Here is a 57671-nt window from a genome sequence, read left to right on the forward strand (position 1 = left end):
AATTGAAGCTATTATGATGAATACCAATTGGGATAAGGGCTATTCAGATACTATCCCGCGTGAAGAGCTTAGTTTTAAAGATAAAGAGATCCGCGACAAATATAATATCCCGGTTAACGTCGGCTATAGCGATAAGAAAGTTAAAACACCTGCGGGTTTTCTGCGTGGTCAGTCTATGTCGCAATTGCTGCGAAGCTCTACCAATCTGGTACATCAGTTTGGTCACTTCGATGATCTTTCAATCCCTTTTAGAGCCGTTGCAACTAATTTAGCGACTAGCCAAGCTGTTGTTTTAAGTGAAGGCAGCCTTGTGGCAGCGATGCAAGCCTCTGCGTCAGTTCCTGGTGCACTTCAACCTGCGGTTATCAACGGTATGTTATTGGTCGATGGGGGCATCGCCAACAATATGCCAATAGATGTGGTTAAAGCGATGGGCGCAGACATTGTTATTGCGGTCGATATTGGCTCGCCACTTGTCGGGAAAGAAGAACTCGATAGTGCCATTGCGGTGCTCAATCAGTTATCGACCATGCTCACTAATGCCAGCTCTGAGAGACAAAAAGCGTTATTGTCAGATGAAGATATTCTTATTAGGCCCAATATTGGTGAATTAAGTACCACCGATTTTAGCATCATGCCCATCGCTCTTCCCTTAGGAGAGATAGCGGCAAGAGAGCAATTAGATAAGCTAGGGAAATACAGTGTCTCTAAGCAGGAGTTTAGCGAGTACCTTGCTGCAAAACGCAGCAAGAGTAAGGTATGGCTCGATGAGTTGAACCGGCCTCTCATTAAAGTTATCTACGACAACGACTCTAAAGTAAGCGAAAAGTTACTTGCTGATAGCCTCAATTTGGATGTGGGTGATCATGTCACCGTCCAAACCCTTGAGGCGGGTATCGCTAGGATCTATTCGTTGGACAAATTTGAGCGAGTAGATGCTGAGTTTGAAGATACGCCTGATGGAAGAGTGCTAACCGTTTCGACCAAAGCAAAGTCTTGGGGACCGAACTATTTCCAATTAGGCTTTAGTTGGGAAGATGATTTCAGTCTCGATTCGGTGATTTCACTGGATGTGGCATACACCATGACCGACTTAACGGAAAATGGTGGTGAATGGCGCCATGAGATCTCGCTTGGGTTTGATAAATTATTAGCTTCTGAGTTTTATCAGCCTTTAACAAAAGATCAAGATTATTTTAGTCGAGCACGGCTTGAGTATGAACTTAAGGATTGGAGCTTTTTCGAAGATAACAGCCGCGTTCTTCAGCTTAAGCAAACAGCTTACCGAGCTGAAATTGGTATCGGTTTAAATTTCACTCAAAACGGCATGATAGAACTCGGACTATTGGGTGAGGTTGGTAGCTTAGACAATGATCTTTGGCAACTCGGTACGGTCGATTATGACAGTTACGGCGGTTACTTTAAATTTGCCTACGACGATCTCAATAGTATTAATTTTCCGACATCGGGTAATCGTTTTACGTTAAATATGTACCTTAGAAAAGAGGGCTACGATCAGGATCTTGCTTCAGAGTCTTCTGACATGTCATTACAAATTGAAGCAGATTGGCGTGGCGCTGTCGGTGTCGGTAACCATGCTTTCGTTGGTATAGCCTCATTTGCGACGGTCGATAAAGATGGTGCCTTCACCGTCAATGTGTCTGAATTAGGCGGCTTCTTAAATCTTTCTGGTTACCATAAAAATGCCCTTTATGGCTCGCATAAAGTATTTGGTGCTTTTGTTTATCAATACGATCTTGGTCGTGATGTGCTGGGTATGACGGAATATCCTTTGTATTTAGGCACCAGTCTCGAAGCTGGTAACGTCTGGAATCAAAAAGATAATGTGTCATTAGATGATCTTATTTATGCAGGCAGTATTTTCCTTGGTATTGACACTAGCGTTGGGCCAGCGGCATTTGGCTTTGGTGCTTCAGATGATGGTGAAAAAACGGTATTTCTGTTTATTGGTAAGAACTGGTAATCAAGAAGTGAGCGGCTTTAGGCCGCTTGAAATAACATTCATATAATGTGACAAAAACGGGCTTAATAGTCTAAAACATAGAGAGCAATATGAATTAAACGATTGTTTTTACGAAAAGTAGAAGCAATTTTTAAAGGACTAAATCGGGGATAAATATGAATAAGGTAAGTCAATTAGCATTGTGCGTAGCATTAACATTAGGTGTTGCAGCATGTGGCAGCAGCGATAAAGACGGTATTACAGAAAGTACCACTTCAATGGTTGTTTCTGGAGTTGAAAAAGCCAACTTTGACCCTGCAGTGCGTCATCAAGATGATTTCTACTACAGCGTGAATGGCACTTGGTTAGCGAACACACCTATCCCTGCTGATAAATCTAATTACGGTTCATTTTCCGTTCTTTATGAACAAAGCCAAGAAGCACTTAAAAAAATTATTGATGCCGCAGCTGCTAAGCCAAACAAGGCAAAAGGCAGCAGTGAGCAAAAAGTGGGTGACTTTTATGCGAGCTTCATGGATACCGACGCCATTGAGGGGTTAGGGATCTCACCGCTAAAAGATCAGCTGTCAGATATTGCCTTTGCATCAACTCACAACGATATAGCGACCTTAATGGGCAGTTTATTGGTGCATGGTTCAACGGTACCATTCGGTTTTTACGTCAATAACGATGCTAAAAATTCGAGCCAATATGGGGTCTATCTGTATCAATCAGGTCTCACCTTGCCAGATAGAGATTACTACCTAAAAGATGATGAGAAATTTACTGCCAATCGTGCAGCATTAATTCAATATGTCGATGATCTAATGGCCAAAGCGGGCTATAGCAATCCAAAGCGCGCGAGCGAAAGTGTGGCTAAAATTGAAAAATTTATCGCCGCAAGTCAATGGAGCCGTGTTGAATCGCGTGATGCCAATAAAAGTTATAACAAGATGGACCGTCAACAGCTGCAAGATTTAGTTGAAGGTTTTGACTTTGTGCAGTTCTCAGCGGGAGCAGACATCGACAAAGTGACGGACGTGATTGTGCGTCAGCCATCTTACTTTGAAAAGTTTGGCAAAGAATTTAATCAATTTAGCGTGTCCGAGTGGCAAGACTATTTAGCTTTTCATCTGGTGGATGATTACGCAGAACTATTGAGTAAAGATTTCGTTGATCTCCATTTTGCTTTCCATGGTAATACCTTAATGGGTATTGAAGAGCAGAAGCCTCGTTGGAAGAAGGGTGTTGATGCCGCTGACCAAGTGATTGGTGAGTTGGTGGGCGAAGAGTATGTTAAGCAAAACTTTAAGCCCGAAGCTAAAGCCAAAATGGAAGAGATGATCCAAAACCTGATCAAAGGGTTTGAGGTCAGCATTAATGAACTGGAGTGGATGACGCCTGAAACTAAGCTCGCAGCTCAAGAAAAATTGGCGAAGTTTACCTATAAGATTGGCTACCCTGATAAGTGGAAAGATTATACGGCACTCGACATTGAAGCTAACGACTTAGTCGGCAACTATCAACGCTATGCTCAATTTGAGTACAAAGCGATGTTAGCTAAATTGGGTCAACCGATTGATCGTACTGAGTGGCATATGACGCCACAAACGGTGAACGCTTACTATAGCCCTGTGATGAATGAAATAGTGTTCCCTGCCGCAATTTTGCAGCCACCATTCTTTAATATGGATGCTGATGATGCGATTAACTATGGTGGCATCGGTGCTGTTATCGGTCATGAGATCAGCCATGGTTTTGATGATCAAGGCGCTAAATATGATGGTGACGGTAACCTTCGCGATTGGTGGTCAGATAAAGACCGTGAAGAGTTCCAAAAGCGTGCCGCGCAGTTGTCAAAGCAGTACGCAGGTTATGAAGCCATGCCGGGTAAGTTCGTTAATGGTGATTTAACCTTAGGCGAAAACATTGGCGACTTAGGCGGTTTAACCGTGGCTGCTCGCTCTTATGCGATGAGCCTTAATGGTAAACCATCGCCGGTAATAGAAGGCTTAACGGGTGAACAACGCTTGTTCATTGGTTGGTCTCAAGTCTGGCGTCGTAACTACCGAGATGAAGAGCTTGGCCGCCGTTTAATGACCGATTCACATTCACCGAGCCATTTCCGCGCTATGGGGACACCACGTAATATCCCCGCTTTCTATGAAGCATTTGATTTGAAAGAGGGCGATAAGATGTTCTTAAGCGAAAGTGATCGCGTTAAGATTTGGTAAGCCAAGATTAGATACCAATCTCAATAAGTAAAAAGCCCATCTTTCGATGGGCTTTTTAATGGAACAAAGCAAGATAATGACTAGAATGCGTTACGAGCTTTTCGCTTAGACTGCTAAGCATTATCGCTCAAGCCTTGTACTAAAATCATTATTCCTTACGGGAAAGAGTCGAACAAAAACTAAGCTCGAAAGATCAACAGCCCCTAAACATCAGTTCTTAGTTCTTTGAATTAGTGTTGCGCAGCGAGAAAGTCAGGCAGTTGCGCTAAGCTCGCTAACTGATGATGAGCTATGACCCACTTCGCTAAACCCGCCAATTTGGGCTCAGGGATGGCAATTGTTTGCATATTGGCAGCGCGGGCTGCGACCAATCCATTAAATGAATCCTCAATCGCTAAGCAATGGATAGGATCAATATTGAGCGCGGCAGCGCAATTTAAGTAGACCTCTGGATGCGGCTTACCATAGGTTAAATATTCAGCAGACTTAATGGCTTGAAAATATGAACCTATGGCTAGCTTGTTTAAAACAGCATTAATAATATCGCTAGAAGAGGAGGTCGCCAGGCCGATTTTAAGGCCGTGTTCTTGGCAAGTTTTAAGCGCAGTGATGACGCCTTGCATAGGCGTACCTTCGACTAAAATATGCTTGATAACTTGCTCTACAATGGCTTGGGCTGTTTGTGCATTGTCATAATTAGGCCAAGGAAAGCGGGCATACCAAAATGCGACGACGTGATCGATTCTTAGTCCCGTCGTTTCGACAGTATCTTCAATTGAGATGTTTAAACCGAGCTCCGACATCACCTTATGCTCGGCAATTTGCCATACAGGTTCAGAGTCAATTAGCACTCCATCCATGTCGAAAATAACGGCTTTTAACTCAGGTGTGGTCATAAGTCTCCAATTATGTTCATTATAACCTTGGTGAATAGTAGTGGTTAATTCTAGTAAATATTCAAATAATGCTAAGGTGAATGGCGTATTTAACGACATCGATGGCGAGCTATCACTAATATTAACATCAGTTTGTTATTACTTAACTCTTTGAATAAAGTAACGAATAAATTCAGTTAACACTATGGTCTAGTTTTATTTTTGGGATTAACCGCTTAAAGTGTGACCATCTTGCTTCTTGAGCATGATTTATCACTTGTCCAAGTGTGATCTGATTCATACTTTTGCAAAGCTGTAGTATAATACGCCTCGAAATAAGGGTCGAGCCTGCCGAGTCGTCAGTTCCAATGTGAAGACGAGCAGTTTCGTTGTGAGAACGCCAAAAAAGAGGAATATTGCCATGCTAGAAGCATATCGTAAACACGTCGCAGAACGTGCTTCAGAGGGCGTAGTCCCTAAGCCATTAGATGCCCAACAAGTGGCACTACTAGTCGAATTGGTAAAGAATCCACCTGCAGGTGAAGAAGCGTTTCTTCTTGATCTGATTGAAAACCGTATCCCACCAGGTGTTGATGAAGCTGCATATGTAAAAGCAGGCTTTTTAGATGCCGTCGCCAAAGGCGAAGTCTCATCAAGCATTCTGTCATCTGCGCGAGCTGTTGAGCTGCTTGGTACTATGATGGGAGGCTATAACATTGAGCCGCTTATTGCTCAGTTAGATAACGATGCTCAAGCCCCACTGGCTGTTAAAGCGTTATCTCACACGTTATTGATGTTTGATTCTTTCCATGACGTAGTGGAAAAAATGCAGGCGGGTAACGACTACGCTAAGCAAGTTGTTCACGCATGGGCTGACGCTAAATGGTTCCTGTCGCGTCCTAAGCTTGCCGAAAAGATTTCTCTGACCGTCTTTAAAGTGTCAGGCGAAACCAATACCGATGATTTGTCACCTGCACCAGATGCATGGTCACGTCCTGACATTCCTTTGCACGCATTAGCGATGCTAAAGAATGCTCGTGAGGGTATTGTCCCTGATGAAGCCGGTACTGTTGGTCCAATTAAAGAGATAGCGTCACTTAAAACTAAGGGTTTCCCATTGGTTTATGTCGGTGATGTTGTTGGTACTGGTTCTTCACGTAAATCAGCGACTAACTCAGTGCTTTGGTTCATGGGTGATGATATCCCTAATGTGCCTAACAAGCGTGCGGGTGGTTTCTGTTTAGGTGGCAAGATCGCACCCATCTTTTTCAATACCATGGAAGATGCTGGCGCGTTGCCTATTGAGCTAGACGTAGACAAAATGAACATGGGTGATGTTATTGATATCTACCCATACGAAGGCGTTGTTAAGCGTCACGATAGCGATGAAGTTATCTCTGAATTTTCGCTAAAGACCGAAGTGTTGATGGACGAAGTTCGTGCTGGTGGTCGTATTCCATTGATCATTGGCCGTGGTCTTACTGATCGTGCTCGTGAAACACTCGGCGTTGAAGCTTCTACTGAATTTGTGCGTCCAAAAGATGTGGCTGATACTGGTAAGGGCTTTACCCTTGCACAGAAAATGGTCGGCAAGGCGTGCGGTGTTAGTGGTATTCGTCCAGGCCAATACTGTGAACCTAAGATGTCATCTGTGGGTTCGCAAGATACTACGGGTCCTATGACGCGTGATGAGCTAAAAGATCTCGCCTGTCTTGGTTTCAGTGCTGATTTGACGATGCAGTCTTTCTGCCACACAGCCGCTTATCCAAAGCCTATTGATGTGAACACACATCATACTCTGCCTGATTTCATCATGAATCGTGGCGGTGTTTCTCTGCGTCCAGGTGATGGAGTGATCCACTCATGGTTGAACCGTATGTTGTTGCCAGATACTGTTGGTACTGGCGGGGATTCACATACTCGCTTCCCAATTGGTATCTCATTCCCAGCAGGTTCAGGTCTGGTCGCATTTGCTGCGGCAACAGGCGTCATGCCACTGGATATGCCTGAGTCGATTTTAGTGCGCTTTAAAGGCGAAATGCAACCGGGTATGACGTTACGTGACTTGGTACATTCTATTCCGCTTAAAGCCATTGAGATGGGTCTGTTGACGGTAGAGAAGAAAGGTAAGATCAACGCCTTCTCTGGTCGTGTATTAGAGATTGAAGGTCTTGAACAACTTAAGGTTGAGCAAGCGTTTGAGCTTTCTGATGCATCCGCTGAGCGCAGTGCTGCGGGTTGTACGATTAAGCTTGATAAAGAACCCATCATTGAATATCTAAACTCTAACATCGTGATGTTGAAGTGGATGATTAGCGAGGGTTATGGCGATCGTCGCACTATTGAACGTCGTGTGATTGCGATGCAAGAGTGGTTAGCAAATCCTGAGTTAATGGAAGCTGACAGCGATGCTGAATATGCAGAAATTATCGAAATCGATTTGAGCGAAATCAAAGAACCTATTCTTTGTGCGCCAAACGATCCAGATGATGCCGTGTTACTTTCATCAGTGGTTGATACTAAGATTGACGAAGTCTTCGTTGGTTCTTGTATGACTAACATCGGTCACTTCCGTGCAACCGGTAAGATGCTGGAGAAATTTGCCACGACTCTGCCTACACGTTTGTGGATTGCGCCTCCAACTAAGATGGATCGCGATCAACTTACTGAAGAGGGCTATTACGCTATCTTCGGTCGTGTTGGTGCTCGTATTGAGATCCCTGGATGTTCACTGTGTATGGGTAACCAAGCACGTGTTGCTGAAGGTGCAACGGTAGTTTCTACTTCTACCCGTAACTTCCCCAACCGTCTTGGTACTGGTGCTAATGTATATTTGGCGTCAGCTGAGCTGGCGGCTGTTGCAGCGTTACTCGGTCGTTTACCATCGCCTGATGAGTACCAGACATACGCTAAAGAGTTAGATGCAACTGCAGCTGATACTTATCGTTATCTGAACTTCGATCAAATTGCATCGTACACAGAAAAAGCGAGTGAAGTTATCTTCCAGTCTGCTGTTTAAGATGTAAATTTGTGTCTAGTACGAAAAAGGCCAGCTAATTAGCTGGCCTTTTTTATGATTCATTTACAACTTATAGACAATAAGCACCTTAGGGGTATAGGCAGATATTGCTCAGTACCGCAAATTTCAAATACTTAGTGACTGATTAAGTGTGCTTAGTGTGCAGCACTTCTAACAGCTTATCTTCAAGCGCAAAACGTGTTTCCATCGCATGCCCAAGTGATGACAAATCTTTATCTAGGTGAAACAGCACTTTTTCATCGTCGGCTTCGGTGTACTTGTCGTTGAAGTCGAGCGCAGTGTCGGTTGTTTCGCTAATCTGTGGCACCAATTGCTGCGCAATCTCTTGGCTTGAGCTGCCATTCTTCTCGCAAGCGGTGACTACTTGGTTATAAATTTCGAAATGGCCTTCAGAGACGTAGTCCATTAATTGATCGCAAAATGCTTTAACAGAATCAAATGCAGGTAAGGAATTCTCTGAAACTTCATATGGAGGAATACCAGCGATTTGGCAGTAGTTGATCAGTAGCTTACGACGATTGTTTAACCATTGATCTATAAGAGTATTTGAACCGCCCCATTTTTGTTCGGCTTTTTCTAACTTTCTTAGCATGATCTTCCCCAATAAGAATCTATCCCTAACATCTAATGTAGGGACAAGTACTGTGTTGATCAACTACTTTTCGACGATTTAGGCGGAATAACTGAATGGACATACCAGCTAACAGGTAAGGCTGGGGCGCTAAAAAGAAAAAGCCCAGTGATAGAATTCTATCGCTGGGCGAGTATAGTTTTTGCAGGCTCGATGCGACGAGCTCTTGATTGTTCTTGCTAGCGCAGACTTTTTATACCAAAGCTAAGCAATTGGTGCAACTTTTTTCTGTCACATTGAGAGCTGTACAGCGTACATTAAGCTCTATTGTGGGCCTATATCGCACTTTTACTTGATATGAGAACTCACATTAACGACTTACAAATAAGGTGGTTAAGGAGATTATAATGTTAGCTTCGACCTCGCGGGGGCTATTTGTCGGGTTACGGGTCACATAATTTCACCGATAGAGGTTACTTTATTAACGTAAATGCTAAACTACTGAGCAAGTGGATATCAATATAAGTTTAGGAATCAAGCCAAATGGCAGAATTAAAGAATGATCGTTATTTACGTGCTTTATTAAAACAGCCTGTCGACAGAACACCTGTCTGGATGATGCGTCAAGCTGGTCGTTATCTTCCTGAGTACAAAGCAACCCGTGCGGAAGCCGGTGATTTCATGTCGCTTTGTAAAGACAAAGATTTGGCTTGTGAAGTGACTTTGCAACCACTACGTCGTTATGACCTAGATGCTGCAATTTTATTCTCTGATATTCTTACTATTCCTGATGCGATGGGACTTGGTCTGTATTTTGAAACTGGCGAAGGCCCACGTTTTCAACGTCCAACCGATACTATCGACTCAATCAAAAAGCTTTGCATCCCAGATCCAGAAGACGAGCTTGGTTATGTGATGCGTGCTGTCAGCACCATTCGTCGTGAGCTTAAAGGCGAAGTGCCTTTAATTGGTTTCTCTGGTTCTCCTTGGACGCTAGCGACTTATATGGTTGAAGGCGGTTCAAGCAAGACTTTCGAAAAGATCAAGAAAATGGCTTATGAAGAGCCAAAAACATTGCACATGTTGCTTGATAAGTTAGCTGACTCAGTCATCTTGTACCTGAACGCTCAGGTTGCTAACGGCGCTCAGTCACTTATGATCTTTGATTCATGGGGCGGTGCACTTTCTCACCACGCTTACCGTGAATTCTCACTGCGTTATATGCAGAAAATCGTTGATGGCTTAACTCGCCATGCAGACGGTCGTCAAGTGCCTGTGACTCTGTTCACCAAAGGTGGCGGACTATGGCTTGAATCTATGGCTGAAACAGGTTGTGATGCCTTAGGTCTAGATTGGACTGTTGATATCGGTGATGCACGTCGTCGTGTTGGGCATAAAGTTGCTCTTCAAGGAAACATGGACCCATCGGTACTTTACGCCTCTCCTGAGCGTATTCGTCAAGAAGTAGAACAAATTCTATCTTCTTACGGTGAAGGTACTGGTCACGTATTTAACTTGGGCCATGGTATTCACCAACATGTTGATCCTGAGCATGCGGGCGCGTTCATCAACTCAGTTACTGAGTTGTCAGGTAAATACCACAAGTAAGCCACTACTTCAGTAGTTTGGTTTAAAAGGCTCAGTTTACTGGGCCTTTTTTGTGGACGCTATTTGATGATATCTAGAGTATTTTGTGCTTCGATAGGAGTCGGTTTAACACCTAATCGTGACCTAATCGGTTGCCGTTCAATTCTAAAGTCACTGCCTTTTCTGGGCTGACTTTCGATTTCACCGTTTTAAAGCGATAACTGTTGCCTCACAATCGACAGTCCCACCCCAAGTTGTGGCAATGCCGTTTAAGTCGCTGCTACGTTCATCTGGGGGCAATAATAACCCAGTATCGATATAGCTTTGCAGTGATGTTAGCGGGGTCTTTAAGTCGTGCGACAGGTGCAACATAAACTCATACGGTTCTTCTCTTTTTAGGTTAATAGCTTTAATGATTCTTATTACAAAAATTAATAATGGTTATTATATTTAAACTACAGTATGAGTACTTTATAAAATAAAACACATTGTTAATAAATGGTAATTATTCGGAATGAATATCATTTAAATTAAAATGTTGAAATCCCAGTAGATTAGACATTACGAGTAAGCTTTAAGATGTAATTATTACTATATTTTAATATGCAGCTATTTATATTATTAAGTTTGTATGCAATAAGTATTTTAGGCTTGGTGATTTTTATTTTTAACTGATTTATACGAGAGTATATAATATTGTGATTAGAGGTTCTTTACTTGAATAGCATACCACCTCTACATTTAACTTTTTAAATGTTACTTTTCGCATGTAAGCTATTGATATAAGGTCATTATACGCCATGCGCATTCATCGTTTACATTTCCTAGATTTGTATTTATTTTAGATGACGAAATGTGTGACTGAATGTATCATTGTTGTTTTTGTTGGTGGTGGTGTCTATTAGCGTGGGTAATACTTGTATTAGATTTTTCTTAGTCTTCATGTATGTATTTATTTCTATAACTGAAAGTGTTATTGTTTGAAGATGATTTTAATTTAAATATTAATATATATTCATGGACGTATTACAATGCGAAAGGAACTCTCTAAATTAGATTATTTCACACTTAAAGTTCTCATTGGTTTATTTGAATTTAAGAATTGCAGTGTCGTAGCTGAAAAATTAAATACAACTCAGCCTAAAGTCAGCCGTGCCTTAAGCAGCCTCCGTGAAGTCATCCAGAATGAATTGTTTGTGCGTCAGCAGTATGGCTTACAACCAAATTCGATGGCCGAAAAAATCTATCCTCTGGCGAAATCGATAGTCGCTACACTGGAAGAAATAGACCAGGTGGCTATGAGTCAATCAGATGTGATACGTGTCGTGAATGTGGCAGTTCAGGAGCATATGTCTGCATTTTTTTTGGAGGCAATATCTGAAGTCTGTATTCATTTGAAACAGGAAGTGAGCGTTAACATTCAGCCTTGGTGTGATAATGTTTCCCAACTGATTGCCCAAGGTAAGTTGGACTATGCAATCACTGTTAACTCAACTTATCACGAGATGATAGAAAACCTCGAATTGGGGGAGGTAAGTTACCGGTTCGTCGTTGCCAAGAAAGATCATCCCATTTTTCGAAAGCCTCTGAATTATTCATCGCTTATCGAAAATAGACTTGTTTTTATCAATTACTGCCAAGTGGGTTCGAAGCCAAACTGGTTCGAATCCATTGTGAAGCAGCGAGGAGAGGAATTAAAACTCATCTTAAAGACCTCTTGTCACAACATGGCGCTGGATCATATCGTTAAATCCGATGACGTGTGTTGTACCGCATCCATTTTTGCCTATCAATATTTTAAGAATCGTGATGATATTGACTTTATCGATGCCACAGACTTTTGTCATGTTGAGTTAGCTAAGGCTAAAAAAGAATTAGTGCCGTCAGATCATCAAAAAGTTTATTATTACCTGCAATATCATCATTCTAATGAGCATGACTTTACTCCTCTTTTGTCGGAAGTATTGAAGCGAAAAATTGACTTGATGCAAGATGAATATGAACAGTCTAAATCACTCGGCGCTAAAATAGACACAGCGAACGTTAGAACGCCGATAGTTAAGCCCTAATCGAACCAGACGAGATGAAAGGTGCTTAGACGATTGACTTGTTCGATCCCCCTGTCGATGCTCGCGATTTAATGATTAGTGGCGAGTGTCCTACCTGTATTTATCTTGAATTTTATTTGAGTCAGTATGTTGTGTTGATATTTGACATCAATAGTGAGTACTGCATATTGATGTCAAAGTCTCAGTGAAGTGCAGTGTTGACCAAGCCTTGAATTTGAGTCGATAACCATTGCAGGTTAGGCTCAGCTTTGGCTTTATTGTAAACCAGGTACAAAGTGGGTACCTTGATTTGCATATAGAGTCGCTCTGACTCGACATCCGAAATCCGACAAGCATGCAGGTTATGGGTACTGTTTATCATGTTATATATCGAGCTGTAGGGGAGTAAGGCGACGGCTTGGGTTGATCTTAGGTATTCAAATAAGCCGGATAGACTGCTGAGATCCATCTCAGTGTTAAGTTGAAGGCTGTTTACATGGCAATAGGCTTGAAATGGACTCATTTTTTGTTTGGTAACATCAATATTCACGTTAACAAATGGATACTCTGCAATCGATTCTAAGGTGATCTCTTGTTTGAGTATTGGATGTTCATGGTGACAGATGAGAAATAGTTTATTCAGTTTTTTTAATGGAATGGCTTCGAGTTGCTCATCTATGTCCTTGATGTCCTCAATCATATTGCAGCAGCATAGACCGATATTGACCTCACCGGTGACGATACTATCTATTGAGTTTCTTGTGCAGGTTGAGATATTAAAGCTCATATCTTTTCCCGCGCTTCTAATCGAAGTTAATAGTATTTTTGGGAATGTGTAGGAGATCAGATCAGGTGAAGCTATTTCAAAGTGATGCGTCTGTTCGACACTATTTTCTCCGTGTAGCTTTTGCAAGGTTTTCGAACATTCTACTATCTCCTTCACAATAGGGTATATTTTTCCTGCAAATTCATTCGGTACTAGCCCATGTTTTTTTCTGATGAATAGCTCATTGCCAAAGATCTCTCTAGCATGTTTGAGGCATCGACTTATTTTCGGCGCAGGTATGTTTAACTTGTGAGATACTGACGTTGCCGATTTACTCTCATAGAGATGAACTAGTATATTTAAACTGAGCAAATCCAAGTCGCTAAAGCTTATATCCCTCATTTATAATACCTCTTTAAAATAGTGTTTACTTATTTCATAATAATCATTTTTCATTCTTTATGTTATTTTATTTAAATTGATTTGTAAAACTGTCTATTAAGTCACTTATTTTATTATTCACATTTTCGATAACAACTATCTCTATATTAAATATCTTAATAATGTGTTTCTGAGAATGCATTAAATTTTCAATCTAACCATTTTGCTGTAAGTTACTGTTTTTAAGTGTCTATGTGATGTCGTTTCATTTAATAACTACTGATTTGTTATTTATTTGTTTTGTAATTCATTTTAGTTAATGGGTATTTGTGGCAGGTTTTATTTGAAATTTAAAATTAAGAAATATGTAATTTCGATAATTAAAATTGTTTTTTGTGAATTACAGTTTTTAGAAATTAAGTTGAATCTTGTTATTTAAATATAAAAATACTAGTTAATTTGAATGTTTGATTTGAATCAAAGTTTTAAATGCATGAAATGCGAATACTGATGATGTTCTAAAAGTTAAATATAATAATCAAACTGTGGTTTTGGAGGTTTTTATGAATGTATCAATAATTTTAAGTTATGCTTTTATGTACTTTGTGTTTTTCCTTGTGGTGCCATTTGTTTTAGTGATGTTCACCCTTACTTGTATAAAGTTTTTTAAACCAACCGATACAGAATCTATTTGGGAGGACATAAAGTTTAGCCGTCACCCAATGGAACCTAAAGCGGCTTTCTTTATTAATAATTTGAATACGATAGTTAAAGATAAATACAATATTTTATACGGAACCTGTCTCGATAGCATTCTGGATATTGATAAAGCGGAAACGTCAGGCGATGTCCATTCCTATCTAAGAGGATGTCATCTGGATTATGTGCTAGTCGATAGTCAATCCTCATCAGTAAAACTGGTGATCACCGACCCTGAGCATAACTCTCCCGAGCAATCTCAATTTATTGATAATTCATTAGCCGAAGTCGGGGTTAAAGTCATTCACCTGGCCAAGAATCAAAAGTGGGATGAAAGTCTTATCAGAAATGGCTTGGCCGCATAGTCGAACAGAGTGCCGTAGCATCGACTGCGGCATCACCTTTCTATTTTATTATAAATCAGTATCACTCGTTATGTGAGGGCTTATTATGTCCAGAATTGATAGATTTTCCGTCCCACTACTAGTATCCGTGCTGGTGCTGGGATCTTACTCTGCAGCAGTGACCGCTGCGACAGCGGAGTTAAAAATAAACCAGAATAAACAATGCATCATGTGCCACAAGCGCAACGGGAAAATGTTTGGGCTTCATGCTAATGATGCATTGGATCTGACTTGCCAAAACTGCCACGGAGAAAAGACAGGCCATCCGAGAAAAGCATCCGAGCTTATTGGGTTTGCTACTAAGTCTGTCGCCAAAAGTGCAGATCAAACTGCGGTATGTCTTCAATGTCATGATGTAGAAACGCTGAGTCAGGCCGATTGGACACACGATGTGCATTCCAACAAGGTTAATTGTGCCAGTTGCCATCAGCTACACCCCGAAGTCGATCCTATCATAGGCGTGACAGCGCCCGAGCGTAGCGAAATGTGTCGTGACTGCCATAGTGCCAACTAACTAGGAGGATACCCAATGAAAAACTCAAGAAGACTCTTCCTTAAGAGCGCGTGTGCGGTCGTTGTTGGCGCATCAGGTTATACAATTGCCAAGAGTTCCACTGAATCTGTGGAAATGGACGGGAAAAAATATGCCCTCGTGCATGATGAAACGAAATGTATAGGCTGTGATGCCTGCTCCATCGCCTGCCGGGAGGTGAATCAGGTTCCTGAGGGGGTCAGCCGTTTGGAGATTGAGCGTGAAGGACCCTATGGGGAATATCCGGAGCAATATTTCCGTTTTACGCGTAAATCTTGCCAGCAATGTGAAGATGCCCCATGCGTCAAAGTTTGCCCCACTGGGGCCGCCTATAAAGATCCAGAAACGGGCATCGTCAGTGTCAATTCTTGGAAGTGTGTGGGTTGCCAATATTGTATCGCCGCCTGCCCCTATCAAGTGCGCTTTATTAATCCTGTAACCCATGCTGCTGATAAATGTGATTTCTGCAAAGAGACGCGCTTAAAAGAGGGGAGGCTGCCCGCATGCGTGTCAGCATGTCCAACTCAGGCACTAACCTTTGGGGATTTGAAAGACCCTGACTCAAATCTTGTCAAAGTACTTAAGACAGCGCCCAATTATCGCAGTAAGACTGAGCTTGGCACGCGACCTAAAGTTTTCCGTATTGCATCACAAGAAGGAGATATAACGCTATGAGTCCATTCCATTTTGATGGCCTAGTCTGGCATTGGCCAATCGCCATCTATCTGTTTTTGGCAGGAGTATCCGCCGGAGCAATATCCTTCGCCATATTGCTTAAACATTTTAAGCTGGGTAAAGACGCGTATAAATCCGGTTTCATTCAGGCCGCTTGTATCATCGCTCCCCTAGCCGTCTTCGCAGGGCTCGGGATCTTGGTGCTGGATCTTACCAAGCCATTCGATTTTTGGAAGATCTTGGTTTTTTACAATAGCACTTCCGTGATGTCTGTTGGTGTTGCCGTACTCATGATCTATCAACTGATCCTCTTTGCTTGGTTAATCTGTGTATTTAAAGAGCCGGTACTGAATTGGTGTAATGGCCGTTGGCCTCTATTGATCAGGTTACTGAATGCTTTGGTTAAACATGAGCCAAGCATTACGGGATTTTTGGCCATATTCGCGCTTTCTCTGGGGGCTTACACCGGCTTCCTGCTTTCTGCGCTGACCACCTATCCTATGTTGAATAATCCGGTATTGCCCTTGCTATTTTTGATCTCTGGCTTGTCTTCTGGTGCTGCAGGAACCTTGCTCGGTGGTGTGTTGCTCAAAGGAGATCCAGACGGCAAAGAAGTGCATTTCATACACAATATAGAGATCCCGATCATTTTGGTGGAGATGGTGCTGTTGTTTACCTTCTTCATCGGACTCATCCTCTCGGGGGGGCAGAGCAAAATCGCTGCCATGAGAGCCATCGGAGAAGGTTTTTGGGGCTGGGTATTCTGGGGGGGAATAGTCGTGTTGGGTCTAAGTTTACCACTGGCGTTCAACCTCTTCATGAAAGCGTCTTCGAAGCGGAAATTCTCCTATGTCGCTATCACCGCCAGTTGTAGCCTGATTGGAGTATTACTGCTGCGTAATTTTATTCTCTATACCGGACAAATGACTGTCGCTTAACGATCAAATTTGGAGTTCACCATGTTTAAAGCCTTAGTATTATCAATACTACTAAGTTTCTCTGGAGCTGTATTTGCGGGGGGAATTGCTGATTCCCATACCGAAATGTCAGGGTGTGAAGCCTGCCACGAAGACGGGGCACCCTCGGACGATGGGGCCTTTGAAAATGAGGCTTGCGCCTCTTGCCACGGGCCCTTGAAGGAGTTGGACAGTGATGTTCATAAGAATCATGAAGGCGCCATGTTGTGTAATGACTGTCATCAGGTGCATGAAGAAGCATTGGCTAAGGACTCCTGCAGTCGTTGTCACTAATTCGATCGTGGACAGATCTGATGAAGTTGAAGCCAGTCACCAATAAGAGCTGACTGGCGAACACGGGTCCAAGCAGGCTTGCTTTAGCCATTTATTTTACCGTACGACAAGGATGTACTTGGGCAGGACGCCATTTTATTTGCCTCACTCTTAAACTTTAGAGTCGCACCCAACCTCCAAATGGGTTTGGCCACTCCCTCGCGAGGGTGGTCTTTCTTTTTTTAACGTTGGTCTAACTGGGCATAATGACCTTGATGATCTTGCTCAGCCCTGATTGATCGTTAACGAAGGCTCAGCGGCTGCAAGTGTCGATTCTGAACTTGTTTAAGATTTCTATCCTAAGCACTGGGACATGTTTCTTATGACTTTTCGATGGCTTTGTTCGTAAGCGTCCTGTGCACTGCGCTTTGCTTAGATTGACTCTGTCAGAGTGCGCCTAAGCGCGTATCGTTCGAGATGAACTCTACGGCTGCGAAACCACCTGAAGCTCTATATTAAACGTCGTGCCTTTTCCTGGCTGACTGCTAATTTCAATATCACACTGCAAGATCCCCAGTAACTGCCGCACGATGGCTAGTCCGACGCCTAATTGCGGTAATGCGGTCTGTTTGGCCATCATGGCGAGTGGTTTTTGCGTCATTTGCTTTAATGCTGTTAGCTCATGTTTATGCATACCTGAACCATTGTCGCTAACTTGTAGCCAAACTTTATTTGTCGCCAGATCCTGGATGGTTTGGATCTTAATCATTCCCTGTTCTGGGGTGTAGCGTATGGCGTTATCAATCAAGTTGTTGAGGATCCGCAACAATAGTTGTCGATCGGTGCGAACGGTTAAGTTGTGGCTGTCTGCAAAGTCCAACGTGACTTTTTTGCTGTTTGCTCTAGGCGCAAACGTTAACTGCAGCTCTTCCAGTAAATCGACCAAATAGAGCTCATTCCAATTTGGGGATACTTGGCCATTTTCAAGCGCCTCTAACTCAAGCATTTGCCCTAAGAGTTGCTGCAGATGTTGGCTAGCATTGGCTGCCACCTCGATTAAGTCGCTGCTACGTTCATGTGGGGGCAATAATAACCAAGTGTCGATATAGCCTTGCAGTGATGTTAGCGGGGTCTTTAAGTCGTGCGACAGGTGCAACATAAACTCATGCCGCTCCTCTTGCTGGCGGTTAATTGCTTGATGCTGCTGACTCAATGCTTCAAGTAAGGTGTTTATATGGCTGCTGAGTTGATTGATTTCACTGCTACCGGTGTATTGCCTTGGTAATACAACGCCAGCGTTTAGCTGCTGACTAGCGACTAAACGTAAATCGTTTTCTAGGCGGCTGAGTGGGGCGGTAAATAACTTGAGCAGCAACACGAACAGTACCAAAGCGAAACCTATGGCGATTAAAATTGCAGTGGTCCAAAACTGTGGTGCTTGGTGCTCGCTGACAATTGACTGCCAGGCATCAAAGTCTTCTCCACCAATAATGACGTAGAGATAACCCGTCTGTTGTCCGTCTGGTGCGAGTAATCTAGCGGCGGAGAAAATCTTATCTTTACTGGAAGATCTAGGGTCGGTGCCGAGTAACGGCAAGTTTGCTCCCTGAATAAAGTCATCAATGATGTTGGTGTCAATTTGCGATTGCTTAATTTTTTCCTCTTTGGCGTCGTAAGCGATAACCTTTCCTTGGCGATCTAAGGTATAGATCTCAAAGCTCGGCCCCAATAACATAAAGTCGTGAAAGGCTTCTTTTAAGGCGGCGTCAGAGGTGATCCCTTGCGAGAGGAGAGGATTGATATGCGCCATATGTTCAGCAAGCTCTCGGTGTAATGATTGCTGAATTTGATTGCGGCTAAAGTCTTGGCTGAATTGTAACCACTGCCACAGTGCGACAAAGAGGATAAAAATAACTAAGCTAGCTGCCAGCAATATGCGGCCAAATAAGCTCTTCATTGGTGTTTCTCCATCGCTAGCCGTGATGAACAGCTATTTCTATTTTGATGTTAGGTGATGCCGTGTCGATACTACTAGGCGTTATCATTTTCCATTCCCGTTACCCTTTACGATCATCTAGGGTGACTTTTTACCTCAAGCTAGGCGGTGGCTTGATTGGCTGGTGGGGTAAATTTATAGCCAACCCCCCAAACCGTTTTGACTAAGTCGGCGGTGGATGAACTTTGAGCTAATTTGTTACGTAAGCGATTGATATGAGTATTAACGGTATGTTCATAGCCAGAGTAGGAATAACCCCAAACGGCATCTAAAAGCTGCATGCGACTGAAAACCTGCTTAGGGTGCTGAGCAAGATAAAGTAATAGGTCAAATTCTCGAGCTGTGAGTGCTAAGGTTTCATTAAAGGCGATGACTTCACGGGTACTACAATTAATAGTGATGCCATTGAACTCTAATGAGTCATCTTGATGTTCTATCTGTTTACCTCGCCTCAGCAATGCTTTGACTCGAGCTCTGAGCTCTAACACGCTAAAAGGTTTTACAAGATAGTCATCAGCACCGGACTCTAGACCCAATACTACATCAGCCTCTGAGTCTCTCGCTGTCAGTAACATACAGGGGATCTCATTACCGGCTTCACGGATCTGTTGGCAAAGGGTAATGCCATCGCCGTCGGGTAACATTCTGTCCATTAAAATCAGATCTATCTGCTTGGTGGCGATGACTTGGCTAGCTTGTTGCAAAGTGGTGCAATGGGTGACTATATGATTCATGCTTTTAAGATTCAGCATGACCAGCTTTGCTAAGTCTTGTTCATCTTCAATCAATAATATTTTCTTGCTTGAAACAGAGGTGAAAGTGGTATTCGATCTGTTCATGACGAGCTCCCAAAGGCGATCCCTTTTAACAAGACCTACCTTTAAGAACTTTTATTTCGATAATTTTTTAATCAATTAATCAATTAAGCATTGGCGACTATTTAGTGCGCGTGATCTTAATTATCATAACGGGATTATCGAAGCGATGAGAAGCTGACAGAACCGAATCAGCGAGTCCATCATCAGCACTGATTACACCAGGATGACCATGGACTTTGTCGTTATCATCTCGGACAGCATTAAAGCCTTCACCGCCATCAGCAGGCCCTGGTATTGTGCCTTTTTCTTCAGAGTTAGCTTCGGTGCCAGCATCGTATGCAATGACTCGCAATGTGGTTGCATCATCAACAGCTAATGTTGAAAGGTTAAAACCTGTGGTGCCTGCGAAAGCATCATTAGTGTTAACGAGCATGGTGACGATAGACAGGTCTGCTACGCTTGATTGCTCTAGGCTCATTGTTATTGATTGAGTGGCGCCTGGCACTAAGACACCGTCACCGCTAAAGAGCTCATTGACCCCCGTTTCGCCAGTGAGTCCACTACTATCACCCGATTCTGCTAGGGTCTCGAGTGCAACACTGGCGGCCATGCCAGTACTCCACAGTCGACTACCGCTCTCTTGAGCTACTACAGCGACCGGAGACATTGGCTGGTTAGCCGTTAAGTTGGTAATCATCACACTGTAGTCTTGCATCACAGGTGCCACGACTGGCGGCTGGACGGGTGCAGGTGAATCATTGTCGTTATCAGAGCAGCCCGCTAAGCTAATAGCTGCAAAGGCGATGATTGCCGTGGCACTGTATTTAAAGTTCAGTTTAGGATAGTTCATGGATTGATCTCCTATTTCACGACAACAGTCACTCGAGCTACAGGGTTTAACCAGCGATGAATACGGCTGTCTAAATCACTTGTGCCAGCATTTACGTCAGTATCACCTAATACGCCAGGGTGAATATGGACTTTATCATTGCTACTGCTATCCATTACGCCAGTGGCGTTCATGCCACCATCGCCACCAGGTGCTGCTGGGATCCCAGGCGTTCCTACTGCTCCGCCACCATTAATGATCTCATCATTGGCCTCAGTACCGGCATCATAGGCATTAAGGGTAAAAGTATAAGTGCCAGCTTCCGTTGGGATCTTCCAAGCATCTAAGCCGACAAATGCATCGTTAGTCGGCAATACCATCGCGGTGATCGATAAGTGCGTCATTTCTCCACTATCGAGCATGATGCTTTCAACTTTAGCACTCGGCGCCAGTAGTCCCATCGCAGGGTTGGCCATCGTCACACCGCCTGCACCTGTAACTGCAGCATCTAGATCGCCAATATCACCCCCTTCAGCCATTTTTTGTAGCGCAGGCGTTGCCATCTCACCCGCCTGAAATAGATGGCTATCCATATCATGTGCAGCAATGAGTAGCGGGGTGAAATAGTTACCGTGGGTTAGATTTGTCACACTGATCTCAAGCTCTGCAGCGGTCGCAGGCAGGCTCATTAAACTTCCTAGTATGAGGGCTTTGGTTACATGGTTAACATTCATGGTATATCTCCGTTGTCTGAATAGTTAAAGCATGACAACGGGATATCACCTGAGTATCTCCAAATAATCACAAAAGTATAACAATTGGTGGAGGGTCACTGTTTATGTCGAATTCCTTCGGGTTTAGTTGTCTTCTCAGTGTTGTATATTTATACCGTGGGCTAAATTAGCAGGACTAATTATAAAGAAAGCATACTTTTGCCGATTTTATCGGCGAGTGAACCTAGCATAGGTATTATCTAGTCGATAAATACGTTATTTTGCTCGAAAAATTAGAGCCGTAGTCAGTATTGCTGCTGGTTTCTAACCTATCGAAGCTGAGTAAAGATGTATATTGGCAACAAAATAATTGTTTTTATTGTTGGGATTTGTATCCCCATTATGATCGCTGCCAGCTTTTGCTTGAACCTTTGGTTTGATGGTGAGGTGGTTTCGCTGCGCGGATATGCCGTCAGTAAAGAACTCGAGAGCATAGAAGATATCGTCAATAATGAGTTGCAACTGCTTGGTGCGGTCGCGTCGATTTATGCCGCGCCTATAAAGTCGCAAGTGCTTGATGATGTGAGGCAAAACAATGCACTTCTCAATGGCATAAATATATTTTTCTGGAACCATGGTCTGATTACCCCGCAGCTAGAGCAAGATAAACAACTCGCACTGGTGCTCCCAGATATCCCTGAACATCTGCTCAATAATACAGAGCTTGTCTCAGGCGCTTATTTTGATGCGCTGCATGAAACAGCCTATTTTATTAGCGTAAAGCCATTCTCAGCCGATAAAGCAGTTATTGCCGTTAAGGTGATTAAAGACAATTATCTTGCACTACGCGGTTTGCCTGGCTTTGTGAATCTGGCTCGAATGGAGTTAGGTTATGCCAGTGACGGCATCATCTTTAATGGTCAAAACATACAAGTAGATCTTGCTCTCCCTGCCTTCAATGAAGAGCTACCGGTATATGTCAATGTGACATTTTCTAATGGATTCTTTGCTCGACTATCATCGCAATACAGCTGGATGGCGGCGGGAATGCTTTGCCTAGTGATGCTACTACAGCTGGTGACCTATCTATGGTTAAAATTTGGATTTGTGAAACCATTTTATACCTTGACTGAGCAGTTAATCAGTATCAATCCAATGGCAAAAAATTATAAACCGCTAACTGTCGAAGGTGGGGCAGAGTTGAGTATTTTAACTCGCCGAATTAATGGATTACTGGCACGAATATACCGGCAGGAGATGCGGTCTAAAATCACACTGGAGTCGATTGCTGAAGCGGTTATATTGACTGACATTAACGCTAAAGTGGTCTATATCAACGCTTATGCAGAGCGACTACTCAAAGTTAAGAGTGCTAAAGCACTAGGTGAAAGTCCGCAGGTTCTACTGCGGGCCGGTGACCAATTTAATAATGATCTGAGCGAGTTTATGCAAAGTGGTGCGTCATTGCCTGAGTTTACGCAGATTGTACTGAATATCGATGCGCTTAAGGTGATGGAACGCAGCGTTAATAACCTGAGAAACCATAATGGCCAAGTGGTTGGGGTGGTGATTGTGTTAAGGGATATCACCCAAGAGGCGAAGCTTAAACAACAGTTACAACGTCGAGCCAACTACGATCAAGTCACCGGGCTGCTCAACCGCAGTGCGTTTGAAGATAAGCTAGAAACATTGGCACAGAATGCCAATTCAATCGCGGTGGTTTATTTAGACTTAGAGCAGTTTAAATTGATCAACGATTCTTGCGGACATAACGCGGGTGACAAAATGCTTTATCTGGTTGCCAAAGCCATCGAGTCGAATCTATCTAGCGATCATCTACTGGCGCGTTTAGGCGGTGACGAGTTCGGCTTAGCCATTAAAGACACTTCGGCATTGAATATCGCTAAGTTACTTAAAAGCATTATCAATAATGTCTCAATGCAGGTGATGCATCATCAGCAAGAGCATTATCGAGTTGGGGTGAGTGTGGGAGTTTCTTATCGTCGCCAACAGAAAAAAGATGTATTGGAAATGATAAAAGATGCCGATATCGCCTGCCTTGCTGCAAAACGTAAGGGCTGTAATCAAATTCATTTTTATGATGATAGCGATCAAGAGCTCTGTTATCAGCGTAATGCCCCTAAATGGGCGATGCGCATTGCCCCTAAATGGGCGATGCGCATTGCTCAGGCTATCGAGCATAACGAGCTTATTCTTTACTATCAAAAGATAGAGCAGCTTAGCTCGCAGTATCAGCGCAAACGACTGGAGGTTTTATTGCGGATCCAAGAACCTTGTGGGCGCATATTACCTCCAGCGCAATTTATCGCCGCCGCTGAGCGTTTTAAGTTGATGACAGAGGTCGATAAAGAGGTCATAAGGAAAACTTTTCTGTGGTTGTCACTGCGTGAAGAGCTTTGGCAAGACCATAGTTTGTCGATTAATCTGTCAGGTAATAGCTTGGGGGCCGAAGGTATGGTGAATTATATTTTGCAGCAACAGGCGCGGTTTAATATTCCAAGTTGCTGTATCTGTTTTGAGATCACCGAGACCAGTGCGATTCAAAATCATAGCCGCGCGATGGATATGTTACAACAGCTGCGCAAACGGGGTTTCTCGTTCGCGCTGGATGATTTTGGCAGTGGCTTTGCCTCTTACGGTTACCTAAAAGAGATGCCTGTTGATTACGTGAAAATCGATGGTTGCTTCGTCAAATCGTTAACAACCAATGCTAAAGACTATGCCATCGTAAAATCAATTCACGATGTGTGCAGGGTCATGGGTATCGAGACCGTGGCGGAGTTTGTAGAAACCCAAGAGATTATTGTTAAGCTCAAGCTAATAGGGGTCAACTACGCTCAGGGTTATGCTATTGGTCGGCCACAGGCGCTAGAATCTTACCAGCCAATTAATGCGCTGCAACAACGGTCGGCATAGCGATAGTTGCGGTTTAACGCTTTATATGTGAGTTTGGGGTATCGCGATAAATTTAGGTTAAATATGAATAGCTTCAAAGACAAAGTCATTATTGTTACGGGGGCGTCAGAAGGTATTGGGCGTGCCTTAGCCATTGCGCTTGCGCCCTTAGGTTGTCAGTTAGTGATCAGTGCTCGTAATCAACAGCGATTAGCGTCCTTAGCATCGGAGCTCACAATATTAGGATTGCCGCCTTTGGTCTGTGCAGCCGATTTAGCGCAACAGTCACAGTGCAAAAATTTAATTGAAACATGCATAGCGCGTTTTGGGCGTTTAGATATTCTAATCAATAATGCCGGCATGACAATGTGGTCACGCTTTGATGAACTGACAGACTTAAGCGTGTTATCTCAAATCATGCAGGTAAACTATTTGGCACCAGCTTATCTTAGTCATGCCGCGATCCCTCATCTGAAACAGACTCAAGGCCAGATTGTTGCCGTGGCTTCCATTACTGGAATGACAGGAGTACCCGCTCGTAGCGGTTATGCCGCCTCTAAACATGCGGTGATTGGCTTTTTTGATTCGTTGAGAATTGAGTTAAGCGACGATAATGTTGCGGTGACGGTAATCTGCCCAGATTTTGTTGTTACTCAAACCCATAAAAGAGCCCTAGATAGTCAAGGATTACCTTTGGGGACCACGCCAATGCAAGAGTCTAAGATCATGACGGCTGACCGATGTGCACAGCTAATGCTACCCGCAATAGCGCAGCGTAAACGACTGTTGATAACCTCATTTAGAGGTCGTATAGGACGTTTTTTAAAAATAATCGCCCCCGGCCTGATCGACAAAATCACTCGTAATGCCATTGCGTCAGGCCGTTAGCGAATCAATTAATCTCGGTTACTTATTAAGATGCTTAACGATAGCGGCAGCCGCATCCTCTTTAGTCGTTGCACTTTTGGTTGGTTCAATGGTTATCGCTGGCGTATGGCCAGTCATATTTTCTGCAATATGTAACCAATCTGGGTGCCAATAAAATGAGGTGCCCGCTAAGGTATCCCAGTTATGGACGCCAGATGTTTCGCCTTGATAGACAAGATCGCCAAGTGAATATTTCATAATTAACCCCTATCTAGTGATTTGCTTGGATTCATATTATTTTTTAGAATAAATATAGTGCGCTTTGAGTGTAGCTTTTTTTGTTACTTTGATCACAAATGTACTTATTTTTAGAGGTTGATTGTTGTGTGGGTAAAGCTAAGCATCTGGCAGCAGTGAATTAAAATGAAACCGCGAAGTGATATCGCATGGCTCGGCGGTTGTTTTTTACTACTGGCAATGTGAGCTGCTCTCTCTCGTGATAGCGTCTCGGTGCTAGAGTGTATATCGACTCATTTTTAGCGCTAAACAGGCATGAAAAAGCCCAGCGAACTGGGCTTTTTTATCTAACGTCTAATGTTCAGCGTTCAGCTAAAGGCTCTAGCGGTTGCCATTTTCACGAGCGATAGCACGGTAGGCGATATCGGTACGAAAATACACGTCATCCCAATGGATAGCGTCAACCAATTGGTAAGCAGATGCCTGTGCTTCGGTCACAGTATTGCCCAAAGCGGTAGCGCATAGCACACGGCCGCCATTGGTCACAACTTTGCCATCTTGCATGCTGGTGCCAGCATGAAACACTTTCGCATCGTTATTGCCTAAGTCTAAACCCTCAATCACATCGTGCTTTCGATATGCATCTGGGTAACCGCCAGCGGCTAATACCACACCGACAGCTGCACGTGAATCAAACTCTGCGGTCACTTGATCTAGCTCGCCACGAGTTGAGGCTAAACACAGCTCTACTAGATCAGATTTAAGACGCATCATAATCGGCTGAGTTTCTGGATCGCCAAAGCGGCAGTTGTACTCAAGTACTTTTGCGCTGCCATCAGGTGAAATCATCAAGCCAGCATATAGGAAACCGGTGTAAACATTACCTTCTGCGGCCATGCCATCAACCGTTGGACGAATAACGTGAGCCATAGTCCAATCGTGTACGGCTTGAGTCACAACAGGGGCGGGGGAGTATGCCCCCATACCGCCTGTGTTTGGACCATGATCGCCATTGTCGCGTGCTTTATGATCTTGGCTGGTGGCCATTGCAAGAATGTTCTTGCCATCAACCATCACGATAAAGCTGGCTTCTTCGCCTTTTAGGAACTCTTCGATAACAACTCGAGAACCCGCTTCACCAAAGAGGTTACCGGCCAGCATATCGTCAATTGCCGCATTCGCTTCAGTTTGGTCAGCGGCAATAATCACGCCTTTACCTGCCGCTAAACCATCAGCCTTAATCACGACCGGGTAACCCGTTGTCGCGGTTAATTCTGTTACATAAGCCTTAGCTGGCGCAATGTCGGTAAAGTTTGAGTAAGCCGCGGTTGGAATATTGTGGCGTGCTAAAAAGTCTTTAGTGAAAGCTTTAGAAGATTCTAGTTGCGCCGCACCTTGAGTTGGGCCAAAAATGGGCAAGCCGGCTTCATTGAACGCATCTACAAGCCCCAATGCGAGTGGGACTTCAGGGCCTACAATGGTAATAGCCACTTTTTGCTCTGCTGCGAAAGCCACCAATGCAGTGATCTCTTCAACGTTAATCGCTACATTTTCTAGCTTTGGCTCTAAAGAGGTGCCTGCATTACCGGGCGCCACAAAAACGGTTTCAACTTGTGCTGATTGCGCCGCTTTCCATGCCAATGCATGTTCACGACCGCCGCCACCTATTATTAATACTTTCATTTTTTTACCTTTTGTCGTGGCTTCATCAGCCCTTGTACTGCATCAAACATACTCGTTTATTGGCGTATTTTTACCAACAAAATGGCGTGTGTCTTCTTTGTCCAAGAACTGATGACTTTGCGCTAAACTCTAAAAATATAATCCAGTTAAACTCATCTGGATTAATGACGGAAGTGGCGCATACCTGTAAATACCATTGCCATGCCGTGCTCATCTGCAGCGTTGATAATCTCTTGGTCACGAATAGAGCCACCTGGCTGGATGATACAGCTAATACCAGCAGCGGCTGCAGCATCAATACCGTCACGGAATGGGAAAAACGCATCAGATGCCATCACTGAATCTTGAACGACTAGCCCTTCGTCAGCTGCTTTAATACCTGCCACTTTAGCGCTATAAACTCGGCTCATTTGGCCTGCGCCAACACCGATTGTCATGCTGTTCTTGGCGTAAACAATCGCGTTTGATTTAACAAACTTAGCCACTTTCCAGCAGAACATAAGATCTTTCATCTCGCTAGCAGTAGGTTGGCGCTTAGACACGATGGTAACGTCATTGACATCAACCATGCCTTGGTCGCGATCTTGCAGCAATAAGCCACCGTTAACACGTTTGTAATCAAGGCTGTTTGTCTTGCTAGCCCATTGTCCGCATTCAAGCACTCGTACGTTGACCTTTGCTGCAACAATGTCGCGTGCTGCTTGGCTAACAGATGGGGCAATGATCACTTCAACAAATTGACGCTCAACAATCGCTGCTGCGGTGGCTGCATCTAACTCGCGGTTAAAGGCGATAATGCCACCAAACGCTGACGTTGGGTCGGTTTGGAATGCACGGTTATAAGCTTCTAACAGGTTTTCACCAATCGCCACACCACAAGGGTTAGCATGTTTCACGATGACACATGCTGGCTCATTAAACTCTTTAACACATTCAAGTGCTGAGTCCGTATCGGCAATATTGTTATAGGACAATGCCTTGCCTTGCAACTGAACGGCAGTTGCAACAGAGGCTTCATCGATATGGGTATCAACGTAAAAAGCCGCTGTTTGATGGCTATTTTCGCCATAACGCAGATCTTGCTTTTTAACTAATTGAGTATTGTAAGTGCGTGGGAACTTGGAGTCTTCATGACACTCGTCTTTGCTATGTGCAGGGACTTTAGTGCCGAAGTAGTTAGCGATCATGCCATCATATGCAGCAGTGTGCTCAAACGCCGCAATCGCGAGATCAAAACGTGTTTCCAGCGTAGTACTGCCGTTATTTGCGGTCATTTCTGCAATAACACGGCCGTAGTCGTTAGCGTTAACCACGATGGTAGTATCTTTATGGTTTTTAGCGGTTGAGCGAACCATCGTTGGGCCGCCAATATCGATATTCTCGATAGCGTCCGCAAGGGTGCAACCTTCTTTTGCGACGGTTTCTGCAAATGGATATAAATTAACAGCAACCAAATCGATAGGGTTGATGTTGTTTTGTTCCATTACAAGTTCGTCTATACCACGGCGTGCCAAAATTCCACCATGCACTTTAGGGTGCAAAGTTTTGACACGACCATCCATAATTTCTGGGTGGCCAGTATAATCCGATACTTCAATGACTGGCACACCATTATCTGCCAATAGGCGGGCCGTGCCACCAGTAGAAAGTAGCTCAACACCTTGAGCATGCAACGCTTGTGCAAACTCTAAGATTCCGGTTTTATCTGAAACGCTTAATAGCGCGCGACGAATAGGTCTGGCTTTATTCATTGTAGGTATAGGGTCCAGTAGTTATTTTAAGGATCTTTCGGAAAACAGAACAGTATCGCGTTTGCGAACGCCTACACTGCTTTCCAAAAGTCCCTCAATTTACTCTCCCGTCACGGCGCGCGTATTTTAACGCAGTTTTATCCTTGACGGTGTTTTTTTCTGCGCGATTTCACAATACGGTAAACAGAACAAGCATTGATCCCATTTTTTGTTCAAGATAGCCTTGACCTTGGATACAACTCCAAGGTTTATACTTTGAACATTGATAAATATCGCATCGGCGATATTTGGCAGCCTATCGCGGTGAAATTAGGAGAAAATGATGTATCGAATTGGTGAGCTGGCACAGTTGTGTGAGGTCAGAACGGATACGTTAAGGTTCTACGAGAAACATGGTCTGCTATCGCCTTCATCAAGAACCGATTCGGGTTATCGTATCTATACCGAAGCTGATGCTGAACGCTTACGCTTTATTTTACGTGCCAAAGCGGTCGGTTTTACGCTAGCAGAAATAGCGGAACTGCTTTCGATTGAGTTAGACAAGTCCAATTGGGCTTGTGCCGACGTTAAAGGATTAGTGGACGATAAACTGGCTAATGTTGAGGCCAAGATTGCCGAACTGAACCATTTTCAACTCTCTTTGCAACGACTATCTCAAGCGTGTTGCGGTGGGCCTGAAAGCGCAGAACATTGCTCAATTTTAGAAGCGTTAGAGTCGAGTACAGAGAACATTCGCTGTGAAAATCATAGCCATACTCACGACGATGCCCAGTTTACTAAAACGTGCCAAGACAAATCAGCCGTTAAGAATACACAAGAGAAATAGTTATGTTATTAAACAACTTTATCGACCTTTTTTTAGACTCGGCGCCTTGGCTATTATTGGGCCTAGTGTTAGCGGGCATGCTCAAAATGTTTGTGCCTATGGCTTGGATGCAGAAACAGCTCGGCGGCCACGGTTTTAAAACCGTGGTTAAAGCGGCCGTATTGGGTGCGCCTTTACCTTTATGCTCATGCGGCGTTATTCCGGCTGCAGTCGGCTTGCGCCGTAGTGGAGCATCAAAGGCGGCGACCACCTCCTTTTTAGTTTCAACGCCAGAAACTGGGGTTGACTCAGTGACCGTGTCTTACGTGTTGCTTGGCCCATTCATGGCGATTGTCAGACCAATAGCTGCAGTTATCAGTGCCATTGTGGCCGGCTTATTAGTCGGTCGTGATGACGATGACGGCAAACCCGCAGCGCAGCAAGCTAAGCAAGCCGAGACGTCATCTTGCTGTAGCAGCAAGAAAGCGGAGCCTAAGGTAGCCACTAGCTCGTGCTGTGCAAGTGAAAAGAAAGCAACGGTGAGTATGAAACCGGTTGCAGATAGCAGCGTAATGTCTATGCCAGTCAATGCAGCGCCACTGAATTTACACCAAGCTACAGAGGCTAAGAAATCGAGCTGTTGTAGCAGTAAAAAAACAGCACCAATTAAAACAGAAGCGACCACTTCATCATGTTGTAGCTCGAAGACGACAGATACCGCAGCTGAAGCTGAAAGCTGCTGCGAGTCGACTAAAGATATTGCGACTGAGTTAAAGGGCACTTCTGTCATCAGCCGTATTGGTAAGGGTTTGCATTTTGCGGCGACGGATTTGGTGCGCGATACAACCGTATGGCTATTGGTTGGTTTGTTTTTTGCCGCCTTGGTACAAACTTATGTCCCCGCTGACTTTATGGCAAAATGGGGCGATGGCATTTTAGCGATGTTGGTGATGGTCGTTATTTCTGTCCCTATGTATATCTGCGCAACAGCATCAACGCCTATTGCGGCGGGTTTGCTACTGGCTGGCGTTTCACCAGGTGCAGTATTGGTGTTTATGTTGGCGGGCCCTGCGACGAATATAGCGACCTTAGGCGTGGTGACTAAAGAACTCGGCAAGCGCGCGCTATTTGGTTATTTAGGCGGTGTATTGGGCGTGGCATTAGTCTCGGGCGTCATCGTCAATTACCTTGTCGAAACCTTTGGTTTTGTGGTTATGCCGCAGATTGGCGAGCAACATAACTTGTTGCCAGCGGCGATTGTCTACACTTCAGGTATTGTGCTTGCAATACTGATGGCTAAGGTCTTTTTAGACATGCTACCTAAAAACTGGTGGCGTCGAGATTGCTGCTCATAGTGTTACCCATCGTATAGGCTCATGTATTAAATTGATGGGTATATAGATTGGCAGCAGAAAAAGGCACTCATTGAGTGCCTTTTTTTATGTTCATTTATGCTCCCTGTTGAAACCGTGAGGTGACGAGAGTGCCTAAACTATCCACCATTTAGTCCGCTGCTTTTTGTTGTGGAATACAGACACTTATCCCTATTGAACACCGTAGCAGCCATATTATGTTCATTTTTGATATCAATATTTCATCATCTTCATCCAAACATGGTGTTAAAAGCAGCATGATCCTCGTTCAATGTTCCAAATATCATCTCTTCGACCAACAGCAGGGCAAATTGCGGCAACGGCAATTTAGCCCTATTTCCAGTTAAACCTAAATTAGTCGCTGCCACAGTGACGTTATAGGTGCGCCATATTGTCTCGATATAAATAAATAGCCTTCGGAAAAATTGAATATCCTTTTTTATTTATAATCGATATCAGCATGTTGCAGGCTTATATTCCCTTGTAAGCGTGATATTGAGGCATTTTCTAACGGAATTACGTTCTTTTCATTGTCTCTATTTATCTTTTTACGTCGATATTTTAAGGGACATATTGTCATCTCTGGTGGTTCATAATGTCCACCTTTGCATATTTTTGCTTAAGCAGCATTTAATGCTGAATTGTTTGCAGGTCCGCTAGCTATCTGGCTCTTGCTGCTAAATTTCTGGCATTTATTGGTGTTTCGCTCTGTAGGTGTTTTGTTGTGATCTCGATCATGCGTTAGTAATTGTCCGTATAGGTGACTTTGGGGATAATCTCTTGGCGTTGACGCGTCTTTGTTTAGCGTGCGGCTTAGCAAGACAAGTTAACGACAAAAACCAAACTACAGCGTCGAGATGAGAAGTCGGCCTGGGTAGATAGAAAACTAATTGTGTGAGGGTAATATGAACAGACGTCAGTTTTTTAAACTGTGCGCGAGTAGTACTGCAACCTCAGCGATCTCTGCACTTGGGCTGTTGCCCGGTAAAGCGTTTGCTGCGGTTCGTGAGTTTAAACTACTAAGAGCGAAAGAGACCCGCAATAACTGTTGTTATTGTTCAGTGGGTTGTGGCTTATTGATGTACAGCCACGGCAGTAACGGTAAAAATGCCGAAAAATCTATTTTCCACATTGAAGGCGATGCGGACCATCCGGTTAACCGCGGCTCACTTTGTCCTAAAGGTGCAGGCTTGGTGGACTATGTGAACAGTCCGAACCGTAATCACTTTCCTGAAGTACGCGAACCAGGTACTAATGAATGGAAACGCATCAGCTGGAATGAGGCATTCGGTCGTATTGCTCGCCTGATGAAAGATGACCGTGATGCAAACTTTATCGAAAAGAACAGCGATGGAACCACGGTAAACCGCTGGTTGAGCACGGGGATGATGACCTCCTCTGCACAGCCAAACGAAGGCGCTTATATTACCCATAAATTTGCCCGTTCTCTTGGCCTTGTTGCCATCGATACTATTGCACGTAACTGACATTCCCCAACGGTAGCAAGTCTTGCTCCAACATTTGGGCGCGGTGCCATGACCAACCACTGGATCGATATTAAGAACTCCAATGTCGTGGTGATCATGGGTGGTAATGCCGCCGAAGCACACCCTGTCGGTTTCGGCTGGGTTACAGAAGCCATGGAACACAATAACGCCAAACTGGTTGTTGTCGACCCTCGTTATAACCGCAGTGCAGCACTGTCGGATTGCTACGCGCCTTTGCGCAGTGGTACAGACATTGCCTTTTTGCTCGGCTTAAGCCGATACCTGATTGAAACCAAACAAGTTAACTATGACTATGTGAAGGCTTATACCAATGCCTCTTACATCGTCCGTGAAGATTTCGAATTTAATGAAGGTCTGTTCAGTGGCTTCGATGAGAAGAGTCGCACCTATGACAAAGAGACTTGGTACTACGAGCTTGATGAAGACGGCTATGCCAAAGTCGACGAAAGCTTTGAACATCCACGTTGCGTATGGAACCTGCTGAAGCATCATGTGGAACGCTACGATTTTGACACCGTCAGCAATATCACAGGTACCCCAGTTGAGGATTATGAAAAAGTGTGTGCCATCATCGGCAGCACCTATACCCATGACAAAGCGGCGACCTTCATGTACGCCTTAGGTTGGACTCACCACACTAAGGGCACGCAAAATATCCGTTCTATGGCCATGGTTCAGCTATTGCTGGGCAATATTGGCGTACTCGGTGGCGGTGTGAACGCACTTCGTGGGCACTCAAATGTGCAGGGTGCAACGGATATGGGGCTATTGTGTCAGGCTCTGCCCGGTTACCTCAAATTGCCGAGTGACAAAGATACGGATCTTGAAACTTATCTGGATCACCATACACCCAAACCACTGCGTCCGGGTCAGACCAACTACTGGTCAAACTACCCTAAGTTTTTCATCTCTCAGATGAAGAGTTTCTGGGGCGAGAACGCCACCAAAGAAAACAGCTTTGGTTATGACTGGTTACCGAAGTGGGATCAGCAATACGATTTCACTAAACACATCGACATGATGTACCACGGCGAGGTTAATGGCTATTTTATTCAAGGGGTTAACGCGATTAACTCTATGCCTAACCGTAACAAGACGTTAGCGGCATTTAGCAAGCTGAAGTTCATGGTGGTGATGGATCCACTCGCGACAGAAACATCCGTTTTCTGGAAAAAAGACGATAAGTTTAATGATGTCGATCCAAGCCAGATCCAGACTCAGGTGTTCCGTCTGCCGACGACTCTGTTTGCCGAAGAGGAAGGCTGTATTGTCAACTCGGGTCGCTGGATGCAGTGGCACTGGAAAGGGGCGAATGCACCCGGTGAGTCTAAGCCTGATGCTGCGATCTTATCCGGTATCTTGATGAAGCTCAGAGCGCTTTATAAAGAAGAAGGCGGTGTATTGCCTGAGCCGATTAATGCGATTAACTGGGCTGGCTATCACGACTCTCATTTCCCGCATGGGTCGGAAGTGGCAAAAGAGCTCAACGGTATTGATCTTAAAACGGGTAAGCAGCTGGATAGTTTCAGTCAGCTTAAAGATGACGGTAGTACTGCCTGTGGCTGCTGGATCTACTCGGGTTCTTGGACCGAAGAGGGCAACTTGATGGCCCGCCGTGATAACTCGGATCCGTCCGGCAAAGGTATCACTCCGGGTTGGTCATTCGCTTGGCCTTCTAATCGTAGAGTGCTCTACAACCGCGCGTCATGTGACGTTAATGGCAAGCCTTGGGATCCAAAGCGAACCATTGTGGAATGGAAGCATGATAAATGGCATGGCATCGATGTCGGTGACTTCAATATGAAGCTGACACCACAAGAATCGGCTCATCCGTTCATTATGCAACAAGAAGGTGTCGGACGTTTCTTTGCCCTTAAACACCTGGCTGAAGGACCATTCCCTGAGCATTACGAGCCCATGGAATCGCCTATCGGCACCAATCCATTGCATCCTAAAGTGATCAGTAACCCTGCGGTACGTATGCTCGATGGTGTAGCAGAAACCTTGGGTTCGCATAAGGAATATCCGTATGTGTGCACTACATACTGCGTAACTGAACACTTTAACTTCTGGACTGCACATTGTCGTTTAGCAGCTATCTCTATGCCTGAGACGTTTGTTGAAATAGATGAAGTGTTGGCGGCAGCAAAAGGGATCAACAGCGGCGATTGGGTCACCGTGAGCTCTAAACGTGGCGAGTTGCAGACCAAGGCATTAGTGACTAAGCGCCTACAACCGCTCAAGGTTCATGGACAGCTAGTGCACACCGTGGGATTACCGCGTCATGGCGGTTATAACGCGCTGACTCGCAAGAGCAGCAGTTGTAATGTTTTGACCACAGAAGTGGGTGATGCAAATACTCAGGTGCCTGAATTTAAGGCATTCCTGGTAAATGTTACTAAGGTGGAGGCGATCTAATTATGTCGACTCAAGATATTATTTTAAGCTCCGGCACCTCTAGGCTCAGCCCCGCGGCGCAGGTAAGAAAGAAACTGAGCAAGGTGGCCAAGTTATTTGATGCCACCAAGTGTAACGGCTGTAAGGCCTGTCAGGTTTCCTGCTCTGAGTGGAACGATCTGCGGGCACCCATCGGTGAGTTTACCGGTAGTTACCAAAACCCGGCGGACCTTTCTTCCGAGTGCTGGACTCTGATGAAGTTTAACGAGGTTACCGATGAGAAAGACAAGCTACTACGCTGGCAGTTTACTCATACAGCCTGCATGCATTGTGACGATCCAGCTTGCTTGACCGCTTGTTCGACCAAAGATGCCATTGTTCAACATGCCAACGGCATTGTGGACTTTGACTCTGACAAATGTATCGGCTGTGGATATTGCGTAACCGCTTGTCCGTTTGACGTCCCTAAGCTCGACTCTGTGGATCAGAAAGCCTACAAATGCACTATGTGTTCTGACCGATTGCAAGTGGGTCAGGAACCCTCATGTGTGAAGTCATGTACCACTGGCGCGCTTAAGTTCGGTACTCGTGAAGACATGCTTTTTATCGCAGATATGCGTATTAAGCAACTTCATGAAAAGGGCTTTGCTAAGGCTGGATTGTATAACCCGAAAGGGGTTGGCGGTACCGGTATGATGATGATTTTACATGATATCGATGACCCACAAAGTTATGGTTTACCGGCTGATCCAAAGACCAGCTTGTCGATCAAACTATGGCAAGACGTAGTCAAACCTTTGGGAGCTGCAGGGATTATCGCCACGGTGGCGGTGGCTTGTCTGCACCGTATCACTGTGGGCCGTAATATCGTCGAAGAAGATGAACCTGCTGCGTTCGATCACTCTCACCCAAGCAAGTCAGATAAGGAGTAACGCTCATGCATAAGCAGAATAAGATTTTGCGCCATAAGTTGTTCGATCGGATCTGCCACTGGTTTGTAGTGGCAGTGGGCTTGGTGGCTTTTCTTACCGGCTTCGGTTTTTTCTTCCCATCCTTTCAATGGTTGGGAGCCATTGCAGGTACGCCGCAGATGGCGCGCTTTGTTCATCCTATCGCCGGCTTGATGATGTGTCTGCCGTTGATGTTGATACTCGTGCGTTATTACCACCATAACAAGTGGGAAAAGAACGACCTTAAATGGATGCTAGCCATCAAGGATGTGATGTTTGAAAACGAGGACAAAATCCCCGCTATCGGCCATTACAATCCGGGGCAAAAAGTGCTGTTTCGGACCTTTGTGGTGACCTCTGTCGTGTTGACAGTGACTGGCATCATGATGTGGCAGCCCTACTTTGCGCCTTACTTTGCCTCCGCCGCTATCGAGTGGGCCATCTTGTTGCACGCCGTTTGCGCGGTGATCATGTTGATCTTCGTGATCGTGCATTTCTGGATGGCTACCTGGGTAGAAGGGTCGGTTGCAGGCATGTTGTATGGCTCTGTTTCAAGAGCCTGGTGTAAGAAGCACCATCCCAACATGCTTAATGATCCAAAACTAAAGACTATAAAGCAGGAAAAACACTAATTATGAGCACAGCAATACTCGACGCTGAAAAAATCCCGGCCCAGAAATTGGAGATCAAAACCTTGATCCCTGCAGATCCTCAAGCGATCTACCAATTCCGGGCTGAAAGACTCGCAGAGCTAGCTGAAGAGTCAGGTTTGCCTGATTACTTTCGCTTGCTGAAGCTGCTGGTCAGCGCGCAAGCACGGGTAGCCTCTGTTAATGATGGCGTTGCCACACCGACAGGTTTATCTGAGCTGAGCTGCTTTGGCCCCAAGCCTGAGTTTGATTTCGAGCAAAGTCAGCCTATGGCACAGGGTCATTTTGAGTGGGGAAACTATTGGCAGTCGGTATTGCTGGAGCTCATAAGTGATCTCTTGCCTAAGCTCTTGTCCAAACCTTTGTCTGAATCTTCGTCGGAAAGTGCGGCGGATCTAACGGCAGTACTAAAGGCGTTAGCAAGTACTGAACCGGAAACCTTGCAGCAATATGCCGAGGCGATGTTACTCGGTCATTTTGCAGAGGTTCCGGCTGAGTACACGCTGTTTATCTGGGCTGCGTTATCAGTCTATTGGTCTCACTGGGCGACGGATGTAGCAACTGCTCTAGCAGCAACGGGACAAGGTTATAAAACCCTATGCCCGGTGTGTGGCTGTCATCCGGTGGCGAGTGTGATCAAGGAGAAACCACGCACAGGTTTACGTTATCTACATTGCAGCTTATGTGAAACTGAGTGGCATCAGATCCGTGCTGAGTGCACCTCTTGTGGTGAAGACAAAGGGGTTTTTCTCTGGGCAGAAACAGAAACAAAGGCGGCTGTGCGGATCGAAAGCTGTGACACCTGTAAGGGGTACACCAAGATGTTGTTTACTGACATCAACCCCAAATTTGAGGTCGCAGTGGATGATCTAGCAACGCTACTGATGGATCAATATGTGGTAGAGCAAGGCTATTTGGCCACAACGGTTAATCCGCTATTGCTGGCCCACGAGCAGTAAAGTCAGTCCTGTCAGGGCGGCTGATTCCAGATAACGGAGTCAGTTGCACTGACTTTTATTCCAGTAAGTTCAGTGACAACTGAATAGAAATTTATAGACATTATCAGATGACCTCAGCAATCGACACTACCGCCGCCCTTTACCGTTCACTGCCAGCCATGGACAGCTTATTGCTGCATAAGGCCGTGCTAAAACTCAGGCTAGAGTATGGCGATACTTGGGTTAAGAGCCAACTCAGCAGCTTGCTTAATCAGGCAAGAGAGCTTATCGCTCAGCAGAGTAAACTCCCGGACTACTGCGGGGCACCTGAGGCACTCATAAAAGAGTTAACCCACAAATTATTAGACGGTCAACGCCACAGTCTACAAGCGGTATGGAACCTGACAGGGACCATATTGCACACCAATCTCGGACGTTCGCAATTGAGTGAAGCGGCAATTTCTGCCGTCACTAAGGTGATGCGCTACCCGACGCCCTTAGAGTTTGAACTGGAGGCTGGCAAGCGCGGTCACCGTGATCTAGCGATAGGAAAAATATTACAGCAGTTAACCGGTTCTCAGAGTTGCTGTCTGGTGAACAACAACGCCGCAGCCGTACTTTTGATGCTTTCAGGCGTCGCGGCAGGTAAAGAGGTTATTGTCTCACGCGGCGAGTTGGTGGAAATTGGCGGTGCCTTTCGCATCCCAGATATTATGCGTCAAGCCGGTTGCACTTTAATTGAAGTTGGCAGTACTAACCGCACGCATCTACGCGACTACGAAGCGGCGATCACTGAAAATACCGCCGCCATTATGAAAGTTCACACCAGTAACTATCATATCCAAGGTTTTACCGCAGCGGTGGATGAAAAACGCTTGGCCACACTCTGCCAGCAACACCAAATTCCGTTGATCTCAGATCTGGGCAGTGGCGCGCTGACCGATCTGAGTCAGTTTGGCTTAGGCGATGAACCCACGCCGCAAAACATGCTCACTGATGGCGTTAATTTAGTGAGTTTTTCGGGTGACAAATTACTCGGTGGTCCACAGGCCGGGCTCATTGTTGGCGACAAAAATCTCATCGATAAACTGCAGCAACATCCGTTAAAACGCGCACTGCGTTGCGACAAGATGACGCTGGCTGCGCTCGAAGCGACTCTATTACTCTACCGAAATCCTAAGCGGCTCAATGAAGAGTTGCCGATGCTGAGAAAAATGTCTCGTTCACTGGCCGAGCTGGAGCAAGTGGGCCAGCAAATGATGGCTGAATTACCTGAATATTTTGCCTCGCACTTCACCTTGGCAATCACCGCAAGCCAAACTCAGGTAGGCAGCGGCTCCCAGCCAGAGACTCTACTGGAATCTTTGGCACTGACCTTCACTCCGACGGCTAATAGCCAATACCGTATTCATCAGTTAGAGCAAAAGTTTAAGCAGCAAGATAAACCTATCATAGGTCGAATGGCCAATAACCAATATTGGTTGGATCTTCGCGGCGTCGAACAGGAAACTAGATTAATCAATGCCCTAAGACAGGTTGGACAAAGCTTATGATCATCGTGACGGCGGGTCATGTTGATCACGGAAAGACGAGTCTTATTCAAGCCCTTACGGGGACCGATGCCGATAGACTGCCCGAAGAGAAAAAACGCGGCATGACCATCGAACTCGGTTACGCCTTTATGAATGTAATTGATGATCAGCGTCTGGCTTTTGTTGATGTTCCTGGGCATGAAAAGTTTATCAATACCATGCTGGCGGGGGTGAGTTGTGCTAAGCATGCCTTGCTCATCATCGCTTGCGATGACGGAGTCATGCCACAAACGACTGAACATTTGGCGATTTTACAGCTGCTGAATCTTGAAAACCTAATCGTAGTGCTGACTAAGCAAGATCGAGTCGATAGCTCAAGAGTTGAAGCCGTTAAGGTGCAAGTGACTGAACTGCTGCAGCAATACCGAAGGCAGAGCCCTATTTATGTGGTATCGGCGTTGACTGGCGCGGGTATTCCCGCACTTAGTCAGGCAATCAAACTGCTTGCGCTCACTCAAGTCAATGCGCTTAGTCAGCTAAGCCTACAAACCAGTTTTCGCATGGCTATTGATCGGGTTTTTACGGTCAAAGGTGCAGGTCTGGTGGCTACCGGAACAGTGATAAGCGGTCAGGTGAGTGAAGGCCAAAGCCTCTACCTTTCAAAACAGAGTAAAGCTGTTAAAGTCAGAACCTTGCATAGCCAAGGTCAGGTTAGTTGCCTTGCCCATAGTGGCCAGCGTGTCGCACTTAACTTAACCGGTGTTAATCAACATAGTGGTGCCCAACGTGGTGACTGGTTAACAGCATTAGCCCCAATGGCAGCGCCCAAGGTCATTTGCGGGGTACTCGATAGCTGTCTGCCGTTTAAACATTGGCAAAGCGTGCAAATTCACTTAGCTAATAGCCATACCACGGCGCGCATCGGCTTATTAGAAATACTGCCCAACAATCAGGCATTGATCGAGCTTCAGTGCGAGCAGGCGCTACCTTGTGTGGAACAAGATAGGATTATCGTGCGCGACGCCGCAGCGAAAATCACACTTGGGGCGATGCGAGTACTCGACATTTCTCCGCTAAAGCGAGGCAAGCGCAGTCCTGAACGGCTGAGTTACTTAAGTAAACTTAAAGACTGCACCACAATCACTGCCAGTTTACAGGCGCAAATCGCCGAGCATTGTGTAGCAAAGTCAGATTTCATGTGGGCCAATCAGTTGAGTGGGCAACACGATGCTTTATTGCATAATAAAGAGGTGGTTGAAGTTGCAGGCTACTTATTATCACCACAGCTTAATACCCACATTGAGGCGCAACTATTAGCGCTGATAAGTGATTACCATCACGCATCGCCCGAATTATTGGGGTTAACCATCAATCGCTTACAACGCATGACCCATGGCCAATATCCCTTGGCCGTTTTGATCTATATCAGCGATAAGCTCTGCCTGCAAAAACGTCTGCATTGCACTAGGGGCCAATTACACCTGCCACGGCATAACTTAGCGCTATCGGATAATGAGCAGCAACTCTGGCTGCTGATAAAGCAGCAGATGCTAATGGCAAGAGGGCCGTTATGGTCATCAGAGCTTGCAGCAGGGCATCACTTGGACTTGAGCGTAGTGCGTCAGCTTTGTCGCAAGCTCATTCAATTGGGGTACATTTCTGCAATTATTAAAGATCGTTATGTGCTAACTGAAAACCTTTATTTTTATGCCAATGTTATTCGGGAACAGATCAATATACATGGCGAAATAAAAATCGCTGATTTTAATTCCATCATTAAATTAGGCAGAAAAGTCAGCATTCAACTTTTAGAATTTTATGATCGCAGTGGATTAACTTGGAGAAAGCAAAAAGATAATTCGAGGGTCATAAAAGATAGCAGTGTTTTTATATTAAGTGATTTGGCGGAAGAACATAGGAGTTGAACCTACCCGGGACTGCTGGCAGCCCCACCTGGATTTGAAATCCAGACGTTTCACCGGAAACGACGTTCTTCCTTAACACTTGCGAGAATAATAGATAATTGTTTGTAATTAAACAATATCAGTAGTTTCAATATTTAATAAATGTGAGTCCAACAATCATTTATCGATATGAATGATGAATAGTGGGACATTATTTACCAGGACAAATGGAAAATCGCTATGACGGAACTTGTGTGTGGGCTAAATAATATTACTGAACAGACTAAAGTGACTTGTTTTCGAAATGATAGAGAGCAATCATTAATAGAAACCGTCGCAAAAGAGGTGAGGGTTGCGTTGATCTATAATGGTATCTCTCATGTCGTAATGATGGCTAGCCCTACTGCATTAAAAGAGTTTGCCATTGGTTTTAGTTTGTCTGAATCAATTATTGATGACATTAAAGATATTCGTTCAATCGACATCGAGACCATAGAGACTGGCATTTTGGTGCATATAGCGATTAGCCCACGCAGCTTTCTACATCTTAAAGCCCATAGGCGTAGCCTTGCGGGTCGAACGGGTTGCGGACTTTGTGGTGTAGAACAGATAGAGCAAACGGTTAAACCGATTGTAAAAGTCACAGGCACTGAAAAGTTTAATTTAAACAGTCTAAAAAAGGCCTTATCTAGTTTACATCAGCATCAAACTGCATTTAATTTGACCGGAGCCACACATGCTGCTGCCATGTTGTCTGCAGAAGGTGATATTATATCTTGCTTCGAAGATGTGGGACGTCATGTCGCGTTAGATAAATTAATTGGTCATATATCTTCTGATAATAAATATCGCCAGTCGGCATTATTATTAACCAGTCGAGCCAGTTTTGAAATGGTACAAAAAGCCGCCATTTCAAATATTAGCATTGTATTTGCAATTTCTTCCGCAACTTCGTTAGCAATAGAAATTGCTCAAAAATCTAATATAACCTTAGTCGGATTCTGTCGTGAAAACAGAGTGACAATATATACCCATCCAGAAAGGTTATATCTGTGTAATGAAACGCTAAGTAATGTTAACAATAATAACTTAGCTGTAATGTAAAATAAGTTTTGGTAATTTAAATATGTGGTTAACGTTTAAAAATAAGTTCTTTATTCAATTTTGGTCACCTTTTGCTGCAGTGATTGCTGCCGGTATTTTGTCGACCTATTTTTTTGGTCTCACCGGTTCCCTCTGGGCGGTGACCGGCGAGTTTACGCGCTGGGGCGGGCATATCATGCAATGGTTTGGCGCCGAGCCAGAGACATGGCAGTATTTTAAAATTATAGGCCTCGAAGGGACGCCATTAGATCGGGTTGGTGGGGTAATGATTATTGGCATGTTCGGCGGGTGTTTAGCCGCGGTATTGTGGGCGAACAACATGAAACTGCGTATGCCAAGCAGTAAGAAGCGGATCGGGCAAGCGCTGATCGGCGGCATGATTGCTGGTTTTGGCGCGCGTTTGGCCATGGGGTGTAATCTGGCGGCGTTCTTCACTGGTATTCCACAGTTTACTTTGCATGCATGGCTATTTGCATTTGCGGCGGCGGCAGGCACCTATATTGGTGCCAAGATTACGCTATTACCCTTTTTCCGTTCAAGTGCAACCGTTAAACCGGGTGGCTTGAAGAAAGTGATAAAACCTAATCCTAACCAAGTGCAGAATCGTTTTCGATTAGGCTGGGTGGTGTTTGCTGCGATAGTTGCTGGCTCATTCTATATTATGAGTAGCTCTACCAAGTTGGGTTTCGCCATGTTGATGGGGATTGTGTTTGGTTTGTTAATTGAACGGGCACAGATCTGTTTTACCTCTGCTTTCAGAGATATGTGGATAACAGGCCGTACTCATATGGCGAAAGCGATCATCTTAGGCATGGCTGTCAGTGTTATCGGGATCTATAGCTATGTGCAGCTTGGAATGACACCAAAAACCCTTTGGGCTGGCCCAAATGCGCTAATTGGCGGCTTATTGTTTGGTATCGGCATCGTTATCGCCGGTGGCTGTGAAACAGGCTGGATGTACCGCGCATTGGAAGGGCAAATTCATTTTTGGTGGGTGGGCATTGGCAATATTATTGGTGCGACCATTTTAGCTTATTACTGGGATGTCTTTTCGGCACCATTGGCAACAAATTGGGATAAGGTGAACTTGCTGGATGTCTTCGGTCCATTAGGTGGATTAGGCGTGACCTATTTGCTACTGGCGCTGTCTTTTGGATTGATTTTATTGTGGGAGAAGCACTTTTTTAAAAAGCAGAGAAGCTTGAAAAATGCAAAGCTCTCACCCGTTGTGTCACAACCTGATGTGGTTATTGCAATGGCAAAAACACTATAGAAGTACTGCTTCCATATCCGTTATAAACGAATTTACTTTATTATCAGCTCAAGGTGACTTGAGCTGACTTTTGCTGAGGAGCAAAGTATGACCGAGTCTGTTGTGGCCGATTACAATCTAGAAATCTATGGTGAACCTTGCCCTTATCCTGCGGTTGCTACGCTTGAGGCTATGGCGTCATTAAAGCCTGGAGAAGTGTTAGAAGTGCTCACTGATTGCTCGCAATCGATCAATAATATCCCTAGTGATGCGCGCAATCATGGCTATGAAGTACTTGATATTAGTCAGCAAGGTGTAATGCTACGTTTTTTGATAAGACGTTAGCAATGCAGCTGGCCGGAGAGCAACATCTTGTTGCTAGCCGCTAAGTTATTGACGGTTTTTAACTGTTAGTCATAAAGCATTATTAGTACCCGTAATTAAAGGCACTCATTGAGTGCCTTTTTTATGCTAATTTATAAGGTAATACCAATTGCACTAAGTATTTGACCAATTCAGAGCGTCTCAGAGTTTTCAAATCAAGGCGCATTGGCGAAGAAATGGTTATTTCCTTTTAAGCCAATGCAAAGCAGAGGTGGAAAATCTGAGCCGCTCACAGAGTGCGGCCGACGTTTAAATCAAATGGCAAAGCCCTTTAAGCTTCGCTGTGGGCTTTAGATATAGAATAACTATTAGCTTCAATCCCACACCTTGCCTACAGGGCTTTGAACTCCCGCTGAATGGTCAAACTTTTAATGCAACTGGTATAATAGCTTATAAATTAGCATGGCAGACTTCCAGCTCTAGACGCTTGCTAGCTTTCAATTATCACATAGTAAGGATACATATGAACAAACTACTCACACTATTGCTACTGAGCTTTATCGTTGCAGGATGCGGTGACAATAAGGTTGTCGATACTGGTTCAGGTTACATTGAAGGTGTTAATTATCGGACACTTGCTACGCCAATTGTGACAGACAGTGAACAAATAGAAGTGATGGAGTTTTTTTGGTACGGCTGCCCGCATTGCGAGTCATTTGAAAAACCATTACACCAATGGCAAGAGGTGATGCCTGAGGGCGCTGTGTTAGTTCAATCTCCGGCGATATGGAATGAACCGATGAAGCTGCACGCGAAGGTGTTTTTCATTGTACAGAATATGCCGAATAATCAGCTGATCCATGCTGCACTGTTTGCCGAGATTATGGGCTTACGCGAAGTTCGAGATCTTAATCTTCAAACTGAAAAATTGGCTGTTTTCCTAAAAGGCTATGGCCTTAGTCAGGCGGATTTTAAGCAACAACTGTCATCGGTTGAAATAGAGCAAAAACTGCAGCGCGCAATCGAGCTGATGTCGCAATCTAAAATTGAGGGAACACCCGCTATTGTGGTTAATGGCCGTTATGTCGTGCTCAATGAGTCGGCCAAAACGGTTAAACAAATTATGGATATTACCAGTTACTTGGTGGAGAAAGAGCAAGCGCGTTTAGCAATGCCATAGTGTTTTATAATTGGGTATCGGAGGATTTTTGCAATCACGGTCAGATATCATCATATTCGATGGCGTTTGTAATTTGTGCCACGCAGCCGTTAACTTTGTGATTGAGCATGATACGGCCGCTCGCTTTGTGTTTGCACCACTGCAATCGAATACCGCAAAAAGATATTTGTCTCAGTATGGTGTAACTGAAGACGCCTTAGACAGCGTGATATTGATAAAGGCGGGCCGATGTTATTTAAGAAGTGATGCGGCGATAGAAATTGCAAAGTCACTCGATACTCCTTGGCCGCTACTGCGCTTTATGCGTTTTTTGCCGAAGATGATTCGTGACGGGCTTTATAATGCCGTGGCTAAACGTCGTTACTCATTATTTGGCACCAGAGCCATATGTATTCTGCCAACGGAAGAGGTCAAGCAGCGCTTTATTGAGGATTAATATCAGTCGCTTTAAACAAAAAAGGCACTCAATGAGTGCCTTTCTATTACGTAAAATGCCGTTACATGGCATTAGCGCTAATTTATGCTTCTTCTGGTAACTCGGCATTGTGGTAAACGTTCTGTACGTCATCACAATCTTCAAGTGCAGTAAGGAACCTCTCAAACAGCTCTATCTCTTCAGCATCGATAACCTGAGTCATCGTTTGCGGAACAAATGTAATCTCTTCCATCACAAAGTCAGTATCAGCCGGCAATTCAGCCGCTAATGCTGTTTTAACTTTAAAGAATTCAGTGTGAGGTGCGTAAACGCTGATCATACCGTCTTCAAGTTCAACGTCGGTTACATCAACGTCTGCCATGATCAACATTTCAAGAATAGCGTCTTCGTCTTCACCCGCAAATACAAATACAGCTTGATGATCGAACATATGGCCTGCAGTGCCTGGACCACCGAGCTTGGCGCCGTTCTTAACGAATGCTTGGCGGACTTGGGTAAAGGTACGCTTACCGTTATCGGTTAGGCAATCTGCAATGACCATACAGCCACCAGGACCAAAACCTTCGTAACGAGCACTTTCATAGTCCTCACCACCACCACCACGGGCTTTCTCAATCGCACGCTCAATAACATGAGCGGGTACTTGATCTTTTTTAGCCTTGGAAATCATTTGACGTAACGCTAAGTTACCTTCAGGATCGAAACCACCATTTTTGGCACAAACGTAAAGCTCTTTTCCGTATCGAGAATAGATTTTTGTTTTCTGCCCAGCGGTTTTCGCCATGGATTCTTTCTTGTTTTGGTATGCTCTGCCCATCTTGACCTTTCTCACTAAGCTTTAAAAATTGCAAACGATGTTAGCAGCTTTATTTGTACAAATCAGGGGGCAGGCCTTTAAAAATGCAAAAATCTGCTAAATAATATCACTTTCGCGCGTGGTTTTAGCTGCAGAGGTGAGGCATTCTTTAAACCTAATTAAAGTAGACGGTGATTAAAATTTACCTGACGGGTGGCTAACACTGCTGCGGTTATGCGCATTGCCTGATCTATCGCAGTATCGCTTTGTCCTAATGTCTTTAAGCTCATTGTATGGCTTTGAAAGCAGGCGTAGCCGCCATTAACCATCGACACCGCAATACATGCATAGTGATAATCGACTTCATTTTCGACGGCAATATCCGTAAAGGGCCTCAATTGAAGCGACTCTAGATTGCCTCCTGCGTGAATATCAACAAACTGCCGGCTAAAGAAGTAAGGGTTAGTCACAGACATGCGGCTAACGGCATACTGCATTTCACGCTTAGCTTCTGCGCTCAGGTCGCCAACGATAAATTGCACTTGCTTAACAACATCCTCGTCTCTACAGGCTAGCGCTGCAGCCCATGCAACCATTTTTATCGCCGAAGAGGGAAGGTGATTCTCGCTAATCAATACCGATTTAAGCAGTAGACGTTGATCTTCTGACTCATCGGGAAATTGAACAAAAGTAGACATAATGAGCTTCCACAGGTTTGATAAGTCGTTGATTGATTTTAGTGCATTAGCAAACATGTTGCGTGATTAACCATCCATAGGCGTTTTATTTGCTTTGTGTTCGGACTTAAATTTGCTCTATATAAAGTGCCTCATAATGGCTTCGATGGTATGTGTTACCAGTAATGGTGGCTGACGACCAAAATCATGTACGGCGTACACCGCATTCATCGGGCATTGATAATCAGGCAGTAACATGGTTAATTTCCCCTGCTGCTCTGCTTGTTTAAACACAAATTCAGGCAGCAGTGAAATACCTAAACCCGCTTTAGCCAGTGCACAAACAGCAGAGGAGTTGTCGGTGAACCTGTTGGCAACAAAGTTGAGTTGTTTCAGCACTTTTGTCTTTCTAAACTTACCGTCAGGTAACGGTTCCACTGGATGAGTGACAGTGGCTTTCTGCCAAGAGTTGGCGATGTAATCTAACGATTGCCACTGCTCAGCATTAATCTTCATTTGATGCTTGTCGATATAGTCAGGGCTGGCACATATTACATCTCTGAAATGACCTAGCTGGCGTTGCATTAAGTTGCTGGATGGCAGTTTTCCCACTCTAATCACCAGATCGATATCATCACTGAGTAGATCGATACGCTGATCTGCAACTGTGATGGTTGGGCGCACGAGCGGATTCTCATTGCAGAGTTGGCTAATCGCTGGGGCGACGATAGAGTCGATTAATGCATGTGGCGCACTGATCCTGATAGGCCCTGCAAGCATGCCACCGGTATCGCGAGCTTCACGCCAGGCAACCTGAGAGATGTCAGCCATCTGCTTGCAGTGTTGATAGAAGTCAGTTCCAGCGGGTGTTAGTTGTTGCTTACGGGTGGTGCGATGCAGCAGTTGTACGCCGATTGCAACTTCGAGGCTTTTCAAATGATGGCTCACAACTGACTTCGAGAGCGCTAGATTGTCGGCTGCTGCGCTAATAGAACCAGCATCAACAATCTGTTTGAATATTGCCATATGGCGTAAATGATCCATAGCCCCTCTTTATTGTTCTATTTAATCGAACAGTGATTGCGAAATTACCTAGGTTATCAATGCAAATGTTAACTGTAAACTAGCGCTCTATACTATTTATATGCAGATCCGGGAGCGACACTATGTCAGCCACATTATTAAACGCAGTTAAGTTAGCAAGTGAAACTTGGAAAAATGGTTTTAATACTCAAGACGCGCAGCAATGTGCTGCTCAATACGAGGCTAATGCGACTATGAATGCTAGGCCTTTCGGTGAGTTTGTTGGTAGAGATGCGATTGAAGCATTTTGGCAGAACCTCATCAATGAAGGATTTAGCAGTGTTGAATACATTGAGCCACAATTCAGCGTCGTTGATAACAGCACGGTATTGCTAACCTCAGCTTGGAAAATGAATAAAGCCCATGGGGTTATCCATAAAGAACTGTGGGTGCTACAAGATGATGGTTCTGCAAAATTGTCTGATGATGATTTTGAAGTGTTAGGTTAACGCTATTGCTGTTATCTAAGGCTCATTAGCGCTAACGAGCGAGTGTCAGTTTAATCTTGGGGGCTCTATTTAGGGCCCTTTTTCAGTAGTGCCAATAAGTCTTAATTCCTCACCACCCTAATTTTAGTTAGCTCGGGCGCTGAATATAGTCTGGTACTTCAATGATTAAGTCTTGCCACTTTTCAAATAAATGTTGATATAGAAATTCAGTAAATACGCGGTATTTTCTCGGTAGATAAACGCGCTGCGGCATGCTCATGGTAACGACGCTTTGCTTCATAGGATAGTCTTGAAGAACGGCGACTAATGAGCCATTCTTTATCGCTTCACTGCCTATCACCATAGGAACAGTTGCAATGCCTAATCCCTCAATTGCGGCTTCACGCACCAAGGTAATGTTATTGGTCTCAAGCCTTGATTTGGGTTCAACGGTTAACCATTTTTCACCATTAAACAGGGACCAGCTGTTATCAACGTATGGTGTTGAAAGTCTAATACATTGATGTTGGTTGAGGTCTTCAGGGATCTGTGGGGTACCATTTTGGCTAAGATATTCAGGGCTTGCCATCAGCACTTTAGGTGTGTTGAGTAAGATATAGGTCTGCAGTGTCTCATTCGGTTTTTCGGTGATCTGAAATAAAATATCAATACCTTCGGTTATCACATCGACTTTACGATTTGTCAGTTCAGCTTCAATAGTGATGTGCGGATAGGCGGTGAGAAATTTTGCCAGTACTCGTCCAAAGTACAGCTGGCCCAACTCGATAGGACAGATAATTTTCAGGTGACCTTTAATTGTCTCCTGGCTGGCACTTAGTTGATCTTCTGCGTTTTGCAGATCGGCGAGAATACCATGTACTCTGTGGTAGTAGTTCGCCCCAGCTTCAGTGAGTTTTAGCGCTCTTGTCGTTCTAAATAATAGTTGTACACCGGCGTCAGCTTCTAGCTCTGCAATTTTTCGGCTCACAGTCGCTTTAGTGATACCTAATGCTTTAGCCGCCTTGGTGAAACTGCCTTGCTCAACGACTTGAGCAAACATCTGCACTCTATTTAAATCCATTTGTTTAAACTCATGATTGTTACACCTGTGAAACAGTGGGTAATATTTTAACTATCTAATAAATATGTTGTGACAGTAGTAAAATGTACTTCATTAATCAAGGATCCAATGATTGGGGAGTCATATATGTCCAAAAATAGAATGTTTATCGTCATTCCACTGCTGTTTTTGACGGTATTTGCTGGAGGCTACTACTGGTGGAATCATGTGCGTAATTTCGAATCAACGGATAACGCCTATGTCGACGCTGATATCTCTAATATCAGCGTTAAAGTCCCAGGTTATGTGACGGCCACTTTTGTTACAGACAATCAGCATGTCGAGCAAGGGCAGTTATTGGCACGACTTGAAGATAACCAGTACAAGGCTAAAGTGGCGCAAAATGACGCCATACTTGCAAGTGCAAAGGCTGATTTACAAACCTTAGCGGCCCAAGTGGATCTGCAACGTGCACTTATTACTCAAGCTCAAGCGGGTGTTGCAGCCGCTGATGCTGAGAAGCTGCGTTCATCGCAGCAGCTTAATCGAGCAACGCAGCTAAAAGTCAAAAACTACAGCTCACAAGATACCGTGGATGAAGCACAAGCGGGTTTTCAGTCTGCGGAGGCACATTTAGATGAAGCCGCAGCCGTTTTGGTCGCTAAGCAACGAGAGCTGGCAGTCTTTAACTCACAGCTCATTGAGGCGGACTCCAGTGTCGAGCAAGCTAAAGCTGGATTAGCACTGGCAAAAATTCAGCTGGCAGATACACAAATAACGGCGCCCTTTAGCGGTGTTATTGGTAAGCGTGGCGCGCTACAGGGCCAATATGTACAGCCAGGGCAAGCTATCTATAGTTTAGTACCAGACAATGCGGTGTGGATTACTGCAAATTTCAAAGAAACACAGATAGCACATATGCTGCCGGGGCAAAGTGTGTCGGTGGAGTTAGATGCTTTTTCCGGTGAGTCATTTATCGGGGTTATTGACAGTCTATCGCCAGCATCAGGGGCCAAGTTCAGCTTATTACCCGCTGAAAATGCGACCGGTAATTTTACTAAAATTGTACAGCGTATCCCGGTGAGAATTCGCCTTGAAGGGGCGTCATCTGCAGATCTACAGCAGGTTAGAATTGTTCCTGGACTGAGTGCATTTGTTAAGGTCGACACATCAAATGAAAGCCTCAGTACTGCCGTAGCCTTAAACAAGGCGCGTCAATAATGTCCACGCTGGAGGCGACTCCTTTGGGCGCAGATACAAATGTTGAGCAAGTGGAACGTGGTAGTCGTCGTGCCTGGATAGCGGTGTTTGGCGGGCTTATTGGTGCGTTCATGGCCATTTTAGATATTCAAATTACCAATGCGTCAATGAAGGAGATCCAAGGTGGGCTAGGGGCGACATTAGAGGAAGGTTCATGGATCGCGACGGCCTATCTAGTCGCAGAGATGATCGCTATTCCACTGTCTGGCTGGCTGAGTAAAGGCCTCGATATTAGACGTTATATGCTGTGGAACAGCGCTATTTTTATTGTCGCTTCTCTACTGTGTTCAATCTCATGGAATTTAGAATCGATGATCGCTTTTAGGGCGATGCAAGGATTCTTTGGCGGAGCGCTAATTCCAATGGCGTTCAGGTTGATTCTTGAATACCTGCCTGATGATAAGCGGGCAGTGGGTATGGCATTGTTCGGCGTGACGGCGACCTTTGCTCCTTCAATTGGTCCTACTTTAGGCGGTTGGCTAACCGCACAGTTTAGTTGGCATTATCTGTTTTATATTAATGTGCCGCCTGGGCTGGTCGTTATGTCGATGCTGGCCTACGGTTTAGTTAAAAAACCGATAAACTGGCCCGAACTTAAAAATGTTGATGTGAGTAGTATTATCACTATGGCACTGGGGATGGGATGTTTAGAAGTGGTGCTGGAAGAGGGCAACCGTAAAGATTGGTTGGGCTCTGATTTTATCCGCAATCTAGCCATTATATCAGCGGTCAATATTGTTATATTTGTTTATCTTCAACTTAAAAAAACCAATCCGTTAGTGAACCTAAGATTGCTTGCACAGCGGGATTTTGCGTTGTCGACGGTTGCTTATTTTCTGCTGGGCTTGGCACTGTTTTCATCCATCTATATGGTGCCCTTATATCTGTCACAAATACAAGATTATAACTCTATGGAGATTGGCGAGGTCTTGATGTGGATGGGATTTCCACAGCTACTGATTTTACCTTTTATGCCGACATTGATGCAGCGATTTGATAACCGTTACCTTGCAGGGTTTGGTTTCTTCATGTTTGGGGTTAGTTATTATATGAACTGCCATATGACGGCCGATTTTGCAGGCCCTCAAATGATTGCATCTATGGTGGTTAGGGCGATCGGGCAACCGTTTATTATGGTGCCCATTGGTATGCTTGCGACAGCGCATATACGCAGAGAAGAAAATGCTTCTGCCTCAACGGTGTTAAATGTCATTCGTAATCTTGGTGGCGCAGTCGGCATCGCTTTAGTCGCGACCTTAACTGATAATTTGAGTCGCAGTCATCTAGCGCATATTAAAGAGACGTTACCGGCTGTAAGCTCGATGGCCAATGATTATTTGGCGGCATCGGCAAATATGCTGCAAGTAGCAGGCTCCGACCCTATAACCGCAGGTCTGCAGGCTTCTGCACTGCTGGGGCAAACAATGGCCAAACAAGCGTCGATTCAAGCTTACAATGATGTGTTTTTTATCATGTCAGGGTTGCTCATGGTGGCAGTGGTGGCGGTGTTGTCGATACGCAAGCCGGTTGCTGTTGCAGCGCATTAATTTGCCCTCGTTCTATGCATGATTAATGCTTATAACGTCGGGCTAGATGCCTATTTCGTCGTTTCTGGTTTTTAAGTTTTAGCGTTTCAACATCAAAATCAAAGTCGAGGCGCTTCGCCCACACCTGAACCGAGGGGTAAAGCGCTTGTACCCCTTGGCGAACCCTCAGCACCCCAGCGAAATTTAAGAAGCGAAATTTCCAACGGGTAAGGCTGGCGCGACCCACAGATTTATTGATAACCAATTGAATTGTAAGTTTAAATTTAAAGCGCAAACGTCAAGTTGTCATACTATTATTAACCAGTCCCCGGTGAGTCAAAATGGATTAACTAAATCTGCTGTTCAAAAGCGGATCTAAACAATGACCTCCAAACAATTATTTCCAAATCGAAGGCTAAAATCAGATATTTATCTTCACAATAGCTAACCTTTCTTACAGAAAATTATCTACCTGTATTTGTTGATTTGAAGTGCTAGACTGCAGCACTGACTCGTTGCTATGGAGAGAGACTTTTGTTGTGGAAATCGCTAGCTTTTTCAGAGCTCACGCTGAATGAATTATATGAGCTACTCAAGTTAAGAGTAGATGTATTTGTGGTGGAACAAAACTGTCCGTATCCGGAGCTGGATAATAAAGACAGGCAAAGCCAGACCCAGCATTTACTGGGGGTTGACGAGCAAGGTACGATCCAAGCTTATGCGAGAGTGCTTGCTCCTGGGGTGAGTTATCCTGACGCCAGTATTGGCCGAGTGATCGTGTCGGAGGCTGTAAGAGGTGGTGGGATTGCCCATATCTTAATGCAAAAAGCGATCTCGATTTCGCTGAGAAAATGGCCGAAGCATAACATTCAGTTAGGTGGGCAGGAGCACTTAAAAGGTTTTTATCAAAAGCTGGGATTTGAGCCGGTATCTGAAATGTATTTAGAAGATGGGATCCCACATCTCGATATGTTGTTAACCTTGAAGAGTGAAGGAAAAAAATGTCAGATTACAAAGTGAATACTCAGCAGTTAGTATGTGTGGCGACGTTTACCGCCAAGCCTGGGAAAATAGCCGGTTTAGTTGAAGCCTTGTCAGCGCTTATTGCCGATACTCGCCGCGAGAATGGTTGTATACGTTATGAGCTTAATCTTAGCCGTGATAATGCCGATAAAGTAACTTTTGTGGAAAAGTTTGTCGATGAAGCGGCATTTAATAGTCATTGTGAGAAAGAGGCTATTCAACATTACTTTCATCACATCATGCCTGAGCTGGTTGCATCTCACCATGTTGAGACCTATCACCAAGTTATCGTTTAACCTGCTTATTTTTCAATGGTGCACTAGGTGCACCTTTAAGGTTGTAACCGCATTAACGAGTCTGTTTTTACTGCACTTCAATATAGGTTTAACACCTCTCCAATATCATTGTATCCAAGCCACTATTTTTCCCCTTTAAGCATGTTACACGGCTAATAAAGATAGTTTTTTAGCGATAAAAGTGTTCAACTTTATGCAGCCATTATTTAATCAGCAAAGGTTTGCAGTGCTAAATTATATTGAACCTGTATTTCGTCCACCATCGGAGTGGAAATCATTAATTCTGCAAGTGACCAATGGTTGCAGTTGGAACCAATGCAGTTTTTGCGATATGTACACAGCTAGCCAAAAGCGCTTTCGGGCGCAAAAAATAGATAAAGTCGAGCAAGATATTATTGCTGTGTCCAGCTCAAAGGCGCATATCTCTCGGGTGTTTTTAGCCGATGGTGATGCGATGACACTTCCTTTCTCCAGGCTGGAAGAGATTTGTTTGTTGATAAAAAAACATCTCCCCGCAGTGACTCGGATCAGTAGCTATTGTCTGCCTCGAAATATCAATAATAAAACATCTGAGCAGTTACAGCGGTTAAAGGAGCTGGGGTTAAGTTTGCTCTATATTGGTTGCGAAAGTGGTGATGACGAAGTTTTGCGGCGAATCAAAAAGGGCGAGACATTTGCCTCTTCATTGGCTGCTTTACAGAAGATAAAAGCGGCCGGTATAAAATCGTCGGTGATGATCTTAAATGGATTAGGTGGGGTGTCGCTGTCAGTGCAGCATGCGCAGCAATCTGCCAAATTAATGAATGAGGCGCAGCCAGAATTTCTGTCAACGCTAGTGGTGACGTTACCACTAGGAACAGAGCGGATGGACGAGGCGTTTGACGGGCATTTCCAGCTGCCGGATCAGTTACAGTTATTTGAAGAGATGCGAGTACTCCTCAGTAATTTAGAGCTAAACAGAACAATTTTCCGCTCAGATCATGCCTCCAATTACTTGGTGCTGAAAGGTGTTCTTGGCAAGGATAAGCAAGTGTTATTAAGCCAAGTCGAGGCGGCGGTGAATACACCTGAACGCATTCAATTACGGCAAGAGTGGCAGAGAGGTTTGTAACTGCGGCGCAGCCAATGCTACGCCGATGACAAAGTGTGCTAAGGCTGTTGAATATGGATCTCTCTCACAGGGCACGGAATCTCTATGTTGGCCTGTTTTAGCGCCTTTATTAAGCTGGAGTTTGTTTGGTACTTATCTTGAAAGTAACTCTCGGTGGCGACCCAATAACGGATGCCAATTTCAATACCGATGCTATTAAAATCATTTATCCCAACTTGTGCATGTTCGCCATTACTGACATGAGGGCTATCCGCCAGTACTTTCGATAGTATGGCGACGACGGCGTCGGGATCTGATTGATAACTAATATTGAGTTCTGTTTCGACTAATTTATTGGCAAAGGAGTTGTGCAGTACTTCCCCAACAATATGCTTATTAGGCACGTTAATCTGTTCTCCCTCTTCGTTAGTTAATACGGTCATGCCTAAGTGGATATCTTTAACTAAGCCACTAACCCCTTTAACCTCAATGGTGTTTCCTACAATGAAAGGGCGAGTCACAATAATCGTAATACCCGCTGCATAGTTGGCCAGCATGCCTTGTAATGCGAGACCTGCACCTAAGGATGCAGCACCAATGGCGGCGACCATCGGGGTAACGCTAATACCGAGCTTCCCTAGCGCAATAACACCCACCAATAAGATCACTAAAATGCGCACAAAATTGCTGGTGAAATTGCTGAGGGTAACGTCTATGTTATGCTTTTCAAAAATACGGGTGACAAGATTAGAGGCTTTAGCTGCAATCCATAAGCCGACGAGAAAAATCAGCGCGGCACCTAAGAGACTAAAACTATATTGCACGATAAACTCAGTGATCATGCCATAGGCATTTTGCAACTGAGCTATCTCTTGATCTAAACCGGGTTCGTTCATTGATTGGTCCTTTAATACAACATTTTCACTTGGCAGCTTACTGAAGTTAAACTGTTTTGTAACTTGCTATTTACGTTGAAGATACTATCTTTGCAACTTTCAAATGGCTATTTCGCGATCCGTGAAGATGATCATGGTTTGCAGTGAACGTTCTGTGACATCAACAAGAATAGGTTATTCTCAAGGCTAATTCTAATTAACGAGATCAACAATGAAAGCAATTATTCTGATTCTATGTAGTTTGCTTGTCACGCCAGTATGGGCAAATACGTATGTTGTTGGTGACCCGATGGAAACCTTAAAACTTCAAGACCAATATGAAGCTGATTATGCGATTGATAGCACTATCAAGCAGGTTCTATTCAGCCGTAGCATGGATGGTGGCACACTCATTCAAACGGCGTTAGACGAGCAACCTGAGCTGTATAAAAAGGGTGATTTGGCTTATGTTGCCGATATTAGTGCTATGCCTTCGCTTATTGCCCGCTTTGTTGCGATCCCACAGTTTAAGCAATTTGCTTATCGAGTGGCACTCGATCGAGACGGTGAGATCACCAAAGCATTACCTGCTCAGAAAGATCAAGTGACTCTGATTCAAATTAGCGATAACAAAATTACTCAAATAAGCTATTTTGACTCCGCAGAGTCATTGTTAGAGGCGTTAAAATAAACGTATTAAAAAAGGCGCTATAAGCGCCTTTTTTTAGTTTGCTAATGGTTAAGCAGAATGCCCCTTCAAAATATCATATATCTCCTCTTTTAAATGCAACTTCTTGAGTTTTAACTCATGCACTTCAGGAGTTAAATCGCTAGCATCGTGTAACTCCAGATTTTTAATCTCTTCATCGAGTTGATTGTGTTTGTTAAACTTTTTCTGGAAATGATTATCTGAAGTCTTAAGTTGACTGATTAATTCTCTATATTCTGGAAACATGCAGGCTGTCCTTTTTCTGATATATTTTTCTGGTTCAACTTTAAACTAGCGCGTTTATTTTGAGCAAGTTGTGAGCAAGATCACGTTCTGTAATCTTGTATTTAGAACTTGAGCATGTATTGGTTAAGTCATTGTTTTTATGCGTATTAATAGCTGTTGCTCACGGCGAAAATTTGCGAATGGATATCAACTGGCACTCTGTAGTGCAGCTGCTATATTTCTATCACTTCATAAATATTGTTTTGGTAACTAGATTACGACAATTCATTTACTCTTGGCAGGAAAAGTGTGATCGGGTTAACCTTATCGCGGTCGATACTAGGTTAAAGTCGATTTATTAAGAATTTTATAATCAAAATTGAAAGGGGTTTTCACAATGTCTGATGTATTTCACTTAGGCTTAACCAAAGAAATGTTGGACGGTGCTAGCTTGGCGATTGTGCCTGGTGATCCTGAGCGCGTTAAGCGTATTGCCGAGTTAATGGACAATGCGACATTTCTAGCGAGTCATCGCGAGTACACAAGTTATCTAGCATATATCGACGGTAAGCCAGTTGTTGTATGTTCAACAGGGATTGGCGGGCCTTCAACTTCTATTGCGGTTGAAGAACTTGCTCAGTTGGGCGTTCGTACCTTCTTACGTGTAGGTACTACAGGCGCTATTCAACCACAGGTTAATGTTGGTGATGTTATTGTCACTCAAGCGTCTGTTCGCTTAGATGGCGCAAGTTTACATTTTGCACCTATGGAGTTCCCTGCTGTTGCAAACTTTGAATGTACAACGGCTATGGTTGAAGCATGTCGCGATGCAGGCCTAGAACCTCATATCGGGATCACAGCTTCATCAGATACTTTCTACCCAGGACAAGAGCGTTACGATACGGTTTCAGGCCGCATTACGCGTCAGTTCAAAGGGTCTATGCAAGAGTGGCAAGATCTTGGCGTGCTGAACTACGAAATGGAGTCTTCGACTCTGTTTACTATGTGTGCTTCGCAAGGTTGGCGCGCAGCTTGTGTTGCAGGTGTTATTGTTAACCGCACACAACAAGAGATCCCAGATGAAGTGACAATGAAGAAAACAGAAGTTAGTGCTGTTTCTATCGTTGTAGCAGCAGCCAAAAAACTGCTGGCATAATGGGAAAGCATTCCCTATAAGAGGGATCTATTAGGGAATAAAAAAAGGCGCATATTGCGCCTTTTTTAATGCTCTAAACTGTAGTTTTGCTTGAGCTTAGAAGTGATACTTGGCGATCACAGAGTAAGTGTTCTGATCGATACCATCGACGCCATATTTATTTTTCCAGTAATCATACTCAATACCCACAAACAGTTTGTTCTTCTTATGCTCACCGAAAATAACGGCACCCAAGTCATACTTTAGCTGTGGATTGAAATGAAAGTTGGTCTGATATGCATCTTCATCTGTGGCAAACAC

50 protein-coding genes and 1 tRNA gene (2 of these 51 cut by a window edge) are annotated in these 57671 nt (G+C 44.4%); 33 read left to right on the plus strand and 18 right to left on the minus strand.

What is annotated here, in order from left to right:
- Positions 1–1984 carry the 3' portion of a patatin-like phospholipase family protein gene (locus L2729_RS01250; RefSeq protein ID WP_248986601.1) on the plus strand. It extends 233 nt beyond the left edge of the window, so 1984 of the gene's 2217 nt are visible here — the last part of the coding sequence; the start codon falls outside the window, past its left edge; it ends in the stop codon at positions 1982–1984.
- A gap of 155 nt (positions 1985–2139) precedes the next feature.
- Entirely contained in the window at positions 2140–4197 is a 2058-nt protein-coding gene (locus tag L2729_RS01255; protein WP_248986602.1) for a M13 family metallopeptidase, read from the plus strand.
- A gap of 230 nt (positions 4198–4427) precedes the next feature.
- Here the strand turns inward: L2729_RS01255 and hxpB are convergent, their stop codons facing one another.
- Positions 4428–5093, minus strand: coding sequence for a hexitol phosphatase HxpB (gene hxpB, locus L2729_RS01260; RefSeq protein ID WP_248986603.1), 666 nt, complete (start codon positions 5091–5093; stop codon positions 4428–4430).
- A 400-nt stretch (positions 5094–5493) separates the two neighbouring features.
- Here hxpB and acnB point away from each other — a divergent pair, with 400 nt between their 5' ends.
- The gene (acnB, locus tag L2729_RS01265) at positions 5494–8091 is read left to right on the plus strand and encodes a bifunctional aconitate hydratase 2/2-methylisocitrate dehydratase (protein ID WP_248986604.1); all 2598 of its coding nucleotides are present in this window, start codon (positions 5494–5496) and stop codon (positions 8089–8091) included.
- Positions 8092–8236: 145 nt separating this feature from the next.
- On the opposite strand, the gene rsd is transcribed toward acnB, so the two are convergent.
- A complete protein-coding gene (gene rsd / locus L2729_RS01270) occupies positions 8237–8704 on the minus strand; it encodes a sigma D regulator (protein ID WP_101090689.1) in 468 nt (155 codons plus the stop codon).
- 522 nt (positions 8705–9226) lie between these two features.
- Here rsd and hemE point away from each other — a divergent pair.
- Together hemE and L2729_RS01280 are read left to right on the plus strand one after the other, a co-directional pair.
- Complete coding sequence (hemE, locus tag L2729_RS01275) at positions 9227–10291, plus strand: uroporphyrinogen decarboxylase (protein WP_248986605.1); 1065 nt, start codon at positions 9227–9229, stop codon at positions 10289–10291.
- 1010 nt (positions 10292–11301) lie between these two features.
- On the plus strand, positions 11302–12339 hold the full coding sequence (locus L2729_RS01280) for a LysR family transcriptional regulator (protein ID WP_248986606.1): 1038 nt from the start codon (positions 11302–11304) through the stop codon (positions 12337–12339).
- A gap of 181 nt (positions 12340–12520) precedes the next feature.
- On the opposite strand, the gene L2729_RS01285 is transcribed toward L2729_RS01280, so the two are convergent.
- The gene (locus L2729_RS01285) at positions 12521–13486 is read right to left on the minus strand and encodes a LysR family transcriptional regulator (RefSeq protein ID WP_248986607.1); all 966 of its coding nucleotides are present in this window, start codon (positions 13484–13486) and stop codon (positions 12521–12523) included.
- A 542-nt stretch (positions 13487–14028) separates the two neighbouring features.
- On the opposite strand from L2729_RS01285, the gene L2729_RS01290 reads away from it, so the two are divergent.
- The 5 genes from L2729_RS01290 to L2729_RS01310 all read left to right on the plus strand — a co-directional run bounded on the left by L2729_RS01290 (position 14029) and on the right by L2729_RS01310 (position 17025).
- Positions 14029–14529 carry a DUF2726 domain-containing protein gene (locus tag L2729_RS01290; RefSeq protein ID WP_248986608.1) on the plus strand — a complete coding sequence of 167 codons (501 nt, stop codon included), beginning with the start codon at positions 14029–14031 and terminating at the stop codon, positions 14527–14529.
- 85 nt (positions 14530–14614) lie between these two features.
- Positions 14615–15082: a cytochrome c3 family protein gene (locus L2729_RS01295; protein ID WP_248986609.1), complete on the plus strand. Its 468-nt coding sequence runs from the start codon at positions 14615–14617 to the stop codon at positions 15080–15082.
- 15 nt (positions 15083–15097) lie between these two features.
- Positions 15098–15775 carry a 4Fe-4S dicluster domain-containing protein gene (locus tag L2729_RS01300; RefSeq protein WP_248986610.1) on the plus strand — a complete coding sequence of 226 codons (678 nt, stop codon included), beginning with the start codon at positions 15098–15100 and terminating at the stop codon, positions 15773–15775.
- Positions 15772–16713, plus strand: a complete 942-nt coding sequence (gene nrfD, locus L2729_RS01305) for a cytochrome c nitrite reductase subunit NrfD (RefSeq protein WP_248986611.1) — start codon at positions 15772–15774, stop codon at positions 16711–16713. Before L2729_RS01300 ends, nrfD begins: the two co-directional genes overlap by 4 nt.
- A gap of 21 nt (positions 16714–16734) precedes the next feature.
- Positions 16735–17025 (plus strand): cytochrome c3 family protein, encoded by a 291-nt coding sequence (locus tag L2729_RS01310; protein WP_248986612.1) that lies wholly within the window; start codon positions 16735–16737, stop codon positions 17023–17025.
- A gap of 463 nt (positions 17026–17488) precedes the next feature.
- Here L2729_RS01310 and L2729_RS01315 read toward each other — a convergent pair whose 3' ends face one another.
- The 4 genes from L2729_RS01315 to L2729_RS01330 form a co-directional block, all read right to left on the minus strand.
- A complete protein-coding gene (locus L2729_RS01315; RefSeq protein WP_248986613.1) occupies positions 17489–18961 on the minus strand; it encodes a sensor histidine kinase in 1473 nt (490 codons plus the stop codon).
- A 140-nt stretch (positions 18962–19101) separates the two neighbouring features.
- Positions 19102–19839, minus strand: a complete 738-nt coding sequence (locus tag L2729_RS01320) for a response regulator transcription factor (RefSeq protein WP_248986614.1) — start codon at positions 19837–19839, stop codon at positions 19102–19104.
- Between the two features lie 97 nt (positions 19840–19936).
- A complete protein-coding gene (locus L2729_RS01325) occupies positions 19937–20668 on the minus strand; it encodes a spondin domain-containing protein (RefSeq protein ID WP_248986615.1) in 732 nt (243 codons plus the stop codon).
- Positions 20669–20679: 11 nt separating this feature from the next.
- Positions 20680–21381: a spondin domain-containing protein gene (locus L2729_RS01330; RefSeq protein WP_248986616.1), complete on the minus strand. Its 702-nt coding sequence runs from the start codon at positions 21379–21381 to the stop codon at positions 20680–20682.
- A 327-nt stretch (positions 21382–21708) separates the two neighbouring features.
- Between L2729_RS01330 and L2729_RS01335 the strand changes: the two genes are divergently transcribed.
- Entirely contained in the window at positions 21709–24297 is a 2589-nt protein-coding gene (locus L2729_RS01335) for a putative bifunctional diguanylate cyclase/phosphodiesterase (protein WP_248986617.1), read from the plus strand.
- Between the two features lie 63 nt (positions 24298–24360).
- Positions 24361–25164 carry an SDR family oxidoreductase gene (locus L2729_RS01340; protein WP_248986618.1) on the plus strand — a complete coding sequence of 268 codons (804 nt, stop codon included), beginning with the start codon at positions 24361–24363 and terminating at the stop codon, positions 25162–25164.
- A gap of 18 nt (positions 25165–25182) precedes the next feature.
- Here L2729_RS01340 and L2729_RS01345 read toward each other — a convergent pair whose 3' ends face one another.
- The 3 genes from L2729_RS01345 to purH all read right to left on the minus strand — a co-directional run bounded on the left by L2729_RS01345 (position 25183) and on the right by purH (position 28814).
- Entirely contained in the window at positions 25183–25401 is a 219-nt protein-coding gene (locus L2729_RS01345) for a hypothetical protein (RefSeq protein ID WP_101090365.1), read from the minus strand.
- Between the two features lie 360 nt (positions 25402–25761).
- Positions 25762–27063 carry a phosphoribosylamine--glycine ligase gene (gene purD / locus L2729_RS01350; RefSeq protein ID WP_248986619.1) on the minus strand — a complete coding sequence of 434 codons (1302 nt, stop codon included), beginning with the start codon at positions 27061–27063 and terminating at the stop codon, positions 25762–25764.
- 161 nt (positions 27064–27224) lie between these two features.
- Positions 27225–28814 (minus strand): bifunctional phosphoribosylaminoimidazolecarboxamide formyltransferase/IMP cyclohydrolase, encoded by a 1590-nt coding sequence (gene purH, locus L2729_RS01355; protein WP_248986620.1) that lies wholly within the window; start codon positions 28812–28814, stop codon positions 27225–27227.
- 322 nt (positions 28815–29136) lie between these two features.
- On the opposite strand from purH, the gene zntR reads away from it, so the two are divergent.
- The 8 genes from zntR to selB all read left to right on the plus strand — a co-directional run bounded on the left by zntR (position 29137) and on the right by selB (position 40892).
- On the plus strand, positions 29137–29640 hold the full coding sequence (zntR, locus tag L2729_RS01360; protein ID WP_248986719.1) for a Zn(2+)-responsive transcriptional regulator: 504 nt from the start codon (positions 29137–29139) through the stop codon (positions 29638–29640).
- A gap of 2 nt (positions 29641–29642) precedes the next feature.
- A complete protein-coding gene (locus L2729_RS01365; protein ID WP_248986621.1) occupies positions 29643–30974 on the plus strand; it encodes an SO_0444 family Cu/Zn efflux transporter in 1332 nt (443 codons plus the stop codon).
- A gap of 923 nt (positions 30975–31897) precedes the next feature.
- Positions 31898–34918, plus strand: coding sequence for a formate dehydrogenase-N subunit alpha (gene fdnG, locus L2729_RS01370; protein WP_248986622.1), 3021 nt, complete (start codon positions 31898–31900; stop codon positions 34916–34918).
- 2 nt (positions 34919–34920) lie between these two features.
- The gene (gene fdxH / locus L2729_RS01375; protein WP_248986623.1) at positions 34921–35829 is read left to right on the plus strand and encodes a formate dehydrogenase subunit beta; all 909 of its coding nucleotides are present in this window, start codon (positions 34921–34923) and stop codon (positions 35827–35829) included.
- A gap of 5 nt (positions 35830–35834) precedes the next feature.
- Positions 35835–36479 carry a formate dehydrogenase subunit gamma gene (locus tag L2729_RS01380; RefSeq protein ID WP_248986624.1) on the plus strand — a complete coding sequence of 215 codons (645 nt, stop codon included), beginning with the start codon at positions 35835–35837 and terminating at the stop codon, positions 36477–36479.
- Positions 36480–36481: 2 nt separating this feature from the next.
- Positions 36482–37456 (plus strand): formate dehydrogenase accessory protein FdhE, encoded by a 975-nt coding sequence (fdhE, locus tag L2729_RS01385; RefSeq protein WP_248986625.1) that lies wholly within the window; start codon positions 36482–36484, stop codon positions 37454–37456.
- Between the two features lie 107 nt (positions 37457–37563).
- A complete protein-coding gene (gene selA / locus L2729_RS01390) occupies positions 37564–38988 on the plus strand; it encodes an L-seryl-tRNA(Sec) selenium transferase (protein ID WP_248986626.1) in 1425 nt (474 codons plus the stop codon).
- Entirely contained in the window at positions 38985–40892 is a 1908-nt protein-coding gene (gene selB / locus L2729_RS01395; RefSeq protein WP_248986627.1) for a selenocysteine-specific translation elongation factor, read from the plus strand. The genes selA and selB overlap by 4 nt, the downstream gene beginning before the upstream one ends.
- Here selB and L2729_RS01400 read toward each other — a convergent pair.
- A tRNA-Sec gene (locus L2729_RS01400) sits at positions 40870–40964 on the minus strand. The genes selB and L2729_RS01400 overlap by 23 nt on opposite strands.
- 147 nt (positions 40965–41111) lie before the next feature.
- Between L2729_RS01400 and fdhD the strand changes: the two genes are divergently transcribed.
- The 5 genes from fdhD (at position 41112) to L2729_RS01425 (ending at position 45167) form a co-directional block, all read left to right on the plus strand.
- On the plus strand, positions 41112–41975 hold the full coding sequence (gene fdhD, locus L2729_RS01405) for a formate dehydrogenase accessory sulfurtransferase FdhD (RefSeq protein ID WP_102039147.1): 864 nt from the start codon (positions 41112–41114) through the stop codon (positions 41973–41975).
- A 22-nt stretch (positions 41976–41997) separates the two neighbouring features.
- Positions 41998–43248, plus strand: coding sequence for a selenium metabolism membrane protein YedE/FdhT (yedE, locus tag L2729_RS01410; RefSeq protein ID WP_248986628.1), 1251 nt, complete (start codon positions 41998–42000; stop codon positions 43246–43248).
- Positions 43249–43335: 87 nt separating this feature from the next.
- On the plus strand, positions 43336–43572 hold the full coding sequence (gene yedF, locus L2729_RS01415) for a sulfurtransferase-like selenium metabolism protein YedF (protein ID WP_101090351.1): 237 nt from the start codon (positions 43336–43338) through the stop codon (positions 43570–43572).
- A gap of 502 nt (positions 43573–44074) precedes the next feature.
- On the plus strand, positions 44075–44731 hold the full coding sequence (locus L2729_RS01420) for a thiol:disulfide interchange protein DsbA/DsbL (protein WP_248986629.1): 657 nt from the start codon (positions 44075–44077) through the stop codon (positions 44729–44731).
- 28 nt (positions 44732–44759) lie between these two features.
- Positions 44760–45167: a thiol-disulfide oxidoreductase DCC family protein gene (locus tag L2729_RS01425; RefSeq protein WP_248986630.1), complete on the plus strand. Its 408-nt coding sequence runs from the start codon at positions 44760–44762 to the stop codon at positions 45165–45167.
- An 82-nt stretch (positions 45168–45249) separates the two neighbouring features.
- Here L2729_RS01425 and L2729_RS01430 read toward each other — a convergent pair whose 3' ends face one another.
- The 3 genes from L2729_RS01430 to L2729_RS01440 form a co-directional block, all read right to left on the minus strand.
- Positions 45250–45984, minus strand: coding sequence for a YebC/PmpR family DNA-binding transcriptional regulator (locus L2729_RS01430; RefSeq protein WP_248986631.1), 735 nt, complete (start codon positions 45982–45984; stop codon positions 45250–45252).
- Positions 45985–46142: 158 nt separating this feature from the next.
- A complete protein-coding gene (locus L2729_RS01435; RefSeq protein WP_248986632.1) occupies positions 46143–46661 on the minus strand; it encodes a hypothetical protein in 519 nt (172 codons plus the stop codon).
- Between the two features lie 117 nt (positions 46662–46778).
- A complete protein-coding gene (locus L2729_RS01440) occupies positions 46779–47684 on the minus strand; it encodes a LysR family transcriptional regulator (RefSeq protein WP_248986633.1) in 906 nt (301 codons plus the stop codon).
- Positions 47685–47806: 122 nt separating this feature from the next.
- Here L2729_RS01440 and L2729_RS01445 point away from each other — a divergent pair, with 122 nt between their 5' ends.
- Positions 47807–48172 carry a nuclear transport factor 2 family protein gene (locus tag L2729_RS01445; RefSeq protein ID WP_248986634.1) on the plus strand — a complete coding sequence of 122 codons (366 nt, stop codon included), beginning with the start codon at positions 47807–47809 and terminating at the stop codon, positions 48170–48172.
- Between the two features lie 127 nt (positions 48173–48299).
- Here L2729_RS01445 and L2729_RS01450 read toward each other — a convergent pair whose 3' ends face one another.
- Positions 48300–49232, minus strand: coding sequence for a LysR family transcriptional regulator (locus L2729_RS01450; protein WP_248986635.1), 933 nt, complete (start codon positions 49230–49232; stop codon positions 48300–48302).
- 126 nt (positions 49233–49358) lie between these two features.
- Between L2729_RS01450 and L2729_RS01455 the strand changes: the two genes are divergently transcribed.
- From L2729_RS01455 to L2729_RS01475, 5 genes are all read left to right on the plus strand, one after another.
- Entirely contained in the window at positions 49359–50432 is a 1074-nt protein-coding gene (locus tag L2729_RS01455) for an HlyD family secretion protein (RefSeq protein ID WP_248986636.1), read from the plus strand.
- On the plus strand, positions 50432–52018 hold the full coding sequence (locus L2729_RS01460) for a DHA2 family efflux MFS transporter permease subunit (RefSeq protein ID WP_248986637.1): 1587 nt from the start codon (positions 50432–50434) through the stop codon (positions 52016–52018). Before L2729_RS01455 ends, L2729_RS01460 begins: the two co-directional genes overlap by 1 nt.
- 513 nt (positions 52019–52531) lie before the next feature.
- Positions 52532–53017, plus strand: a complete 486-nt coding sequence (locus tag L2729_RS01465; RefSeq protein WP_248986638.1) for a GNAT family N-acetyltransferase — start codon at positions 52532–52534, stop codon at positions 53015–53017.
- The gene (locus L2729_RS01470) at positions 52999–53316 is read left to right on the plus strand and encodes a putative quinol monooxygenase (protein ID WP_102039150.1); all 318 of its coding nucleotides are present in this window, start codon (positions 52999–53001) and stop codon (positions 53314–53316) included. The genes L2729_RS01465 and L2729_RS01470 overlap by 19 nt, the downstream gene beginning before the upstream one ends.
- A gap of 193 nt (positions 53317–53509) precedes the next feature.
- Positions 53510–54427: a radical SAM protein gene (locus tag L2729_RS01475; RefSeq protein WP_248986639.1), complete on the plus strand. Its 918-nt coding sequence runs from the start codon at positions 53510–53512 to the stop codon at positions 54425–54427.
- A gap of 38 nt (positions 54428–54465) precedes the next feature.
- Here L2729_RS01475 and L2729_RS01480 read toward each other — a convergent pair whose 3' ends face one another.
- Positions 54466–55302, minus strand: a complete 837-nt coding sequence (locus L2729_RS01480; protein ID WP_248986640.1) for a mechanosensitive ion channel family protein — start codon at positions 55300–55302, stop codon at positions 54466–54468.
- Positions 55303–55513: 211 nt separating this feature from the next.
- On the opposite strand from L2729_RS01480, the gene L2729_RS01485 reads away from it, so the two are divergent.
- Positions 55514–55972 (plus strand): hypothetical protein, encoded by a 459-nt coding sequence (locus L2729_RS01485; protein WP_248986641.1) that lies wholly within the window; start codon positions 55514–55516, stop codon positions 55970–55972.
- 48 nt (positions 55973–56020) lie between these two features.
- Here the strand turns inward: L2729_RS01485 and L2729_RS01490 are convergent, their stop codons facing one another.
- Positions 56021–56236 carry an HP1242/YdcH family protein gene (locus L2729_RS01490; RefSeq protein WP_248986642.1) on the minus strand — a complete coding sequence of 72 codons (216 nt, stop codon included), beginning with the start codon at positions 56234–56236 and terminating at the stop codon, positions 56021–56023.
- 376 nt (positions 56237–56612) lie between these two features.
- On the opposite strand from L2729_RS01490, the gene udp reads away from it, so the two are divergent.
- Positions 56613–57371: a uridine phosphorylase gene (gene udp / locus L2729_RS01495; protein ID WP_101090336.1), complete on the plus strand. Its 759-nt coding sequence runs from the start codon at positions 56613–56615 to the stop codon at positions 57369–57371.
- Positions 57372–57467: 96 nt separating this feature from the next.
- On the opposite strand, the gene L2729_RS01500 is transcribed toward udp, so the two are convergent.
- Positions 57468–57671 carry the 3' portion of an outer membrane protein OmpK gene (locus L2729_RS01500; protein WP_248986643.1) on the minus strand. Its footprint extends 549 nt past the window's final position, so the window shows 204 of its 753 coding nt (coding positions 550–753); its start codon lies off the right edge, out of view; its stop codon occupies positions 57468–57470.

The organism is Shewanella gelidimarina, assembly GCF_023283945.1.
GTDB classification, from domain to species: Bacteria; Pseudomonadota; Gammaproteobacteria; order Enterobacterales; family Shewanellaceae; genus Shewanella; species Shewanella gelidimarina.

Excerpts from the sequence above, each read along its gene's own strand:
- L2729_RS01255 (WP_248986602.1), top strand. The coding sequence starts at position 2,140 with ATGAATAAGGTAAGTCAATTAGCATTGTGCGTAGCATTAACATTAGGT.
- hxpB (WP_248986603.1), bottom strand. The coding sequence starts at position 5,093 with ATGACCACACCTGAGTTAAAAGCCGTTATTTTCGACATGGATGGAGTG.
- acnB (WP_248986604.1), top strand. The coding sequence starts at position 5,494 with ATGCTAGAAGCATATCGTAAACACGTCGCAGAACGTGCTTCAGAGGGC.
- rsd (WP_101090689.1), bottom strand. The coding sequence starts at position 8,704 with ATGCTAAGAAAGTTAGAAAAAGCCGAACAAAAATGGGGCGGTTCAAAT.
- hemE (WP_248986605.1), top strand. The coding sequence starts at position 9,227 with ATGGCAGAATTAAAGAATGATCGTTATTTACGTGCTTTATTAAAACAG.
- L2729_RS01280 (WP_248986606.1), top strand. The coding sequence starts at position 11,302 with ATGCGAAAGGAACTCTCTAAATTAGATTATTTCACACTTAAAGTTCTC.
- L2729_RS01285 (WP_248986607.1), bottom strand. The coding sequence starts at position 13,486 with ATGAGGGATATAAGCTTTAGCGACTTGGATTTGCTCAGTTTAAATATA.
- L2729_RS01290 (WP_248986608.1), top strand. The coding sequence starts at position 14,029 with ATGAATGTATCAATAATTTTAAGTTATGCTTTTATGTACTTTGTGTTT.
- L2729_RS01295 (WP_248986609.1), top strand. The coding sequence starts at position 14,615 with ATGTCCAGAATTGATAGATTTTCCGTCCCACTACTAGTATCCGTGCTG.
- L2729_RS01300 (WP_248986610.1), top strand. The coding sequence starts at position 15,098 with ATGAAAAACTCAAGAAGACTCTTCCTTAAGAGCGCGTGTGCGGTCGTT.
- nrfD (WP_248986611.1), top strand. The coding sequence starts at position 15,772 with ATGAGTCCATTCCATTTTGATGGCCTAGTCTGGCATTGGCCAATCGCC.
- L2729_RS01310 (WP_248986612.1), top strand. The coding sequence starts at position 16,735 with ATGTTTAAAGCCTTAGTATTATCAATACTACTAAGTTTCTCTGGAGCT.
- L2729_RS01315 (WP_248986613.1), bottom strand. The coding sequence starts at position 18,961 with ATGAAGAGCTTATTTGGCCGCATATTGCTGGCAGCTAGCTTAGTTATT.
- L2729_RS01320 (WP_248986614.1), bottom strand. The coding sequence starts at position 19,839 with ATGAACAGATCGAATACCACTTTCACCTCTGTTTCAAGCAAGAAAATA.
- L2729_RS01325 (WP_248986615.1), bottom strand. The coding sequence starts at position 20,668 with ATGAACTATCCTAAACTGAACTTTAAATACAGTGCCACGGCAATCATC.
- L2729_RS01330 (WP_248986616.1), bottom strand. The coding sequence starts at position 21,381 with ATGAATGTTAACCATGTAACCAAAGCCCTCATACTAGGAAGTTTAATG.
- L2729_RS01335 (WP_248986617.1), top strand. The coding sequence starts at position 21,709 with ATGTATATTGGCAACAAAATAATTGTTTTTATTGTTGGGATTTGTATC.
- L2729_RS01340 (WP_248986618.1), top strand. The coding sequence starts at position 24,361 with ATGAATAGCTTCAAAGACAAAGTCATTATTGTTACGGGGGCGTCAGAA.
- L2729_RS01345 (WP_101090365.1), bottom strand. The coding sequence starts at position 25,401 with ATGAAATATTCACTTGGCGATCTTGTCTATCAAGGCGAAACATCTGGC.
- purD (WP_248986619.1), bottom strand. The coding sequence starts at position 27,063 with ATGAAAGTATTAATAATAGGTGGCGGCGGTCGTGAACATGCATTGGCA.
- purH (WP_248986620.1), bottom strand. The coding sequence starts at position 28,814 with ATGAATAAAGCCAGACCTATTCGTCGCGCGCTATTAAGCGTTTCAGAT.
- zntR (WP_248986719.1), top strand. The coding sequence starts at position 29,137 with ATGTATCGAATTGGTGAGCTGGCACAGTTGTGTGAGGTCAGAACGGAT.
- L2729_RS01365 (WP_248986621.1), top strand. The coding sequence starts at position 29,643 with ATGTTATTAAACAACTTTATCGACCTTTTTTTAGACTCGGCGCCTTGG.
- fdxH (WP_248986623.1), top strand. The coding sequence starts at position 34,921 with ATGTCGACTCAAGATATTATTTTAAGCTCCGGCACCTCTAGGCTCAGC.
- L2729_RS01380 (WP_248986624.1), top strand. The coding sequence starts at position 35,835 with ATGCATAAGCAGAATAAGATTTTGCGCCATAAGTTGTTCGATCGGATC.
- fdhE (WP_248986625.1), top strand. The coding sequence starts at position 36,482 with ATGAGCACAGCAATACTCGACGCTGAAAAAATCCCGGCCCAGAAATTG.
- selA (WP_248986626.1), top strand. The coding sequence starts at position 37,564 with ATGACCTCAGCAATCGACACTACCGCCGCCCTTTACCGTTCACTGCCA.
- selB (WP_248986627.1), top strand. The coding sequence starts at position 38,985 with ATGATCATCGTGACGGCGGGTCATGTTGATCACGGAAAGACGAGTCTT.
- fdhD (WP_102039147.1), top strand. The coding sequence starts at position 41,112 with ATGACGGAACTTGTGTGTGGGCTAAATAATATTACTGAACAGACTAAA.
- yedE (WP_248986628.1), top strand. The coding sequence starts at position 41,998 with ATGTGGTTAACGTTTAAAAATAAGTTCTTTATTCAATTTTGGTCACCT.
- yedF (WP_101090351.1), top strand. The coding sequence starts at position 43,336 with ATGACCGAGTCTGTTGTGGCCGATTACAATCTAGAAATCTATGGTGAA.
- L2729_RS01420 (WP_248986629.1), top strand. The coding sequence starts at position 44,075 with ATGAACAAACTACTCACACTATTGCTACTGAGCTTTATCGTTGCAGGA.
- L2729_RS01430 (WP_248986631.1), bottom strand. The coding sequence starts at position 45,984 with ATGGGCAGAGCATACCAAAACAAGAAAGAATCCATGGCGAAAACCGCT.
- L2729_RS01435 (WP_248986632.1), bottom strand. The coding sequence starts at position 46,661 with ATGTCTACTTTTGTTCAATTTCCCGATGAGTCAGAAGATCAACGTCTA.
- L2729_RS01440 (WP_248986633.1), bottom strand. The coding sequence starts at position 47,684 with ATGGATCATTTACGCCATATGGCAATATTCAAACAGATTGTTGATGCT.
- L2729_RS01445 (WP_248986634.1), top strand. The coding sequence starts at position 47,807 with ATGTCAGCCACATTATTAAACGCAGTTAAGTTAGCAAGTGAAACTTGG.
- L2729_RS01450 (WP_248986635.1), bottom strand. The coding sequence starts at position 49,232 with ATGGATTTAAATAGAGTGCAGATGTTTGCTCAAGTCGTTGAGCAAGGC.
- L2729_RS01455 (WP_248986636.1), top strand. The coding sequence starts at position 49,359 with ATGTCCAAAAATAGAATGTTTATCGTCATTCCACTGCTGTTTTTGACG.
- L2729_RS01460 (WP_248986637.1), top strand. The coding sequence starts at position 50,432 with ATGTCCACGCTGGAGGCGACTCCTTTGGGCGCAGATACAAATGTTGAG.
- L2729_RS01470 (WP_102039150.1), top strand. The coding sequence starts at position 52,999 with ATGTCAGATTACAAAGTGAATACTCAGCAGTTAGTATGTGTGGCGACG.
- L2729_RS01475 (WP_248986639.1), top strand. The coding sequence starts at position 53,510 with ATGCAGCCATTATTTAATCAGCAAAGGTTTGCAGTGCTAAATTATATT.
- L2729_RS01480 (WP_248986640.1), bottom strand. The coding sequence starts at position 55,302 with ATGAACGAACCCGGTTTAGATCAAGAGATAGCTCAGTTGCAAAATGCC.
- L2729_RS01485 (WP_248986641.1), top strand. The coding sequence starts at position 55,514 with ATGAAAGCAATTATTCTGATTCTATGTAGTTTGCTTGTCACGCCAGTA.
- L2729_RS01490 (WP_248986642.1), bottom strand. The coding sequence starts at position 56,236 with ATGTTTCCAGAATATAGAGAATTAATCAGTCAACTTAAGACTTCAGAT.
- udp (WP_101090336.1), top strand. The coding sequence starts at position 56,613 with ATGTCTGATGTATTTCACTTAGGCTTAACCAAAGAAATGTTGGACGGT.